This window comes from Actinoplanes utahensis (genome assembly GCF_016862455.1).
GTDB classification, from domain to species: domain Bacteria; phylum Actinomycetota; class Actinomycetes; order Mycobacteriales; family Micromonosporaceae; genus Actinoplanes; species Actinoplanes utahensis.
This window is the reverse complement of the sequence record NZ_BOMZ01000112.1, coordinates 1-56,947: the sequence shown is the minus strand read 5'-3', so window position 1 is coordinate 56,947 and position 56,947 is coordinate 1. Positions and strand designations below refer to the sequence as shown.

The window sequence follows — 56,947 nt, the reverse complement described above, 5'->3', positions numbered from 1 at the left end:
GGCGCCGGTCACGGAACGGCCGAGGAACACCCGGGAGTCCCAGGGACCGCTCTGGTCGGACGGCTCGATCGACCCGGACAGCGGCGACACCCAGGGCGCGAGCGTGATCACCCTGAAGACGGCCGAGGAGCTCACCGCGCTGGAGGTGGTGATCCGGGTGGCGCGCACCGACGGGCTGGTCTCCCGGGGCGGCACCAAGCAGACACCCGGTGCCAGTGTCACCACGTCGGTCACCGAGGAGCCGGGGGCGCTGCTCTACCGCTTCACCCTGGCGTCGGCGGACACGCTGGCGCCCGGAACCTACACGTTCACCGCGAAATACACCCATCCGTCCGGAGGACGCGACGCCGCCGGCGACACCTACCGGGCCGTCGCCGCCACCGGGTCCGCCTCCCTGGACGTCTACGGCGACTTCTTCTGAAGACCCTTCTCCGGTACGGGCCACGCAAGCTCCCGTGCCTCGCGGCGACCCCGGCAGGCGTTCCCTTGCGGCCGTCCCCCGGTGCCTCTCATGCATGCCCGTTCCGGTCACCCCCGGCCCGCCGCCCACCTCGCGCGCGACGGGCGGGGCGGGGAATCCGGCGGGAACGGTCTACGGCGTACCGGGAAAAGGGTGGAAGGCGGCGGCAGACCGCAAGTCGGCCACCGCCATGGTGGGGCGCGGGCCCCCTACTCGGTCTCCTTGACGTCCTTCAGGGCCAGCGCCTCGATGACGTTCTTGTCCGCGTTCCACTTCTGCAGGGTCGAGCCGTCACACCGGGTCATCTGGATCTTGCTGGTGTTGTTGTAGAGGTCGGCCGGCGAGAAGTAGGCGCTGTCCCGCGGTCCCATGCACAGCTCCCCGGTGCCGTCCTGGATCTGGTAGCTGGTCGCGTACTTGTCGGTATGTCCGAAGACCGTCCACTTCTGGTTGTTCCCGCCCTCGCACACCCCGCCCTCCGCCTTGATCATTCGCACGTATCCGCCGGCCACCATCGGGCTCTGCAGGCACCACGAGGTGCCGATGAAGTCACCCTTGGTGACGTAGTCGGTGATCACCCCCTTCACCTTGTTCCTGGAGGTGCCCTTCGCCGACGGGTCGGTGTCCGACGGCAGCTTCGGCAGGGTCCATTTCTGGTTCCAGTCCACCTTCTCCGGCTTCGGATTCTGCTTGCACGGCCAGGAGATGAGGAACGTCTTGGTGGGGACCAGGTCGGTGACGTCGAGGCAGCGGCCGAACTGCTTGTAGTTGACCACCATGCCCGCCTTCCGGCCGGCGTCCGAGCCGGCCATGCCGGCGCCGACCGCCGCGTCCGGTTGCCACCTGCGGTCCGCGGTGGCGCCACAGCCGTTCTTGCCGTACGACATCAGCACGTCGCCGTCGAAGTCGTTGTTGGCCTGGCCGCCGGCCCGGTAGAGGCAGGCGGTGCTGGAGAGATCGTCACCGGCGATGTTGGTGCCGAGCAGCAGGGAGCTGCTGTTGAGGCTCCACATCTGGCGGTACTTCGCCGGCGCGGTGGCCTGGCAGGTCTGCAGCGTGACCGGGGCGGAGTCGTTCGGGTTCAGCGTGGTGCTGCGCGGCCAGACGCTGTCCAGGCACAGTCCGAGGGTGCGGCTCGGGGTCTGCGAGGCGGTCAGCACGTACTGCAGGGTGTCGTTGTACGTCCAGGTCTGCTCCAGCGCGCCGGGGCTGCAGGTCTGCATCGTCACCGCCTCGCCCACGGCCCAGTCGGGATGGGTGGCGGTGAGAGCCGGGGCCGCGATGCAGTAGTCGCTTCCGGTGGTGGTGGTCTTGTACGCCCGCACCAGCCCGCCGTAGATGTTCGCGTTCGTGGTGTGCAGCACGTACGTGCCGCTCAGGGTCCGAGTGAGCGTGCCATGCGGCCCGGCGGCGGTGCCGACCGCGGTGAACCGGGCGAACGAGGGGACCTCGCTGGTGCCACTCCCGCCCGCCGCGCACGGCACCTGGTTCCTGGCGTCGGCGAGCCAGGCGTCGGTCTTGCCCTGCGGGTCGACCGCGTAATAGACGACCGACACGGTGTACGCCGAGGTGTTGCCCGCGCCGACCGTGCCGGTCATGGCGCCCCGGCACGGCAGCAGCCCGACGGCGCCGGACACCTCCCCGGTCCGGGAGTCGGCCAGCTCGGCGCTGCGCACCTGGCCGAGCCCGACGTCCAGCCCGGCCTGCGCCGCGTGCAGGGCGAGGACCCGGCGCTCGACCAGGCCGGTGTCCGAGATCCGGGTCGTCACCATGGTGGTGAGCAGCGCGCTGAGGCTCACGCCGACGATCGCGATCAGCATCGCGATCGGCATCGACCCGTCGTCGTTCCGGCGATCGCCGCCCAGGTTCGGCAGCTTGATCATGAGTCCACTCCCCGGGCTTCGATACAGGTGGTCGCGGTGAGGTCCTGGCCGGATGTGGCGTTGAGCGCGGTGAAGGTGACGTCGGAGACGCGCCTCGACTGCGCCTTGCCCGAGCCGACGGTGGCCGTGAAGGTCACCCGGAGACGCTGGTACCGCCAGCCGATCAGGGTGTTCGGCTCCGGCGAGGTCACCGTGAACGGGGTGGTCGACGTGGTCAGCGCGGCCAGGGTGGTCCACGGTGTCGGCGCGAGCGGCTCGACGTTCTTGACCCACTGCCGGCGTTGCAGCTCGCTGGTGCCCGGGCGCAGGCGCAGCTGCACGCAGGTGTCCACGCTGTTCAGGTTGACCAGGTACTCGACGTAGTAGTCGCCGCCGAGGGGCGGGCTCTGCACACTGATCCCCCGGGCGTACCGGATCTCCTTGTCCAGCTGCTTGAAGGCGGCGGCGACCTGAGTCTGCGCCTCGCTCTCGGCGTCCACCCGGCCCACCGATTGGTAGATCTCCAGGATCGCCGAGGTGGTGATGGTGACGACGATGGACATCACCACCGTCGTCGCCATCAGCTCGATCAGGGAGAAGCCCTGGTCGCCGCGGGGCAGCAACCAGGCGCGGAGCCGGCGCATCAGGCCACCTTCCAGGTGACGATCTTGCTGGCGGACACCGAGGCGCTGTCGGTGACCGTGATCGTCACGGTGGCGCCCGTGGTGCTGGTCTTCGCCGTCGGCGTTCCGGAGATCGTGCCGGTCGTGCTGTTGATCGTCAGGCCGGCGGGCAGCCCGACGGCCGTGTACGTCTTGTACGGCGTCGTGCCTCCGGTCACCGTCGGGGTGACCGCGGTGATCGCGGTGTTCACCCTGCTGTTCGTCGGGGCGGTGAAGTTCAGGGTCAGCGCGGTGCTCCACGCCCAGGTCCTGGTGAACCGCACCCCGGAGTTGTCGGTGACGACCACACCCACGTTCCAGGTGCCGACGGCGGTCGGGGTGCCGGTGAGGGAGGTGGTGGCGGCGGTCTCGGTCGCGGTGTCCTGGGCCACGCCGGGCGGGAGGCCGGTGAAGCTCCAGGTGAACGGTGCGGCGCCGTTCGTCACCAGGATCTTCTGGTTGACGGGGGCGTCGGCGGTGGCGTAGACCGCGGCCGGGTCGGCCATCGTCGGCGAGGTCGTGAGCCGCCACGTGAACCGGATGTAGTCCTGCTGGTCCGACGCGTCGGCCGCGGTGATGATCGTGGGGTACGACGTTCCGGCGGCGGCGGTCGGTGTGCCGCTGACCGTGCCGGTGCTCCGGTTGATGCTGAGGCCGGCCGGCAGGTCGGTGGCGGTCCAGGTCAGCGGCGCCGTGCCGCCCGAGTACTGCGGCGTGAAGGTGATCGCCACCCCGGTGTCGTTGTAGACCGTGGTGGCCGGGTCGACGATGTCCAGCGGCCCGGACGCGGAGCCGACGTTGAACAGCGGCTCGTCGGACTTGGAGCCGATCAGCGTGGACGTGACGAACGCGCAGGTGCCGGCCTTGCACCGGTTGTTCGGCCAGGTCACCGCGACGATCACCCGGTACATCGCGACGTAGCCGCTGCGGCCGGTGGCCTTGCCGGAGCACTCCTCGGCCGTGCCGGTCCTCCGCTCGCAGGTGTCGATGTAGAAGTGCTGCTGGTAGGTGAGCCCGTTGACGGTGACCGGCAGCGGGGTGGTCGGCAGCACGGCGGTGGCGCCGGCGCCCGCGGGGGCCTCGTCGTCGTAGGCGATGTCGTTGAACCCGCTGGTCATCATGGCGGCGACCTCGGGCACCGGAGTCTGCTCCTGCTCCTGGACGCTGTTCTTGTCCCGGCCGGTGAGGATCGCGGCGACCTTGAGCGCACGCACCCGCTCCATCGCGCTGTCGGCGAGCTGGACGGCGATCTGCCGGTCGCCCTGCTGCCGGTTGATCCGCATGGCGTTGGTGAAGTACTGGGTCAGCGCCATCATGATCACCATGACGACGGCGATCGACGCGATCGTCTCCACCATCGTGAATCCGGCATCGTCGCTGGCACGCCGGCACCGGCCGGCGCCCCGCGCGGGGGGTCGGTGCAGCATCGGTGCCTCCATCAGCCGTTCGCGTGCGGACTCATCCACAGCAATATCGGCAGAGAACCGCCCGAGTGGAGACTTTCCCGGGCAGGATGTGCGAGGGCGATCAGCCGGTGCGGTCCGCGATGTAGTCGCAGAGCGATTCGAGCGTGCGCCGGGCCGCCCCGCCGGGCAGGGTCCGGACGCTGCGGCGTGCCGTCTCCGCGTAACCGTGCACGGTCTCCCGCGCCTGTTTCAGCGCGGCCGACTCGCGCAGCAGCGCCAGCGCCTCGGCGTGCTCGGCGTCGTCGGTGATCGGGCCCTGGGCCAGCAGCTCCCGCAGCCGGGGATGGCCCTCGCCGCCCAGCGCGTACAGCACCGGCAGGGTGGGCACGCCCTCGCGCAGGTCGGTGCCGGGCGTCTTGCCGGACTGGGCCGACTCGCTGGCGATGTCCAGCAGGTCGTCGGAGAGCTGGAAGGCGATGCCGATCGCGGTGCCGAACTCGGCAAGCGTCGCCACGTGCTCCGCCGGCAGCCCGGCGAAGAGGCCGCCGAACCGGGCCGAGGTGGCGATCAGCGAGGCCGTCTTGTCCTCGACGGCCTGCAGGTGGTGCCGGATCGGGTCGCCACCGCGCGGGCCGACGGTCTCCGCGAGCTGCCCACGGACCAGCTGCGACAGCGTGGCCGCCTGCAGCCGCACCGCCTCCTCGCCCAGGCCGGCGGCCATCTGCGCGGCCCGGGCCAGCAGGAAGTCACCGACGTACACCGCGATCTTGTTGCTCCACCGGGAGTTCGCGCTGGCCGCGCCGCGCCGCAGCGGCGCCTCGTCCATCACGTCGTCGTGGTAGAGGGTGGCCAGGTGGGTCAGCTCCATCAGCACCGCCGACGTCGCCAGCTCCGGGCGGCCCGGATCACCGAGCTGGGCGCAGAGCGCGACGGTGAGCGGGCGGAACCGCTTGCCGCCGGCCCGCACCAGGTGCGCGGCGGCCTCGTCGACCAGCGGGTCCGGACTCGCCACCGCGACGAGCAGCTCCGTCTCCACGGTCGTCAGGAACTCCGACACGGAGTCCCGGACAGCCGGATCGATGAAGTCACTCAGTGCGGGGGCCATCATGATCACGAGGGTACTCGACCGCCGACAGCGTCGTTTCGGTGCAGAATCACCTGATGACCCTCATCGACCCGCTCGACCTTCTCGATTTCGACAGCCTGCTCAGCGACGAGGAACGGCAGATTCGCGAGACGGTCGGCCGGTTCGTGGCCGAACACGTCCGGCCGCACGTCGCGGACTGGTTCGAGGCCGGCACCTTCCCCCGGGAACTCGCTCCCGAACTGGGCAAGCTGGGTGTCCTCGGCATGCATCTGGACGGTTACGGCTGCGCCGGGACGAGCGCCGTGGCGTACGGCCTGGCCTGTCTGGAACTCGAGGCCGGCGACTCCGGTCTGCGCAGCTTCGTCTCGGTGCAGGGCTCCCTGGCCATGTTCTCGATCTGGAAGTACGGCTCCGAGGAGCAGAAGCAGGAATGGCTGCCGCGGATGGCGGCCGGCGAGGCGATCGGCTGCTTCGGCCTGACCGAGCCCGACTTCGGCAGCGACCCGGCGAACATGCGCACCCGCGCGGTCCGCGACGGCGGCGACTGGATCCTCAACGGCTCCAAGATGTGGATCACCAACGGCAGCGTCGCCGACGTCGCGACCGTCTGGGCCCGCACCGACGAGGGCATCCGCGGGTTCCTGGTCCCGAAGGACACCCCCGGCTTCACCACCCGCACCATCAAACGCAAGCTGTCGCTGCGCGCCTCCATCACCGGTGAGCTGTCGCTGGACGACGTCCGGCTGCCCGAGTCCGCCCGGCTGCCGCTGGCCACCGGTCTCGGCGCGCCGCTGAGCTGCCTGAGCGAGGCCCGGTTCGGCATCGTCTTCGGCGCGACCGGTGCCGCCCTCGACTCGCTGCGCACCGCGATCGACTACGCGAACGCGCGGATCCAGTTCGGCAAGCCCATCGCCGCCTTCCAGCTCACCCAGGAGAAGCTGGCGAACATGGCGGTCGACCTGAACACCGCCGCCCTGCTCGCCCTGCACCTGGGCCGCCTCAAGGACGCCGGCACGATCAAGCCGCACCAGATCAGCGTCGGCAAACTCAACAACGTGCGCCGTGCCCTGGCCATCGCCCGCGAGTGCCGCACCATCCTCGGCGGCAGCGGCATCACCCTGGAGTACTCGCCGCTGCGCCACGCCAACAACCTGGAGTCCGTCCTCACCTACGAGGGCACCTCCGAGATCCACACCCTGGTCATCGGCCAAACCCTGACCGGCCACGCCGCCTACCGCTGACCTGTGGCGTCGTTATCCTTGACCCGTCGGATTCGCTCAGGGAGGTGCGCCATCACTGCGGAAATCATCGCGCCCGACTGGATGCATCATCAGATCACGGCGGAGCAATACGACTCCTGGTCCGAGGAGCAGTGTGCCGGCATCGAGATCGTGGACGGGATGGTCGTCGTGAGCCCGAGTGCGTCCAAGCGGCACAACCGGCTGATCAAGAAGCTTGCTGTCGCGCTGGAGGCCGCGGCGGGCCCGGAGTGGAACGCGGACTTCGACTTCGATGTACGGCTGCAGGACGTCCCGTTGACGAACCGGCGGCCCGACGTCGTCGTCTACCGCGCTGACACCCTCGACGTCATGCCCGCCAGGCCCGAGCACATCCTGCTCGTCGTCGAAGTCGTGTCACCCGGCTCCGAGACGACCGATCGGGTCGTCAAGGCCATGCAGTACGCGAAGGCCGGCATCACCTACTACTGGCGCGTCGAACAGCCACCGGCCGGCGTGCCGGTCGTCCACACCTACGTCCTCGACCCGGCGAGCAGGACGTATCGCGACACCGAGGTCTTCGCCGGCCTGGTGGAGGCCACGGCACCGTTCGCGGTGCGGGTCGATCTGGCGAAAATCTAGATCAAGACCGCTTCCCGGTACGCCCCTAGCCGCGTCCCGCCTCATCCGGCGGGGTGCGGCTAAGGGCGTACACGTGAAGATGTTTATGATCTTGCCGCGTGATCCATAGAAAACTGTCCTTTGTGGCAGCGATAGGATTGATCGCGGCCTCCGCCCTTCTCGGGGCCGCTCCCGCGCACGCCGACGAGACCGAGACCGAACCGCCCGTGGTGGAGCTGGTGCTCGACGTCAGCGGGTCGATGAAGGCGGCCGACATCGACGGCGAGACCCGGATGGTGGTCGCCAAACGGGCCTTCAACGACGTCGTCGACGCGCTGCCGGAGACGACGCAGCTGGGCATCCGGGTGCTCGGCGCGACGTACGGCGGCAAGAACAAGAAGCTCGGCTGCCAGGACACCCAGCAGATCGTCAAGGTCGGGCAGGTCAACCGGGTCGCGGCGAAGAACGCCATCGCGACCCTGCAACCGACCGGCTTCACCCCGATCGGGCTGGCGCTGCGGTCGGCGGCGAAGGACCTGGAGGGCGCCGGAGCGGCCCGCCGGATCGTCCTGATCACCGACGGCGAGGACACCTGCACCCCGCCGGACCCCTGCGACGTGGCCCGGCAGCTGGCCGCGCAGGGCACCGACCTGGTCGTCGACACGCTCGGCCTGGCGCCCGACGAGAAGACCCGCAAGCAGCTGGTCTGCGTCGCGCAGGCGACCGGTGGCACGTACGCCTCCGCGCAGAGCGAGGAGGAGCTGACCGACCGGATCAAGCAGCTCGTCGACCGGGCCGCGAAGCCGGTGCCGGTCACCCCGGCCGTGGTCGCCGGCGCGAAGGACTGCGCCACCGCGCCGCTGCTGGACGCCGGCGTCTACACCGACCGGGAGCTGATCGGCGAGCACCGGTTCTACCGGGTCGCCGTCGCCGGCGACCAGGAGCTGCGCGCCTCGGTCAGCATCGCCCTGGACCGGCCGCTGAACCGGGACTACGGAATCCTGCTCAAGGCGGCCACGGTGGACGGTCGTGAGCTGGTCCGCGGGGTCGACGCGGGCAGCGGGCGCTCCGACGTGCTGTCGGCCGGCCTGCGCTGGTCCCTCACCCGCGACGACGAGGAGGAGGAGGAGGACGGGACCGCGAAGAAGTCAACGGACACCGTCTGTCTGGTCGTCAGCAACTCGTTCGCCTCGGCGACCGCGGCGCGGGCACCCGGCATGCCGGTCGAGCTGAGCATCGACGTGGTCGCGGCCTCGCAGGCGCCGGACGCGCCCGGCCTGGGCCGCGGCTGGCTGCTGCTGTTCGTGCTCGCGCTCGCCGGTCTCGTCGCCGGTGTGCTGGCCGGCTGGCTGACCCGCTGGTGGGTCGCCAAGTGGGGAGTGAACTGATCATGAGGTCCTTCCTCGTCACCGCCGGGGCGGCCGCTTTCGTCGCGCTCGCCGCCGCGCCCGCGCTCGCCGACCCGTCGGACGGGCCCACCCCGATCAAGGGCGTGAACACCGTCGGCACCTCGTTCCTGACCGCGGTGCCGATCGCCCCCGAGCAGCCGGTCGAGGTCGACGCCGTGACCGGTGACTACCTCTACTGGTCGTTCCCGGCCGAAGCCGGTCAGCGGCCGGAACTGAACATCGCGGTGACGCTGCCGCCGGCCGCCGACCGCACCGGCTCCCAGTCCTGGACCGTGGAGGTGTTCGACGGGCTGCGGCGCCGCCAGGCGTGCGTGGCCGGTGAGCAGAGCCCGGTCGTCGCGGCCACGGCCACCGAGGTGAGGCTGGGCTGCCGGCTGCGCCAGATCCGGTCGTGGGCCGAGCCGTGGGACGGCGACCCGCTGCCGGGCACCTACTTCATCAAGGTGTCCACCGAACTGCCGGAGAAGGACCTGGGCCTGCCGGTCGGGGTCACGCTCGACCTGACCGCGCCGACCGGCGACACCGGGGCCGACCAGGGTGAGCTGTCCGCGCCACTGTTCCCGAACAACAAGCCGGGCAAGGTGCTGACCAGCACCCCGGCCCCGGCGGCGGAGGAGAAGGACGAGTCGTTCGGCCTGTCGATGGACTGGCTGCCGGACTTCTCGTCGCGCTGGGTCTGGACGGTCGGCGGTGGCGTGCTCGCCGCGATCACCGGCCTGATCGGGTTCTCCTGGACCCGTAAGCGCCGAGTCTGAGCAGGACGTGCGGGGGCCGGGCCCGGCCCCCGCACATGTCACAGCTTGTCGATCTGGGTGACGACCATGGCGACGGCGAAGAAGCCGTAGAAGGCGATCGCCACGATCATGCCGCCGAGGCGCCAGCCCTTCATCCGTACCGGCGCCGGAAGGTCTCTGGTGTTGAGCCGGACCAGCAGGATCGAGTAGAGCAGCGTCACCACCGAGGCCGCGCAGGTGGAGACGATCAGCAGGCCGAGCGGCTGGCTGAAGCCGGCCAGCAGGATCATCGAGCCGAGCACGATCTCGGCCCACACCACGATCAGGTAGAGCCGCGGCTCGGTCCAGCGGGTCGAGCCCTCGAGGTAGTTGCGGCGCAGGAAGTCCGACGCGACCCGGCCGATGATGTCGAGCAGGCCCATCGCCGCCGCCCACAGCGACACCGCCCCGACGGCCAGGAACAGCAGCTTCAGCCAGGAGCCGACCTCGGCCTGGAAGATGTCGCCCTGGATCCGCAGGAACGACGGGTCGGACTTCAGGTCACCGCGGCCGAACAGCGTCTCGTAGGCGAGCAGGCTCATCACGCCGATCGTCACGAAACAGACCGCCACGAAGGTGACCAGATGCTCGGCGTTCGCCCGCTTCCACCACACCTTCCAGCGGCTCAGCGAGGTCTCGTCCATCGGGAACGTGTAGCGGTCGCCGCCGCCGGCCGCCTCCTCCTGGCCGGTGATCGGGGAGATCAGGCGCGGCACGTGGGCGCCCATCCCGTACCGCTTGTCGCGGATCCAGTTGCTCAGCACCAGGTTGTGCACGCCGCCGGCGCCGGCCGCGCCGATGGCGCTGAGCAGCATGGTGAACGTGATGCCGTCCGGGATCTGCCCGAACTCGGTGACGGTGGCCTTCGCGCCGTCGCCCCAGGTGTTCAGCGAGATGACGAAGACGACCACGACGGCGAGGAAGAACAGCGTCAGGGCGACCTTGACGGTCTCGACCCGCTCGACGGTCTTGTAGACCACCTTGGACAGTGACAGCAACAGGCCGACGATCACCAGGCTGGCCACGGTGATCCAGACCGGGTCGCCACCGCCGATCAGGTACGTGAAGACGGTCGAGCCGCTGGTCGCCCAGCCGGGCCAGACGTACTGGAAGGCGCCGGCCAGGCAGATCAGGATGCCCCAGCCCTTCCACCAGCGGGAGAAGCCGCCGATCACGGTCTGCCCGGTGGCCAGGGTGTACCGCTCGATCTCCATGTTGATGACGAACTGCACGGCCAGGGTGGTGAACGCCAGCCAGAGCAGGCCCAGACCGCCGATCGCGGTCAGGTACGGCCAGAGGATGATCTCGCCGGCCGCCATGCCGATCCCGACGGCGATGATGCCGGGGCCGATCATTCTGCGCAGCGATAGAGGTTCGGGGAGTTCTCGGGTGGTGGTCTCGGTCAACATTGCCGCTCCAGGAGGTGGGAGAGGTGAAGCAACATTCGGGGGATATCGGGGGTGCACCCGGTGAACAGCTCGAACGCGGCGGCGGCCTGGTAGGCGCACATCGCCGTGCCGCCGACCGCCTGCAGGCCGGCGGCACGGGCGGTGCGTAACAGCTCCGTCTCGACCGGCATGTAGACGATGTCGAAGACCCACAGGCCGCGGTGGAGCGACCGGGCGGGCAGCGGCATCCCCGGGTGGTGGTGCATGCCGACCGGGCTGGTGTTGACCAGCCCGTCGGCGTCGGCGAGCAGGTCCGGCCCGGCGACGCGCACGTGGTCGGCGCCGAGACGTTCGGCCAGGTCCCCACCACGGTCCGGGTCCGGATCGACGATGGTGAGCCGGTCGACACCGAGCCCGCGCAGCGCGTGCCCGCAGGCGGCGCCGGCTCCCCCGGCGCCCAGTTGCACCACGTGGCCGGTGGCCGCGCCGGACAGCTGGGAGTGGAAGGACTCGGCGAACCCGTACGCGTCGGTGTTGTGGCCCTGTCGCCGCCCGTCCCGGAACACCACGGTGTTGACCGCACCGATGTCGCGGGCTTGCGGGGACAGGTAGTCGAGATGCTTGAGGACCTGTTGCTTGAACGGGTGGGTGATGTTGAGCCCGGCGAAGCCGGCGCGTTCGGCCTCGTCGAGGAGCCGTTCGAGGTCGGCCGGCTGCTCCGCCTCGAACAGCGTGTAGGTGAGCCCGAGGCGGTGGTGGCGCCCCTCGGCCTCGTGCAGCGCCGGGGACAGCGACGTGCCGATTCCGGTTCCGATCAATCCGCACCGGCAAGCCGCCATGATGCATCTCCATTTCTAATGTACGAACTGGTACGTTAGTTATCGGCTGTGACGGCCACCACTGTCAAGCCCCCACCCCGGCCGGTTCCGGCCGCGGTCTCAGCTCACGCGAGACAGCGGCCGGAACCGGCCGGGGTCCACGGCAGACTTGCTTCCATGACGCAGGAGAAAGCGATGACGGCGGAGACGGGTGAGCGGCGGCGCGACGCCGAGCGGACTCGCACCGAGCTCCTCGACGTGGCCACCGAGGAGTTCGCCGAGCGCGGCTACAGCGGCGCCCGGGTCGACGAGATCGCCGCCCGCACCCGCACCACGAAACGGATGATCTACTACTACTTCGGCGGCAAGGAGCAGCTCTACCTGGGCGTTCTGGAGAGGGCGTACGCGGAGATCCGCGCCGCCGAGCGGACCGCCGACGTCGACCATCTCGACCCGGTCGCCGCGGTCCGCCGGCTCGCCGAGGTCACCTTCGACCACCACGAGGCGCATCCCGCGTTCATCAAGCTGGTCGGGGTGGAGAACGCCCAGCAGGCCAAGCACATGAACCACGTGGCCCGGCTGGTCGACCTGAACAGCTCGGCGGTCGACCTGCTGGCAGGCGTCCTCGCCCGGGGCGTCGGGGACGGCCTCTTCCGGGACGACGTGGACGCTCTCGACGTACACATGATGATCAGTTCGTTCTGTTTCTTCCGCGTCGCCAACCGGCACACCTGGGGTGCGCTCTTCGACCGGGATCTGCTGGACCCGGCCCGCAGGGAGCACTACCGCACCATGCTCGGCGACCTGATAACAGGGTATTTAAGGAAATGAGGTAGCAAATGCGGCGGTCGATCGCCACGGTCTGCGTGTCCGGCACCCTCGACGACAAGCTGGCAGCCGCGGCCGCGGCCGGGTTCGACGGCATCGAGCTGTTCGAGAACGATCTCGTGGTGTCCCCGATGGCACCGGCCGAGATCCGGAAACGGTGTGCCGACCTGGGGTTGAGCATCGACCTCTACCAGCCGTTCCGTGACTTCGAAGCGGTGCCGCCGGAGCTGCTGCGGGCCAACCTGGAACGCGCCGAGCGCAAGTTCGACGTGATGGCCGCGCTCGGCGTGGACACCGTCCTGGTCTGCTCGTCGGTCCACCCGGCGGCCGTCGACGACGACGATCTGGCGGCGGCACAGCTGGCGATGCTGGCCGGCCGGGCCGCGGACCGTGGCATGCGGATCGCCTACGAGGCCCTGGCCTGGGGCCGCCACGTGTCCACCTGGGACCGTTCCTGGCGGATCGTCGAGCGCGCCGACCACCCGGCGCTCGGGCTCTGCCTCGACTCGTTCCACGTGCTGTCCCGCGAGGTCAGCCCGGCCGGGATCGCCGGCATCACCCCCGGCAAGATCTTCTTCCTGCAGTTGGCGGATGCCCCGCACCTGAGCATGGACGTGCTGCAGTGGAGCCGCCACCACCGGCTCTTCCCCGGCCAGGGCGCGTTCGACCTGCCCGGCTTCGTGAAGCTGGTGCTCGCCGCGGGCTACGACGGTCCACTGTCGCTGGAGGTCTTCAACGACGTGTTCCGCCAGTCCGACCCGGCCCGCACCGCCGTCGACGCGATGCGGTCCCTGATCGCCCTCGAGGACCGGATCGCCCCGCATCTGCCTCCCGCGCCGGCACTGACCGGGCACGCCTTCACCGAGTTCGACGTCGACGGCCGATCCGGGCCGGAGCTGCGGTCCGCCCTGCGCGGCCTCGGTTTCGCGCACACCGGCCAGCACCGCACCAAACCCGTCGAACTCTGGGAGCAGAACTCCTGCCGGATCGTCCTGAACAGCGCCGTCACCCAGCCCGGACCCGCCATGATCAGCGCCTTCGCGGTCACCTCCGAGGACCCGGCCCGCTCCCTGGACCGCGCGGAGGCGCTGCTGGCCCCGGCCCACCCCAACGTCCGCGAGCCCGGCGAGGCCGAACTCGCCGCCATCACCGCCCCCGACGGCACCAGCGTCTTCGTCACCCCACCCGGCGACGAGTGGCGCTCCGACTTCCTGCCCACCGGCGCCGGCGCCGCGCCCACCGGTCTGCTCGCCGTCGACCATCTGGGCCTGGCGCAGCCGTTCGACCACTTCGACGAGGCCGGGCTCTTCTACCACTCGGTGCTCGGCCTGGACCATCTCGCCACCGAGGAGTACGCCGCCCCGTTCGGCCTGATGCGCTCCCGTGCCGTCGCCGACCCGGCGCGCTCGGTCCAGGTCGCCCTCACCGTCGCTCTGCTGCGCCGCGGCGAATGGGCGCCCGCGGTCGCCGACCCGCAGCACGTCGCCTTCACCACCACCGACATCGTCGCCACCGCCGCGGCCCTGACCTGCCCGACCCTGCCGGTGCCGGACAACTACTACGACGACCTGGCCGCCCGTTTCGCCCTCCCCGACGACGTCCTGGCCACCCTGCGCCGCCACGGCATCCTCTACGACCGCGACCCGTCCGGCGGCGAGTTGCTGCACCTCTACACCCCGGTCTTCGGCGGCCGCGTCTTCTTCGAGATCGTCGAACGCCGCCACGGCTACACCCGCTTCGGCGAACCGAACGCCCCGGTCCGGATGGCCGCCCAGCGCCACCGCCGCCTCACGTCGAACCCTTCTTCCGGTACGCCGTGAGCCGCCGGCGAAGGTTCGATTCGTAAATTCTGGGTTTCCGGCCGGAACGCACACCGGCGGAGCCGCCGAGAATGTATTCCGGCTGTATCTCTGATGTATTTCCGCGGCCACGGAATGGCCCGCCTGCCGGCTGCGGCAGGCGGGCCATCGGATTGGCGGATCAGCAGTTGCAGTCGATCCGGACCCAACCCGTGCAGGAGCCACCGCCGCAGGTGCGCTGGAGCGTGGCGTAGCCGTGTCCGCAGCGAGGACCGCACTTGTACTCGTAGGTGTAGGCGGCCTTCGCCGTCACGGCCGGCACCGCCAGACTGACGACACGGTCGGCCAGAGCGCGCAGTTTCCGCATCTGGTGCACCTGCCTTTCTCACTGACATCGATCGCCCCATGCGACCGATTTCGAGGTAGGGTACACCGCAGGCATCCATTAGCGCGTATGTCTGACGCCGTAAAAAATTCTCGATATATATGTCCCGTTGCCCACGGCAGCCATGACCGATACGTCAATGTGCTCACGCCCGCCAGGAGATCGCCGTGTCCTATGTCGCCGCCGCACTCGTCCTCGTCGGCAGCATCGCTCTGCTCAATCTGCTGCTCACTCTCGGGCTCATCCGCCGCATGCGGGAGCAGGCCGCCGCCCTGTCGTCGCTGACCGGGCCGACCGGCGGGCTGCGCCCGGTGGGCAGCGACGAGAGCATGCTGCCGGCCGGCAGCACGGTCCGGCCGTTCAGCACCACGGCGATCGACGGCACCGTGATCGACAACGCCTGGTTCGACCGGCCCACACTGGTCGGCTTCTTCTCGCCCGGTTGCAAGCCGTGCGCCGAGCTGCGGCCGCGCTTCATCGAGGCCGCCGCGCGGACCCGCGCCCTCGCCGTCATCGACGGGACCGTGGCCGACGACAGCGAGTACCGTGCAGCGCTCGCCGGCGGCAGCACCGTGGTGGCCGGCGAGGCGTCCACCGCGGTCGTCGCGGCATTCGACGTCCAGGGCTTCCCGAGCGCGTGCCTCGTCGACGAGAACGGCGTGATCACCGAGGCCGGCACGCGAGTGGTCGATGCCGCCCACACGGTCCACGCATGATCCGTTCCACCCGGCGGGAGCGCGGTGCGCTGGTCGATGCCCTCGGCGTCGCCGCCCGTGCCACACCGCTGACGCTCGCCGCGCTGGTGGTGCTGACCGTCGTCGCCGCCGTGCTGCCCGTCGCCGTGGCCTGGTGCACCAAGGTGCTGCTCGACCGGGTCGCGGCCGGCACGGCGTCGTGGCCGGAACTCGCCGGCGCCGTGGCCGGGCTGCTGACGGCGGGCCTGGCCGGCGGTGTGCAGCCCCACCTGACCCAGTACCTGCGTGCCGAGCTCGACCGGCGGGCGAGCCTCGCCGCCCAGGACCGGCTCTACGCGGCGGTCAACCGGTTCCACGGCCTCGCCCGCTTCGAGGACCCGGCGTTCCTCGACCGGCTGCGGATCGCGCAGTTCAACGGCATCAACGCGCCGGCCGAACTGACGAACACCGCGCTCGGGCTGACCAGCACGTTCGTCACCCTCGGCGGGTTCTTCGGCTCGCTGTTGGTGATCAGCCCGGTGATGGCGTGGATCGTGCTGCTCGGCGGGGTGCCGACCCTGCTCGGCGAGATGCGCCTGGCCCGCGCCCGGGTCGGCATCACCCTGGACACCAGTCAGGCGCAACGGCGCGAGATGTTCTTCGCCTCCCTGCTCGCCGACGTCCAGGCCGCCAAAGAGGTGCGGCTGTTCAACCTCGGCGACCACTTCCGCCGCCTCATGCTGCGCGAACGCCTCGACATCAACCGGCTCAACCGGCGGATGGACCGGCGCACCGTGCTGACCCAGGGCGGCCTGGCCCTGCTCGCCGCCGGTGTCGCCGCCGGGGGCCTGCTCTGGGCCGTGAAGGCCGCCCTCGACGGCCGGCTCGGCGTCGGCGACATCGTCGTCTTCCTGGCCGCGATCACCGCGGTGCAGAGCAGCGTGGGCGGGCTGGCCGCCGGCGTCGCGTTCGGCCGGCAGCACCTGCTGATCTTCCGGCACTACCGGGCGGTCACCGCGGCCGGGCCGGATCTGCCCGACGGCGAGCCGGACACGGCGATGCCGCCGCTGCGGCGGGGCATCGAGCTGCGCAACGTGTGGTTCCGCTACTCCGACGAACACCCGTGGGTGCTGCGCGGCGTCAGCCTGACGATCCCGTACGGACAGTCGCTGGCCCTGGTCGGGGTGAACGGCGCCGGGAAGAGCACCCTCGCGAAACTGCTCTGCCGCTTCTACGACCCCACCCGGGGGGCGATCCTGTGGGACGGCGTCGACCTGCGCGCCGTGCCCGTCGCGGCGCTGCGGGAGCGGGTCAGCGCGGTGTTCCAGGACTTCATGACCTTCGACCTGACGGCGCGCGAGAACATCGCCCTGGGCGACCTCGCCAACGGCGCCGACCCCGCCGCGATCGAGCGAGCCGCCGAGCGGGCCGGGATCGGTGCGCAGCTCGCCGCGCTGCCCGACGGCTACGAGACCATGCTGACGCGCAGCTTCGCCGGTGACAGTGATTCCGGCGGCGCCCTCGGCGTGCCATTGTCCGGCGGGCAGTGGCAGCGGGTGGCCCTGGCCCGGGCGCTGCTGCGCCGCGGCCGCGACTTCATCCTGCTCGACGAACCCAGCTCAGGATTGGATCCGGAGGCCGAGTACCGCATGCACGAGGAACTGCTCACCCACCGGTCCGGCGGCACCAGCCTGCTGATCTCGCACCGGCTCGGCATGGTCCGTACCGCCGACGTCATCGTGGTGCTCGAGGACGGTGTCGTGGTCGAGCAGGGCACCCACCGCGACCTGCTCGCCACCGGCGGCGTCTACGCGCGGGCGTTCAACCGCCAGGCGTCCGGATACGTCGCCGAGATCGGGAGCGCCCGGTGACCGCCCTGTTCGTGGCGGCCGGCGTGCTCGTTCCGGCCGCGGCCGCCGCGGCGCTGACCGTCGTCCGGCTGCGCCGCCGCTACGTGGTGGTCGGCGTCGAGGGCAACAGCATGGAACCGACCCTCGGCGCCGACGAACGCGTCATCGTCCACCGCGTCCGCCCGTCGGCCCTACAGGTCGGCGACATCGTGGTGTTCGAGCGCCCCACCCGAGACGCCGGCGGCGAGTCGTGGGCGTGGCGCTCGGCCGTCCCCGACGTGACGGACCGCCACTGGATGATCAAGCGTCTGGTGGCGCTGCCCGGCGACCCCGCGCCGGAGGTGATGCCGGCCGGCGCCGGCCCGGTGCCGAGCGGGGCGCTCGCCGTCCTCGGCGACAACCGGGCGGCCAGCATCGACTCGCGGACGTTCGGCTACGTGCCGCTGGACCGGCTGCTCGGCGTGGCGGTGCGCCGCTTCGCCCAGGACGGCCCGATCACCGCCGAGACCCGCCCGGCCGCATCCTGGCGCAACTCCCCGTTCCGCCCCCGGACCTGACTCCCCCGGCAACCGTCGACGCCTGGTGAGTACACCTACTCGTAGCACCGACGGTAGTCCTCGGATCTCCAACAGACTCGGCGCATAGATCAACCCAAAAGTGTCTCCGGCCGCCCTATCAGGACGAAACATGCCCCGACGCAATCCTGCTTTGCAGTCAGCTTCCGGCCGCAATTCGAGCTTTTGTACGCCGGCCGGCGCTCACCCGTTACCGCAGGGGTGAGCGCCGGCCGGGCCTAGGTTCAGGTGCACCTGCACGGCTCCCGAGGTCAGTTCGCTCATGAGGTAGAGCACGTCGACGTCGTAGTGAATGCTGAGCGGATCGCTGTCGTAGACGACCGTTCCGCACTCAGTCTCGAACACGACGAGGCGAAGCTGATCCTTCCCGGACTGGCCCCCGGGCACGCCGTAGATCAGCCAGGTGTAACCGGACCGCCCGTTCAGAGTTCCGGTGCCGCGGGAGGCGACTCTCTTTGTCGGGGTCAGCACGAACCATTCCATGCCGTTCGGCTCGAGCCTGAAATCGGTGCCGTCCGCCCACGCCTTACCCTCGCCCACCGGGACTGTGGCATTGCTGGACTGGTACTGCGCGGTGTTGTGAATCCATGTCTGCCCGGTCGCGTTCGGCCCGGATCCAGGTCCCGGCGTCGTCGCGCAGGATCACCCGTCACCGGCGAACCACCGTGTCGGCGGCCGTCGGCCATGGTCCAGAGCGGATGGTCCGGCAGCGGCAGCCGCCGGAACCGGGTCTCCGCCAGCGCGACGCTTCAATGCGAGAAAAGCATCAGCAAAGCCGGTAGGTCGAACAACGGAGTCGGCTCAACAATCGGTGGCAGTGGCTGCAGTCGGACAACCCAGCGACAGCAGCCCTGACCATCGGTTTCCGTTACCAGGAGCCTCTGGGCCACATAGTCAATGCCATCGATGGGGTGCCTAGCCGTTCAGGGGCCGTCACGAGGTTGTCGCGATCGGATAGCAGCGTGGCCCCTGGGCCCGCGTACCACTCCCGGACGGCGGCCGGTATGGCAAGCCCGGACCAGCGCACTATCGCGTCCAGCGCCGGTACGCGTCGTAGATCTGGTGACGGTTGGACACCAAGAATGCGGTAGGTGTCAGAATGCCACAATTACGATTATCCGCCTCTCGTCGAGCTTTGAGCGTCGAGCATCTCATCACTCAGCCGGCTTGCGTCGATCCGCGGGAGTGAACAGCCGGAATGCCCGCTCCATGCAGTTGAACGCACTCACACCGGCACATGAAGTCCGGGCCTGACATCCGGACGCCGTCGTGACCGACAACGAGATGTCGGGGATGACCGGTCTGCAAGCACGCGCCGGGCTACTCACGACGCCGGACACGGCAGACATTCCCGTGGTCATGGCCGCCGGCTCGGTCACGTGGCGAGCAAGCCGCCGGAACGCTCCAGGTGGGCCACCGCATCGCGCGTCAACCGTTCCCACCCGCGGAGCTGGGCGACGCCGTACACGGCCTGCCTGATCGCAGCAAACCACACGCCTGTGCGCACCGAATCCCTGAATGGTATGTGGGCCGGGATGCGGTGCGGGCGGGGTGAGATGTGGTTGGCGAGAGGGAACGTGACGTCGATGGTGATGGCGGGCAGCGGACGGTAGCGGGTCGATATCGGCTGCTCGAGCTGGTCGGTGCCGGGGGCATGGGCCGCGTCTGGCGGGCGTACGACGAGGTGCTCGACCGCGAGGTAGCCGTCAAGGAGCTGGTGGCGTCGACAGCGGTGCCGGTAGTGGACTGGCGCGGGATGCGGTTACGTGCGGTGCGGGAGGCGCGTGCGGCTGCGCAGCTGGATCATCCGGCGATCGTGCGGATCTTCGACGTGGTGCAGACGGCGAGCCGGTCCTGGATCGTCATGGAGTATGTGCGGTCACGGTCGCTGCAGGAGGTTCTCGTCCAGGACGGTCCGCTGACCCATCGGGAAGCGGCCCGGGTGGGGCTTGCCGTGTTGAGTGGGCTGCGTGCGGCGCATGCGGCTGGTGTTCTGCACTTGGACGTCAAACCGCACAACGTGCTGCTCGCCGCCGGGGGACGGGTGGTGCTCACCGATTTCGGGCTGGCCACGCTCGGTGTCGCGCGCGAACACCGCTCCACTGTGAAACAACACGAGCCGCTGCTCGGCTCGCCGCACTACATTGCTCCGGAACGGCTGCGTGGCGAGGCCGCTGACCCCCGCGCGGATCTGTGGTCGTTGGGCGCGACCTTGCATACGGCCGTGGAGGGCTGTCCACCGTTCGATCGCTCCAGTACGGCGGAGGCACTGTCGGCTGTGCTGGCCGACGACCCTGATCCGCCTCAGCGTGCGGGGCCGCTGAGTCCGGTCATCGCCGGTTTGCTGGCCAGGGATCTCGGCATGCGAGCGGGTGCCGCCGAGACGCAGGCGGCTCTGTGGGCGATCACGCGGCGCGCGATCGGCGTGGTGACGATCCCGGCGCCGCGCCGTCCCACAGACGACGCGGTTCCTTTCCGGTCGGTGGGCGTGCCGGTGAAGGCTTCACCGGCCGTGCCGCCACGGTTGGAGACCGGCCGGCGCCGGCCTGTGGTCGCCACCGCCGCCCGTCGGTCCTCCGCCCGCTGGGGGCTCGTCGCCGCTGGTGTCGCCATGGCGGCCGCGGCGGTCGGGTGGGTGGCGGTTTCCGGTCCGGACCGTGAACCGGTCGCTTCCGAGCCTTCTCCCGCCATGGCCTCGACCGGCGCCGCGCCCTGCCCGGCGGCTGTCTCGCGTCCGGTTGCGAGTTGGGCGCCCGCACCGTATGCGCTGCCGGCTGGTTGGCTCTGGCACGTCGACCCCGCCGGTTTCGCCTTGCCGATTCCGCGGGGCTGGGCTCGTGCAGACGCCGACGCAGGCGCGCTGGTGTGCTTCACCGGGCCTGATGCGGTTCGCACGATCACCGTGGCGGCCGGGCCGCCGACAACCGCTGATCCGCTGCGGCACTGGCAGGTCACCGAGGAGCGGGCGTTGGCGGCCGGAACACTGCCCGGTTATCGCAAGGTCAGCATGGGGGTGCTGCTGGTGTCCGGTGGCGGTGCGGACTGGGAGTACTCGTGGCAGCCGGCTACCGGGCCGCGCCTGCACACCCGCCGGGTCCTGCTGTCGGATGCCGGCATCCGCTCCTACCGGCTGACCTGGACGACCCGAGACGAGGACTGGGACCTCGACCTCGGCCACCAGCGCACCGCCCTCGACGGGCTCCGCGACCCGGCAGGACGTCCTTCCCCGTGGGCCGTGCCCGCCCCTACGTCCTGAACGGCATGTCACCGGCGACAAATGTCGATCGCCGGCCAAGCTGCGTGAGCGGCGGCTCCGAATCCCTGGCGCACATCCCTCGACAAGGAGACCTGATGAGACTGCGCCGAAGCATGCTGGTCCTGCCCGCTGCCACCGCCGTTCTGCTCGCCGCACCGACAACCGCCTTCGCCGACGAGAGCGTGCAGGTGAGACTCGATGCGCTGAATGACTCCGGCGCTTGGGGCACGGCGACGCTCACCGCCACCGGCAACGGCGACCTCAAGATCAGCATCCGGTCGAAGGGGCTGGTGCCGAACTCCCCGCACGCCCAGCACCTGCACGGCGCGGTCGACAACATGGACTTCCACTGCCCGCCCATGTCCGCCGACAGGGACGGAAACGGGTTCGTCAGCACCGAGGAAGGCCTGCCGTCCTACGGCGACATCTTCATCTCGCTGACCAGCAAGGGCGACACCACCAAGGCCAGCGGCCTGGCCGTCGACCGGATGCCCGTCGCCGACGCGCAGGGCAACCTGTCGTACGACCGCACGATCGCCGGCGCCGACCTGCCGCAGGGCACTCTGCAACACCTCAAGGACCTGCACGTCGTGCAGCACGGCATCGACGCCAACAACAACGGCAAGTACGACCTGGAAGGGCTCGGTGAGTCGACGCTGGCCAAGTCGGCCGGACTGACGGGCATCCCGCAGGAGGCCACCGATCCGGCCACCTGCGGCATGGTCTCCGGTGCCGCAGCAGGCTCCGTACCGGTCGGCGGCGTGGACACCGGCGACGGCAGCAGCCTCACCGACTCCAGCAGCCTGTACACGATCGGCGGCATCGCTCTGCTCGCCGCGGCCGGCGTCTTTGCTGCCCACCGCCGGCTGCGCGGCCACAACTGAGCCGACGATGACCGACGCCGGCACCACCACGTCGGGCGGGCGCCGCTGGGGGCGCTACCTGCTCCCGGCGGGAATCCTCGTACTCGCCACCGTCGGCGTGACCGCCATCGCCCGCGGCGCCTCGACACACTCAGTCCCGCCGTCAGGGGCCACGGCCGACACCGGGCCGCCCGCTGCCGGATCCCGGCCGACGCCGGGCTCGTCCGCCGGCGGTCTCACCACGGGGCCGTTGATGAGAACCTCACCACCGACCCGGATCTCCATCCCCGCGCTCAGGATCAGCGAGCCGGTGACCGGGCTGGGCCAGCGCGCGGACGGCACCATGCAGGTGCCCGGCGACGCGAGATCAGTCGGCTGGTACACCAAAGCCCCCACGCCGGGCGCGCTCGGCCCAGCGATCCTCGCCGGGCACGTCGACTACAAGGGCCGGCCCGGCACCTTCGCCGGACTCGCCGGCCTCCAGCCGAGCGACACCGTCAACATCGACCGGGCCGACGGTGGCATGGCGATGTTCACCGTCACCAAGGTCGAACGCCACCCGAAGAACGAGTTCCCCACCGATGCCGTCTACGGGCCCATCGACCATGCCGGGCTGCGGCTGATCACCTGCGGCGGCGACTTCGACCGCACCGCCGGACACTACGAGGACAACATCGTCGTCTACGCCAGTCTCAGCATGGCCCACCCCGCCTGACCGGTGGCGGCGTCGGGGAGAGCCCGGCGCCCGGTCGGCGTAGCGTGCACGAAGACCATACCGAGAGTCGCGTACGCGCCGGAAGCTATCGGGCATCGCTCGGTCGACCCATCCAGTCACGCCTTGGCACCGAATCCCCGGCACTCGGCGTCGAGCCGGGGCAATCCAGGGTGAAGGAGTCTTTCCATGACGGAGCGCGGCAATGCCCGCCGCCCGGATCACCTGTCAGCGGTTCCTGACAAGAGCGGACCCGATCAGGCCACCGACCCCGGCACGCTGTTGAAAGCGGTCGCCCGCGGCGACGAGACAGCGTTCGGGCGTCTCTATGACCTCATCGCCGCGCGCGTGTACGGGCTCATCCGCCGGGTTCTGCGCGATCCCGCCCAAGCCGAGGAAGTGGCACAGGAAGTGCTGGTCGAGGTGTGGCGCACGGCCGCCCGTTTCGACGCCGCCCGCGGATCGGCCACCGCGTGGATCTTCACCATCGCCCACCGCCGCGCCGTCGACCGCGTGCGCGCCGAACAGGCCTCCACCGACCGGACGCTGAAAGTAGGCGCCGCATCGATCGACACACCGTACGACGAAGTCGCCGACGAGGTCGCCGGCCGGCTCGAACGACAGCAGGTACGCCGCTGCCTCGACGGCCTCACCCCCTTGCAACAGCAGGCGGTGACCCTCGCCTACTACCAGGGCCACTCGTACCGTGAAGTGGCCGACCTACTGCAAACCCCGCTACCGACGGTGAAGACCAGAATGCGCGACGGCCTGATCCGCCTCCGTGACTGCCTGGGTGTGGAGGTAAAAGCATGACGACCACCGACATCCACGCCCTGATCGGTGCCTACGCCCTGGACGCGGTCGATGACCTGGAGCGCGCCGCGTTCGAACGCCACCTGCGCGACTGCTCCAGCTGCCTTACCGATGTCAGCGAACTCCGGGAAGCCGCCACACGGCTGGCCGACAACACCTGGTCGGCTCCCCCGCCGCGGATGCGCGCCGACGTCATGGCCGCCATCGGGCGCACCCGCCAGCTACCGCCGGCCGACACCGGAAACCTTCGCACCGGCCGAGAGGCGCCCACCGTACGGTGGCGGGCCCGGGTGGCGGCGTACGCCGCGGCGCTGGTCCTGGCAGCCGGTACCGGCGCCACCGTCTACGCCGTGCAGGAGCAGCGCGTACGCGAACAAAGCATCACCGCGGCCGAGGCCCGGCAGCGGGAAGCCCGCACCCAGGCCGTCCTGGCCGCACCCGACCTGAGGGTGCACACGGCGCCGATGACCGGCGGCGGCCGGGTGACCGTGGCGTCGTCGGCTGCTCAGGGCGCCGCGGTCGTGTCGGTGCGAGCCGACACCGTCGTGGGGCCGGATCAGGCGCTGCAGCTGTGGACGATCCGCGGAACCGAGAAGCCGGTGAGCGCGGAAGTACTGGCTGCCGGCCGGCAGCAGGCGGCCTACGTGGTCGACGGGATTCCGGACCACGACGTGGTCGCGGTCTCCCTGGAGCCCGCCGGCGGATCGGCGCAGCCGACCAACGTCCTCGCCAAGGTCGTCCTGGCCTGACGGTGAGCGTGACCGTCTGAGCCGCAGCCCACACACCGCCGGACAGCGATCGCGTCCGGCGGTGTTCGCCGTGCCGCCGGGCTGACCGATCCGGCGAACGAGACGGAAATCAGCGCCGGCGGTGAAGACCCGACGCGAAGCCCGCGAAAGAATCCTTGAGGCCGGCCAATCCGCGGCCGGGATTGTTCCGAATCGTTGGCGTAAGCCCCGATGATGGAGGAACAAACCAAATGCGCGTAAACAAGTTCACCGCCATGACCGCTGCCGTCCTGTTCTCGATCTCGCTCGCCGGGTGCGGCAGCGACGCCGACGACAGCACCGCCGGATCGGCCGCTCCGACCATGACCACCGCAGCACCGACCATGGCGGCGAGCCCGTCGGCCGCGATGGACATGGTCAACTTCGGTCCCGGCTGCGCCGCGGTGCCGACCGACCCGGCGAACAAGGGCAGCTTCGAGTCGATGGCCCAGGTCCCGGTCGCCGCCGCAGCGTCCGGCAACCCGCTGCTGTCGACGCTGGTGTCGGCGGTCGACCAGGCCGGCCTGGTCGACTCGCTGAACACCGCCGACGGGGTCACCGTGTTCGCCCCGACCAACGACGCCTTCGCCAAGATCCCCGCCGCCGACCTGAAGAAGGTCCTCGCGGACAAGAAGACGCTGTCCAGCATCCTGACCTACCACGTGGTCCCCGGGAAGCTGACCCCCAGCGACCTGGCCGGCCCCCACAAGACTCTGCAGGGCGGCGAGGTCACGGTCAGCGGCAGCGGCGAGCAGTTCAAGGTTGACGGGACCGCCGCGGTCGTCTGCGGCAACGTGCAGACCGCCAACGCGAACGTCTACATCATCGACACCGTCCTGATGCCCAAGAGCTGACCCGACCGAGCCTTCCCCCACCCCCACTGATCCAGCTCCACCGGACCGCCGGCTCGATCACCGAGCCGGCCCGAAACAGCCGGAGGTCGTCGATGCGGCGCATCATGGCAGGCGCGGCCTCCGGCATCCTCGCCGCGGGCTTCGGCGTCGCGGCCGCGGAGATTCTCGCGGCCGCGACCCGGCCCCAGGCCGGGCCGCTGGTCGCGGTGGGCGGTGCGGTCATCGACGCCACCCCCACCGCCGTCAAAGAGGTCGCGGTACGTGAACTCGGCACCTACGACAAGCCAGCGCTGCTCGGCGGCATCGTCGTGGTGTTGCTGCTGTTCACCGCACTCACCGGAATCCTGGGCTTGCGGCGCCGGATCGTTGTCGTGGCCGGCGCCACCCTCTTCGGCGCGGCCGGGGCAGCCGCAGCCCTGTCCCGTCCTGACGCCGACGTCGTCGACACGGTGCCGTCGCTGTTCGGTGCTGCCATCACCGGCGCCATCCTGTGGTGGCTGTTGCACCGGTGCACACCGAAGCCGACCCAGAACAACGCACCTACCAGGAAGTCGTCAGCAGATTCGGGCGCGGTCGCGGAAGCACCGGAACCCGACTTCAACCGTCGTTCCTTCCTGCGCTCGGCAGCCCTGGTCGCCGGCGGTACGGCGACAGCTGGCGCGAGTGCCCAGTGGGTGAAGCGAGCCCGGGCCGGCGCGGCCGCCAGAACACGAGAAGCCCTACTGCTTCCTGCAGCGGCTAGCCCGGCCGTGCCGCTGCCCGCCGGTACCGGACCGGGATTCGTGACAGCCGACAAGGACTTCTACCGGGTCGACACCGCCCTCGCCATCCCCCGCATCAACCTTGAGACGTGGCGGCTGCGCATCCACGGCATGGTCGACAACGAGCTCGAGCTTTCCTTCGACGACCTGCTCGACCGGCCGCTGATCGAACGCGACATCACCCTGAACTGCGTCTCCAACGAGGTCGGCGGCCCGTACATCGGCACCGCCCGCTGGCTCGGCGTACCCCTGGCACCGCTGCTGCGCCAAGCCGGACTCCGCGCCGGCGCCGACCAACTGATCGCCCGGTCCGCGGAGGGGATGACGATCGGTACCCCGATCGACGTGTTGTTGGACGGACGCGACGCGATGCTCGTCGTCGGCATGAACGGCGAACCCCTGCCCCTGGTCAACGGCTTCCCGGTACGGATGCTCACCCCCGGCCTCTACGGCTACGCGGGCGCCTGCAAATGGCTCACCGAACTGCGGGTCACCACGTTCGCCGATGTCGACGCCTACTGGGTCGAGCGCGGATGGGCGACCCACGGCACCGTCAAGACAGCGTCCCGCATCGACAGGCCGAAACCCTTCGCCCGGCTCACCGCCGGCACTCAGACCATCGCCGGTGTCGCCTGGGCCCAAGGCCGCGGCATCGCCGGGGTCGAGATCAGCATCGACGGCGGCGACTGGAACGCGGCCGAACTGCTGCCCGTACCGTCCCTCGACACCTGGGCGCAATGGCGATACACCTGGAACGCGCAACCCGGCCCCCACTCGATCGCCGTACGCGCGGCCGACCGTACCGGCGCGGTACAGGCAGGGGAACGCGCGACACCGTTCCCCGACGGCGCCACCGGCTGGCACACCATCACCGTCACCATCGCCTAGCACTTTCCCCGGGACCCAACCGAGAGGATGTTCCAGGAGGCCGGTCAGGCCGTCACCCATCTCCGCGATGGCGATCACGAAGCCGAGGCACCGACCGTGTCCGTATAAGGCGTCATGGGGTGGTGGACGGTGAGCGGCGCATCGCGGGGCCGCGGTTCCACCAGAGGGACAGGGTGACGCCGGCGGTCACCAGCAGTGTGCCGAGCAGCAGGAACCAGGCGCTGATCTCGACGTTCCGCTTGGTCAGGCCGAACTCGCGGGGCAGGTCGCCGAGCACGTCGGTGAGCTGTTCGGCGTCCTGGGCCTTGAAGTAGCGGCCACCGGTCAGGTCGGCGACCTTGGTCAGCGCCTCCTCGTCGATCTCCCGGTTGCCGCCGCCGCGGCCGCCACCGCCGAAACCGTTGCCGCCGAAACCGCCGCCGGTGAACGGGGAGTCGCCGCTGACCTGTTCGGCGGTGCAGACCATCTGCTGCGGTTCGGTGGTGCCGAAACCGATCGTGTAGACGCGCAGGCGCCGGGCGGCGGCCTGTTCGGCGGCGGTGACCGGGTCGACGCCTGTGGTGTTGGAGCCGTCGGTGAGCACCACGATGGTGTCCGGCTCGTAGTCGACCGGGGCGCCGTCCGGGGTGGCGCCGCTGAGTTCGGCGCCGGTGCCGGCCACCTCCGGGTTGATCTCGGCGATGGCGTCGATCGAGGTGAGGATGGCCTGGCCGATGGCGGTGCCGCGGGCGGTCTTGAGATTGTCGATGGCGTCCAGCAGCGGTTTCTTCTCGGCGGTCGGCGGGACCAGCAGTCCGGCGATCCCGGAGAACGCGACGAGGCCGATCCGGGTGTCGCCGTCCTGCGCCTCGACGAACTCGCGGGCGGCGTCGACGGCGACGGCGAGCCGGTTCGGGGCGATGTCGGTGTTGCACATCGAACCGGACACGTCGATGGCCAGCAGGATCGTGGTGTCGTTGGACGGCACGGCGACCGACGCCTGCGGCCGGGCCACCCCGGCGGCGAGCGCGGCCAGACCGGTCAGGAACAGGTAGACGGGGACGCGGCGGCGCCAGGCGGTCCGCCCGGGCAGCGCGGCCCGGATCAGCGCGATGCTCGACACGGTGATCGCGCTCCGTTTGCGGCGCCGGTTCAGCCACCAGCGGACGGCGAGCAGGAGCGGTACGGCCACCAGCGCGAGCAGTGCCCACGGCCAGCTCAGCGACATCAGACGATCCTTCCGTTCCAGCGGGTGCCCAGCAGACCGCCGAGCGTCAGGAGCAGCAGGGCCACGGCCGCGAACGGCGCGGTCAGCTCGATCGGCTCCTTCTCGGTGGTCAGCCGCAGGTCGAGGGCGCCGGTCCGCTCCGCGAGCGAGGCGGCGTCACCGGCCTGCTGGTACGCCCCACCGGTCACCTGCGCCACCGTGGTCAGCAGCGTCTCGTCGAGGGCGGTGCCCAGCTGGAACCCGTCGACTTCGACGGTGGCGCCCTGGACGGTGCCGACGCCGACGGTCTGGATCCGCACCCCGGCGGCGGCCGCGAGTTCGGCGGCGGCCTGCACGTCGGGTCCGCCGGTCTCCTCACCGTCGGAGAAGACCACGATCGTCGCCGACGGCCAGTACCCGAGGTCCGGGGTGGCCGGGGCCGCTCCCTCCGCCGGGAGGCTGACCGGTTTGCCGGTGATGGTGCCGAGCGCGACCAGGATGGCCTGGCCGAGCGAGGTGCCGCCGCTGGGCGCGACCCGGCCGATCGCGGCGATGGCGGCGGCGTGGTCGTCGGTGGGCGCCTGGGTGAGCAGTGCCGTGTCGCCGAAGACGAGCACGCCGACGTCGACGGTGTCCGGCTGGTCCTCGACGAACGCCGTGGCGGCCTGCTGCGCGGCGGCGAGCCGGCTGGGGACGACGTCGGTGGCGGACATGCTGTTGGAGATGTCGAAGGCGAGCAGGACGGTGCCGGCGACCCGGGGGACGGCGACCTCGGCCTGGGGGCGGGCCAGCCCGATCAGCATGACCGGGAGGGCGGCGAGCAGAAGTGCGTACGGGAGATGCCGCCGGAACCCTTTCGGCGGCCCGAGACCGGCTGCCTGGAACGCGGCGTTCCGGCGTTTCTGCAGGGCGACGTATCCGTAGACGGCCGCGGCGGTGAGGACGACGGCGACCGCGATCACCGCCGGGTAGAGGAAGGTCACCGGCGTCTCCGTCCGGATCGGCGGACCATGTCGACCAGGGTTGCGAGCATGTCCTGGTCGGTGGTGATCCGGTGGGCGTCGACGCCGGCCTTGCGCATGCCGGCGCCGAGTTCCTCCTCGTGGGCGCCGACCTGTTCGGTGAGCCTGGCCCGCAGCAGCGGGTCGCTGGTGTCGACGAGCAGTTGTTCCCCGGTCTCGGCGTCCTCGACGAGGATCAGTCCGAGGTCGGGCAGGTCCAGTTCGGCGGGGTCGACGACGCGGATGACGACGACCTCGTGACGGTGGTTGAGCTGGGCGAGGGGGCGGTCCCAGCCGGGGTCGCCGATGAAGTCGCTCATCACGAAGACGAGGCTTCTTCTCTGAGACGTCGTCGTCGCCGCCAGCTTGAGCATCGCCGCCAAGTCCGTCGTCTTGTTCGACTTCTTCGGCACGAATCCTGAAGTGAGGTCCCGCGCGATACGCAGGACCTGGTCCCGCCCGGCTCGCGGAGGGACAACGCGGTGGGATCGGTTGTCGAAAAGGATCGCCCCGACCCGGTTCCCGCCCTGGGAGATCAGCCTGGCGATACTGATCGCCAGCGAGGCAGCCGACGACTCCTTACCCGCCCGCATCGACGCCGACCTGTCGACGACCAGCCACGCGGTCATCTCCCGATCCTCGGTGTACTGCCGGACGAACGGCTCGTCGAGACGTGCCGTGACGTTCCAGTCGATGTGCCGGACGTCGTCCTCCGGCGTGTAGGCGCGCAGATCGGTGAAGTCCAGCCCGGCGCCGTGCCACACCGTCCGGTAGGACCCCTGCAGGCGCCCGTCGAGGCGGCGCCCGAGTCTCCACTCGAGGCGCCGCAGCAACCGGTCGGGTGCGCCGGCCATCTAGCGGCCCCGGCCCGCGGGTTCCGGGAACGAGATGTTCGCCAGGATCTTGGCGATGATCAGGTCGGCGGTGACCTCGTCGGAGAGGGCCTCGTAGGACAGCACGAGCCGGTGCCGCAGCACGTCCAGGGCCAGGTCGTTGAGGTCTTCGGGCACGACGTACTCCCGGCCGCGGATGTAGGCGAGCGCCCGTGCCGCCAGCACCAGGCTGATCGAGGATCGCGGGCTGGCGCCGAACGTGACGTACCGCGCGAGGTCGGTGAGGCCGACCCGGGCCGGGTCTCGGGTGGCGTGCGCGAGGTTGACCGCGAACTCGATAAGCGACGGGTCCACATAGACCCGGTCGACCTCGTCCTGCAGCCCGGTCAGCACGTCCGGGTCGATGATCTTCTGAATGGCGGCGGCCTTGCCGAGCGCCCGCTCGACGACCACGAACTCCTCGGTCACGCTCGGGTAGCCGACCACCACCTTCATCATGAACCGGTCGACCTGGGCCTCCGGCAGCGGATAGACGCCCTCGTTCTCGATCGGGTTCTGGGTCGCCATGACCAGGAACGGGTTCGGCAGCCGGTGGGTCTCCCGGCCGATGGTGACCTGCCGTTCCTGCATGGTCTCCAGCAGCGCGCTCTGCACCTTCGCCGGGGCGCGGTTGATCTCGTCGGCCAGCAGCAGGTTGGTGAAGACCGGGCCGAACTGGACCCGGAACTCACCGGACTGCTGGTGGAAGATCCGGGTGCCGACGATGTCGGCGGGCACCAGGTCGGGGGTGAACTGCACCCGGTGGAAGTCGCCGCCGATCGCCTCCGCGAGGGATTTCACGGCGAGCGTCTTCGCCAGGCCGGGCACGCCCTCGACCAGGATGTGCCCACGGGCCAGCAGCGCCACGATCAGCCGTTCCAGCAGGTTGTCCTGGCCGACGATGGTCTTCTTGACCTCGTAGAGCACCTTCTCGATCGGGCCGGCGGAGGCGGGCGGAGCGTCGGTCCAGCTCATATGTCAGTCGCTTTCAGCTCGGAGAAGGAACGCGTCAGAGTGGGGGCGCCTGGCCGTCGCCCTCGCCACCGCCGAGAGCGGAACCGATCGGGACGGCGAAACCGATGCCGATGAAGGTGCCGGCGCCACTGGGATTGGCGAGCGCGATGACGATGCCGATCACCTGCCCGCGGTCGTTGATCAGCGGGCCGCCGGAGTTGCCGGGGTTGACCGCCGCGTCGAACTGGATCAGGCCCTCGATGTCCGGTTTGCCGGCGTCGCCGTCGATCCGGCGCTGCAGTCCGGAGACGACGCCGCTGGAGGTGCTGAAGGCGAGGCCGAGCGGGTTGCCGATCGCCACCACGTCGTCACCGACCGCGCCGCCGCCGCCGAGCACGGCCGGGATCAGGGTCTCCGGCAGTTTCTGCGGGGTGAGGGTGGCGATGTCCTGCGCCGGGTTCCGGCTCGCGACGACGGCTGCCGACGTCGTGCCGTCGGCATAGGTCAGATCGACCGTCTCGGCGCCGTCGACGACGTGCAGGGCGGTGAGGACGGTGCCGTCCGCGTTGGCGATCACGCCGGTGCCGGTGCCGGCCTCGAGTTTGTTCGCGGCGTCGTGCCCGGTGGTCCGGATCAGCACCACCGACGGGGTGAGCGCCTGATGGATCTCGGCCACGGTGAGGGGCGCCTGCGAGGCGGAGGGCGAGGCCGCCGGGGCGGCGGCGGGCGGGGCGGCCGGATCCCCGCCGCGGACGGCCACCAGCACCGTGATCGCCACGGCCCACGCCACGACGGCGCCGATGAGCACCTTGCGGCGCAGGCCGGCGGTGCTCCCTCGGGTCTTCGGCTCCTCCGGAACGGGCTCCGGGGCGTCCGGGCCGTCCGGGCGGAGCACCGTCATCACGGCAGGACCGCCACACTCAGCATTCATCGACCCTAGAAGCCATTCCTAGGAATTCGCCATGAGACTTCTGATGATTTCCGGAACGCTATTCCCGGTCGACTGACTACAAATCATGCCAAAACGAACAGGACCACCGAAGAATCGGCGGTCCTGTTCTTAGTGTCTTCTTAGACGATCACCTTTACAACGCCCGAGTCCGAGTCGTGACACCGCCGACGTCGATCATCACCGACCGCTACCGCACGGTAACCGAAGTGCGTAGCGTGGCGGAGAAGGAGGGTGCGTATGAGCACGAACGTCTCGGAGAAACAGGCACGGCAGACCGCTGAGGCCGCGCGCGAGTCCGAGTGGCGCCAGCCCAGCTTCGGCAAGGAACTCTTCCTGGGCCGGTTCCGGCTCGACCTGATCCATCCGCGGCCGCCGGCCGGCCCGCGTCCGGAATTCCTCGATCGCCTGGAGGCGTACCTGCGCTCCGATGTGGACGGCGCCCGCATCGAGCGGGAGGCCCGCATCCCGGACGAGGTCTTCCAGGGCCTCGCCGCGCTCGGCGCCTTCGGCATGAAGATCGATACCGAGTACGGCGGACTCGGCCTGTCGAACCTGCACTACTGCCAGGCGCTGACCATGACCGGCTCGGTGAACGCGTCGCTCGGCGCGCTGCTGTCGGCGCACCAGTCGATCGGGGTGCCGCAGCCGCTGAAGATGTTCGGCACGCCCGCACAGAAGGAGGTGTTCCTGCCCCGGCTCGCGGCCGGTGAGGTGTCCGCGTTCCTGCTCACCGAGCCGGACGTCGGCTCGGACCCGGCCCGGCTGGGCACCGTCGCCGAACCGGTCGACGGCGGCTACCGGCTCAACGGGGTGAAGCTGTGGGCCACCAACGGCACCGTCGCGACCCTGCTGGTGGTGATGGCCCGGGTGCCGGAGAAGGGGATCACCGCGTTCGTGGTGGAGGGCGACTCCCCCGGCATCACCGTGGAACGGCGCAACGCCTTCGTCGGCCTGCGCGGTCTGGAGAACAGTCTGACCCGGTTCCACGACGTGTTCGTGCCGGCGGAGAACGTGATCGGCGGCCTCGGCAAGGGCCTGCGGATCGCGCTGACCACACTGAACACCGGCCGGCTGTCGCTGCCGGCGATGTGCGTCGGCGCGGGCAAGCGGTCGGTGGCGATCGCCCGGGAGTGGTCGGCGCAACGGGTGCAGTGGGGCCGGCCGGTCGGCGAGCACGAGGCGGTGGCCAAGAAGATCGCGTTCATCGCCGCCTCCACGTACGCGATGGAGTCCATGCTGGACCTCTGCTGCCTGATCGCCGACGACCACCGCAACGACATCCGGATCGAGGCGGCGCTGGTGAAGCTGTTCGCCAGTGAGATCGCCTGGCTGGTCGCCGACGAGCTGGTCCAGATCCGCGGCGGCCGCGGCTACGAGACGGCCGACTCCCTGGCCGCCCGCGGCGAGCGCCCGTCCGAGGCCGAGCAGATCCTGCGCGACCTGCGGATCAACCGGATCTTCGAGGGGTCCACCGAGATCATGCACCTGCTGATCGCCCGGGAGGCGGTGGACGCGCACCTGTCGGTGGCGGGCGACATCATCGATCCGGAGGCGGGTCTCGGCCGCAAGGCCCGTGCGGGGGCGCGGGCGAGCGCGTTCTACGCGCGGTGGCTGCCCACGCTCGCGGTCGGCCCGGGTCAGAATCCCGCGGGGTACGGGGAGTTCGGCCCCCTTTCGCCTCATCTGCGGTACGTGGAACGCGCGTCCCGCAGACTCGCCCGGTCCACGTTCTACGCGATGTCCCGCTGGCAGGGGAAGCTGGAGCGCAAGCAGGCGTTCCTGGGCAGGATCGTGGACATCGGGGCGGAGTTGTTCGCCATGACGTCGGTGTGCGTGCGCGCGCAGGCCGAGCGCGACGACCGTCCGGAGGGCCGGGAGCTGGCCGACCTGTTCTGCCGGCAGGCCCGGATCCGGACCGAGGCGCTGTTCGCCGGCCTGTGGGACAACACCGACAGCCTGGACGTGAAGGCGGCGAAGCGGGTCCTCGGCGGCCGCTACGCGTTCCTGGAGGACGGTGTGGTCGCCCCGCCCGCGGACACCCCGTGGGTGGCCGCCTGGCAGGCCGGGCCGAGCGAGGCGGAGGACGTGCGCCGCCGCATTCCACCCCGGAAATGAAAGAGCGGCCGGGGTACGTACCCCGGCCGCTCTTCTCTGATCAGTTCTCGCCGCGGCTGATCTTCGTCATCTCGTCGCGGTCGACCACCTTGATCCGCTTGCGGCCGTGCGGCTCGCCGAGCGCGATCTCGAAGGCGTCCAGGATCTGCCAGCCGGCCCAGGTGGTGACCGGCAGGCCACGCTGCTCCAGGTAGGTGACGACGGCGGCCGGGTCCCGCTCGGGCGCGACCGGCAGGGTGTCGGCGTCCTCCAGGAGGCTGGTGACGGTCTCGCCGGAGCAGCCCTTGGTGTGGCCGATCAGGCCGACCGGGCCGCGCTTGATCCAGCCGGCCACGTACATGCCGGGGATGTGCTCGCCGTCGAGGTCGATGACCCGGCCGGCGGCGTGCGGGATGGTGCCGGTCCGGGTGTCGAACGGCAGGTCGGGCAGCGCCGAGCTGAGGTAGCCGACGGCTCGGTAGACGGCCTGCACGTTCCAGTCGGTGAACTCGCCGGTGCCGCGCACCCAGCCGTCGCCGGTCAGTTCCTGCGTCTCGGTGCGCAGGCCGACGACCTTGCCGTCCTCCCCGAGCACCTCGACCGGGGCCTGCAGGAAGTACAGGTGCAGGCGGCGCGGGCGGTCCCGCGGGTCACGGACGGCCCAGTTCTGCAGGATGTCGACGCACATCTTGATGTGCCGGGTCTGGCGCATCGCCTCGAGGCTGGCCTCGTCGAACTCGATGCCCTCGGGGTGGACGATCACCTCGACGTTCGGCGAGTGGTCCAGCTCGCGCAGCTCCTGCGGGGTGAACTTGACCTGGCCAGGGCCGCGGCGGGAGAACATGTGCACGTCGGTGACCGGGCTGGCCTTCAGCGCCTGGTAGACGTTGTCCGGGATCTCGGTGACCAGCAGCTCGTCGGCGGTCTTGGCGAGGATCCGGGCCACGTCGACGGCCACGTTGCCGGCGCCGATGACGGCGACCTCCTTGGCCTCGAGCGGCCAGTCGCGCGGCACGTCGGGGTGGCCGTTGAACCAGGAGGCGAAGTCGGCGCCGCCGAAGCTGCCCTGGAGGTCGATGCCGGGGATGTCCAGGGAGCGGTCCTTCTCGGCGCCGGTCGAGATGATCGTGGCGTCGTAGAAGCGGTTCAGCTCCTCCGGCTTGACGTCGTTGCCGTACTCGACGTTGCCGATGAACCGGATCCGCGGGTTGTCCAGGATCCGGAACAGCGCGTTGACGATCTCCTTGATCCGGGGGTGGTCGGGCGCCACGCCGTACCGGATCAGTCCGTAGGGGGTCGGCAGCTTGTCGAAGATGTCGACGGTGACCGTCTCCGAAGCCTTGATCAGGTGGTCGGCGGCGTAGATGCCGGCCGGGCCGGCACCGATGACGGCAACTCGCAGGGGGCGGTTCATGGTCGCTTCCTAACTCGCGCTTCGGTTCCGTCAGCCAAGATCGACGGCAAACGTAGCGACTTTAAAACCTCAACCTAGGTTTAGATCAATGCGACCCTGGTCACCAAATCCCTCAAAACGTACTTAGGGCACCCTTACGCAGGGCTTTGAGCTGCAAAAACAGCCAAATCTGTGTGACAGGTCTCCCTTCCACCCACCGGAGGGAATTTTAGGCCACCCGAAAGAACCTCACCCCCGGGCACCTCCCGTGACCCCGCCTCCGCGGCCACCGTCGATCGGCGCGTTCCGATCTCCGAGCCGGTGTCGCATAGGCTGCTGCGGGATCCACTGTGCACGCGGGGAGCAGTGTCATGAGCAGCGTCATTCACGTCGCGCCGGGATGGGCGGGGCACCACCAGACGATCCTGTCGGCGGCGTCGGCGGCGCCGCCGGGCGCCACGATCGTGCTCGCGCCCGGCGACTACCACGAGGGCATCCGGATCTTCACGGCGTTGCGGATCGTTCCGGCCCGGGGCAGCGGCACGGTGCGCTGGTCGTCCGGGCAGGGACCGGTCCTCCAGGTGTCCGGCGGCACGGTCGCGGTGTCCGGCCTGCAACTCACCGTCACCGACCGGAACAGCGGCGGGATCATGGTGGAAGGCGGCGACCTGACCCTGGAGGACTGCGAGGTGCAGGCGGCCGGCACCGCGGTGTACGTCTCGGCCGGCCGGGTGACGGTGCGCCGGTGCGGGATCCGGTCCAGTGAGGCGAACGGTGTGCAGGTGGTCGACGCCGCCGGTCTGGTGGACCAGTGCGTCATCGGCCCGGTCGGCTCGGGGGTGGTGGCCGACGGCAGCGCGGTGGACGTGACCGGCTGCACCGTGCGGGACTCCCGCGGCAACGGGCTGTATTGGCGCAACGGCGCCACCGGCACCTGCTCGGACCTGGACGTGACCGGCAGCCGGCTGCCGGCGATCGCGGTGGAGAGCGGGGCTCGCCCCACCATCCGCCGGGCCCGGCTGCACGACCTGCCCGGCCAGGCGATCATGGTGAGTGCCGCGGCGGGTGTCTTCGAGGACTGCTCGGTCGAGCGCTCGGCCTCCGACACCGCGATCCACCTGCGCGAGCGGGCCACCTCGCACTTCGACGACCTGCGCCTGACCGGGGTCGCCACCGGCATCTCGGTGCTGAGCGGCGCGGCGCCCACCATGCGGCGGGTGACGGTCACCGGCGGCACCGGGCAGGCCCTGGCGGTGGCCGACGCGGGCGGCGTCTACTCCCACCTGACGGTCACCGACCTGCGAACCAGCCTGCCGGCGGTCGGCGTCGGCGGCTCCGCGTCCGAGGTGCGCCTGGAGGCGGTACGGATCAGCGGCGTCCGCACCGCCGTCGGTGTCCAGGACGGCGCCGTCACCGTGCACGACCTCACCGTCGAGGGCGCCGCCGACATCGGCCTGGTGACGATCGGCGCCCGGCTCACCGGCACCGACCTCCGGATCTCCGGCACCCCGCTCGGGCTGGTCGCCGAACAGACCCGGCTGTCGGTGTCCGGCGCGGTCGTCACCGGCGGCAAGTCCGGGCTGGTCGTCGGCGAGGGCTGCACCGGCGACCTGATCCGGGTCGCCTCGACCGGCCACCGCGCGACCGGCATGTTCTTCACCGACTGCGGCGCCCTGGCGGTGACCGAGTGCACGGCCACCGGCAACGGTGACGACGTGGTGCTGAGCGGCACGCCACGGGTGACCTTCACCGGGCACACCGGTCCGCTGCCGGAGCCCGACGGTCCCGAGCCCGGCGGCCCGGATTCCGGGCCGGGCCGGCCGTCCGCCCCGGACCAGCCGGTGACCAGCCTCGACGTGGCGCTCGCGGAACTGGACGCGATGATCGGGCTGGGCCACGTGAAGACCGAGATCCGCCGGCTGGCCGACCTCATCGAGCATCAGCGCCGCCGGGAGGCGCAGGGCCTGCCACGCGGCGTCACACACCGGCATCTGATCTTCGCGGGCCCGCCGGGGACGGGCAAGACCGAGGTGGCGCGGCGGTACGCGGCGATCGCCTCGGCGCTCGGCGTGATCCGGCGCAACCACGTCGAGGAGGTGGACCGGTCCACCCTGGTCGGATCGGTGATCGGCGAGACGGAGAAGCTGAGCCGGGCGGCGTTCCAGCGGGCCCGCGGCGGGGTGCTGTTCATCGACGAGGCGTACGCGCTGGCCGCCGACGACAGCTCCAGCCGCGACTTCGGCCGGCACGCCGTCGAGACGATCATGAAGTTGATGGAGGATCACCGGGACGACACGGTGGTCATCGCGGCCGGCTATCCGAACGAGATGCGCAAGCTGATGGACAGCAACCCGGGGCTGCGGAGCCGGTTCGGGGCGACCATCGACTTCCCGAACTACACACCGGCGGAGCTGGTGGCGATCGTGACGAAGTTCGCCGCGGACGAGGAGTACACGGTGCCCGCCGACACCGCGGTGGCGCTGACCACGGCGCTGTCCCAGCTCGCCCGGACGCCGGGGTTCGCCAACGCGCGGGCGGCCCGCCAGGTCTTCCATGACATGAGACAGAGCCTCGCCGATCGTACGATCAAGGAAGACGCTCGTGACCGTGAGTCACTGACCGCCCTGCGCCCGGAGGACGTCGCCGCGGCGGGCCGGGCGGCGGGCATCGCCGTCGGCGTCGGCGTGGTCGACCAGGAGGAGGTGTCCCGCCTGCTCGCCGAACTCGACGCGCTGGTCGGGCTGGCCGAGGCGAAACAGGAGGTGGCCACCCTGGTCGCCCAGGTGGAACTGGCCCAGCACCGGGCCGCGCACGGCATGGCGGTCCAGCCGCTGAGCCGGCACCTGATCTTCACCGGGCCGCCCGGCACCGGGAAGACGTCGGTGGCCCGCCTCTACGGCCGTCTGCTCGCCGCGCTGGGTGTGCTCGCCAACGGCGCCATCGTCGAGGTCGGCCAGGCCGATCTGGTGGCCGGTTTCGTCGGGCAGACCGCGCTGAAGACCCGGGCCCGATTCAGCGAGGCCCGCGGCGGAGTCCTGTTCATCGACGAGGCGTACAGCCTGACCCCGCACGACGGGCCGGGCTCCGACTTCGGCCGGGAGGCGATCGAGACGCTGATCAAACTGATGGAGGACCACCGGGACGAGGTGGTCGTGGTGGCCGCCGGATACCCCGACGAGATGTCCCGTTTCCTGGCCGCCAACACCGGCCTGGCCAGCCGGTTCCGTCCGCCGATCACGTTCGCCCCGCACACCGACGACGATCTGCTGGAGATCTTCACCAGGATGGCGGAGGAACAGGACTACACGATCGCCCCGGAGACCCGGACCGCGCTGCGTGACCATCTGGCCGGTCTGCCCCGGGACCGGGGTTTCGGCAACGCCCGCGCCATGCGGCAGATCCTCGAGCTCGCCACCGGCCGGCAGGCGCTGCGCCTGCGCGGCGCGACGGTCACCCGGGAGGCGCTGACCACCCTGCTCCCGGAGGATGTGGTGGCGCCCTGACCGGCGGCCGCTCCCCGATCGGGCGGGACCTGGCCCGGCTGCGCAACCGTCGAGCGCGGCCGGCTGGACGAGCTGCGGCAACGGCTGGCTCTCTGAGATACCACGCAGGTTTACCCCGAAGGCCATACCTGCGTTGTACGAGCCACGCCCGGCCGATGACTACCATCGATTCCTCGCCAAGCCGGGGAAAGGGCCGAAGATGAGTTCCAGGGAGTACGAGGGTCACGGAATGGCGGCCACCGGGGCGCTCTTCGCCCTCTTCGTGGCGGGTCTCGGCGTCGGCGGCGCGGCGGGCTCGGCCCTGATCGGCGGTACGACCGGCCTGCTCGTCGGCGCCGGGACCGCGCTGATCCTGTCCGGTTTCGCCTACTGGTTCCTCGCCCGCGCGCTCAACTCGACAGCGACCGCCGGCGGCCGGGTATGGCACGACGAGAGCACCGTCAACAGAATCCCCATCCAGCGGTTCGCCGCCCTCAACCCCGCGCTGGGCGTCGCCCTGTACACCGGCGCGATCGGCCGGGCCACCGCCGGCTGGTTCGGCTGCCTCCTGTTCGTGATCGCCGTCGTGGCCGCCCTCGTCCTGTACCGGCGCTTCCTGAACCGGCAGCGGCTGGCGCTGCTCGCCCCCCGCCGCGACTACGCGACCGCCCACGGCCTGCACTACCGCGACAGCGACCTGCTGGCCGTCGACGGCCGCTGGACCGACCTCTACCCGACCGCGGCCGCGCTCGCCCCGGCCGGTGTGCTGGGCGGCGAGATCGACGGCCTGCCCTACACCGTCTTCGACACCATGCAACTCTCCGAGGACGGCCGCACGGTCGGCGTGGCCGCCCGCGAGCAGGTCCGCCGTACCGTCTGGGTGATCCACCTCCCGGCCGCCTACCCCCGGCTGCGCCTCACCCACGCCCGGCTGTCCCGCTTCATGAACACCACCCGCCGCCGCGAGTCGGCGGAAGCCGCCACGCTGGAGGCCGCGGACACCGCGTTCCACGAGGCCGCGCTCGCCGCCGGCGTGCTCCCCTACACCCTCCAGCACGATCTGAGCGACTGGTGGCTCGAGGGCCGCGACCTGATCACCGCCCGCACCGCCCCCGCCACCGGGCAGCCCTTCCCACCGGCCGACCTCATCACGGTCGCCACCACGCTGGCCGGCCTGGCCCGCCTCTTCACCAGCCCACCACTGGACGCCTACGGCACCACCCCACAGCACGGCGTCCCCTACGCCGACACGTCGCCCCGGCCGTGAATCCGCGCGTGCGCGCGGTCGGCGGCCTGACAGTCCTGCACGACGACATCACCGCGGCCCGGCACCTTCCCGACCTCTCCGAACGCCGGATCCTCGACCACCCCTGACACCCGGTTCGCCGGCAGCAGGCTCCAACGCGGGAACAACGAAAGCCGGACACCACATCGGGTGTCCGGCTGCATGACTTACTGGTGGGCGATACTGGGATCGAACCAGTGACCTCTTCCGTGTCAAGGAAGCGCGCTCCCGCTGCGCCAATCGCCCCGCACTGTAAAGCGAGGTGGAGACGGGATTTGAACCCGTGTACACGGCTTTGCAGGCCGTTGCCTCGCCTCTCGGCCACTCCACCGAGGCGGCCGATGCAAGGATCAGCAACAGCCTTCTCCGAGCGGAAGACGGGATTCGAACCCGCGACCCTCACCTTGGCAAGGTGATGCGCTACCACTGCGCCACTTCCGCTTGTCTCTCCGGCGTTTCCCCCGGCGACGGATGAAACACTAGCCGAGTCACCCCGGCCTTGCCAAAGCACCCCCCGCCCTCCGGGTGAATGCCCTGGTCAGAGCCCCTGCACGGCACCGGGCAGGGGCGGCCGGGCGACTAGCGGTTCTCACCGAGCAGGCGGCGGACCTCAGCCACCAGCTCGGCCTGGAACGCGACCACACTGCCATCGACGACGCCGACCCGGTAGTCCTGCCCGGTCTCCGGATGATCGGCACGGGTCAGGTCACGGTGCCCGGCTTCGCCGTCGGCGCGGCCGGCGGTGTACGCCAGAAATGCTTCTTCCATGGGGGCCTCCTCGAACACGGGCGACAATCTCGCACGCCGGAAGGCCGCAGCAATACCGGTCGCCCGTCGGAGGAGATCCACCCGGTTCGGCAGTAGGACGTCAGCCGGACGCCGGCCCATCCGGAAGTCCTCGGGTCATCCGTTCGGACCATGGGCGGGCCTGACGAGGAGGCGGCACGCGGGCACGGCGAAGCGGGACGGGGGTACGGCCCGCGTCCCGCGCCACCTGATGGACGCCGCCGCCTCGGACCGGGCGCCGGCCTGATCACCGGCTCCGTCGGGGATCAGCTGGGAAACCGTTCAGCCGGTGTCCGCCGTTGACAGTGGCTTCCTGATCGGCACACAGGACCCGCACGACCTCGCTCCGCACGATGGTCCTCGCCGACGAAGCCCAGGAGGCCCCGATGACCCCGTACGACCAGCTCACCGCCGTCTCCCCGGCGAAGACCGGCGCGACGCCAGGCATGGACGAGACGACCGCTCCGGATACGACGCCCGACACGGAGAAAACACCCGACATGGAGGCGACGACCCGCATGGAGCCGACGCCCGGCGTGCGAGCGACGACCCGCCTGGAGGCGACGCCCGGCGTTGAAGCAACAACCCGCATGGAGCTGACGCCCGACGTAGGAGTGACGACCCGCCTGGAGGCGACGCCCAACCTGGGAGCAACAACCCGCTCGGAGGCGACGCCCGGCGTGGGGGCGGCGACCGCGGCCCAGGATCCATGGGCGACGCCGACCGAGACGATCATCACGGGTGCGCCGATCACCGCTACCGAGATCATCACCGTCACGGCAAGCGCCTCGGAGAACGCCCAGAACGCCCAGGACGCCCCGGTGAACGCCTTTCCCGCGCTGGCCGCGCCACCCGTCTCGACCGAGATCGTCGCCGGGGCCGCGACCGCCGCGTTCTCGATCCCCTCGAACCGCAAGGTCCCGCCGAACAACCCGGACCCCTCGAACACCCCGGTCCCACCGAACAACCAAGTTTCGCCGAACGGCCCGCTTCCGCCGAACGGTCCGAATGCCCCGAACAGCCCGGACCCCTCGAACAGCCCGGTCGCGTCGAAGGGCCCGGTACCTCCGAAGGGCCCGTTTCCCCCGGCCGGGCCCCCGCCGGCGTCATGGGCGGCACCGCAGCCGGCCGCGGGCAGACCGAGGGGCGCCAAGAGCCCGAAGCTGGTCCTGATCGCCGCCGTCCTGGTCACCGCGATCGCCAGTTCCGGCATCACCGCCGCGGTCATGTCCGCGATCGGTGCCACCCCCGCCGCGACCACCGAGCAGACCACTCGGCAGGGCGGTCCCGGTGGCGGCGGTCCGGGCGGGATGCAGGGTGGCGGCGGCATGCCCGGCGGCGACGTGCAGGGCGGCACCCAAAACGGCACGGGCACGGGCACGGATTCGGACACGAGCACGGATTCGGACACGAGCGCGGGGACGGGGACGAGCACGGATTCGGGCACAGGCGCGAGCACGAGCACGGATTCGGGTGTGCAACCTGGCTCCGGCTTCGAACAACAGCAGGGTGCCACCCAGCAGGGCACGACGACTGAGCAGGGCACCGGCACCTGACCGTAGCCACTTGCGACTGCGACGGCCGGATCCCGGCGTGGAGCGGTCCCGGGCCGGTTGCGGTTTTGTCCGGCTGGTGACCGGGACGGGCGTGCATGACCCGCACCCGGGGACGGCCGGGAGGGAACGCCTGCCGTGGCGGCCGCGAGTCACGGGACGCTGCGTGGCCCGTACCGGAGCATGGGTGTGAGAGAACCGTCGCGCCGAAAGTCAGAGGCCGATCACGGCCGGGTCGGTGGCGAGCGATCGCAGCCGCGCGGCCGGATCGGGGACCAGCCGCCGGGTCTCCCGGTCCAGCACGCCCGCCACTCCGGTCACGGTCGCGACCGGGGTGCCGTCGTCGCGCGTGTATTCCTGCTCGACCCGGAACGTCTTCCCCTCGCCCCAGATGAACCGGCAGGTCACGTCGACCTCGTCGCCGGCGCGCAGTTCCCTGAGGTAGCGGATGGTGGTCTCGAGCACGACCGGGCCGACACCGGCGGCCGCGAGGGTGTCCAGCCGGAGACCGGCGGCGAGGAAGCACTGCCAGCGGGCGTGTTCGCCGTACTGCAGATAGACCGCCTGGTTCACGTGACCCTGGATGTCGATCTCGTAGCCACGAACCGCGATGCGCACCTGGAACAGGTCAGCCATTCCCCGATCCTGGCACGCCGGGTCCTGTCCCGTGGGCCCCGCGGGCTGCGTCGAGACACGTCACCGCCCTCCGGTGAGCCCGCGAGCCGAACCTGAACGCCGGGACGCGAGCCGGAAACTGAACGCCGGGACGCGAGCCGGAAACTGAACGCCGGACCGGCCCCGCCACTGCCGTCTGAACGGGCATGAGCAGCGAACCTTCTGGAAGGCCGGGCGATCCACCGGCAGGTGCACCGCGGAGACCGAGGGGATGCCCGACGCGCTGGCGGAGAGGCCGGCCGGCTTCGCCGAGCGGCTGATCAGTGCGGCCGGCGAGGAGTCCGCGACGGTGAGATCCACATAGACGGTGACGACTGCCACCCCTAGGCTGGGCCGGCGCGAACGTCCGTGCCGAAGGGGGGTGTGGTGCGATTCCGGCTTCTGGGTCCGGTGGAGGCAGTCGAAGGGGACCGGGTCGTCGCGCTGGGCGCTCTCAAACAGCGGCACCTGCTCGCCGCGCTGCTCTTCGACGGCGGGCACCCGGTCACCTTCGAGACCCTGATCGACCGGCTGTGGGGCGATGAGCCGCCGGCCGACGCCCGGGGCGCGCTCTATGGATACATCGCCCGGTTGCGGCGGGTCGTCAAGGACAGCGCCGGTGTCACCCTGGTCCGCTGGTCGGGCGGTTACACCCTGCAGGTCCCGCACGGCTCGGTGGATCTGTACCGCTTTCGTGAGCTGCTGGAGCTGGCGCGCGACCGGTCCGGCGGCGACCGGCTCGCGGTGCTCGACGAGGCGCTGGCCCTGTGGCGGGGCGAGGCGCTGGCCGGGCTGCCCGGCGAGTGGGCCCGGCGCACCCGCCAGAGCCTGGAGCAGCAGCGGGTCACGGCGCTTGCCGACTGGGCGGCGGTGGCGGTGGTCGGGGGCCGGCACGCCGAGGCGACCGACCGGCTGGCCGCCGCGCTGACCCGGGACCCGCTCAGCGAGCCGCTGATCGCGGCGCTGATGCGCGCGCTGCACGCGTCCGGCCGTACCGTCGAAGCTCTTGATCTTTTCGCCCGGTCCCGCAACCGGATCATCGATGAGCTGGGCGCGGAGCCCGGCCCGCTGGTGCGGGCGGCACACACCAGCGTGTTGCGCGAGCCGGCCACGGAGAGCGCGCCGCCGCGGCCGGACCGGCCCTTTCTGCTGCCGCCCGACCTGCAGGACTACACCGGGTTCGATCGGCAGGTCACCGGCACGGTGGCGGCGCTGCGGTCCGGCGGCAGCCCGGTCGTGGTGGTGTCCGGGCAGGGCGGCGCCGGGAAGACGGCGTTCGCGGTGCACGTGGCGCACGCGGTCCGCGATCACTATCCGGACGGGCTGCTGTTCCTGAACGTGGGCGGCGCCGACCCGCTGGAGCCGGCCGAGGCGCTGAGCCGGCTGCTGCGCATGCTGGGTGTCGTCGACGCGGACGTGCAGGGCCGCTGTGACCTGCGGGAACGGGAGGCGCGGTACCGGGCCGAGCTGGCCGGGCGCCGGGTGCTGGTGGTCGTGGACGATGTGGTCAGCGCCCGGCAGGTCCATCCGTTCCGGCCCGGGGACGCCGGGTCGGCGCTGCTGGTGACCAGCCGCAACCGGCTCGCCACGGTGCCCGCGAGCAGCCGGGTGGAGCTGCCGATGATGTCGGTCGCCGAGGCGTCGGCGCTGCTGACCAGGGTGATCGGCCCGGACCGGGCGGAGGCCGAGCCGGGTCAGACGGCCCGGTTGATCGCGCTGTGCGCCCGCCTGCCGCTCGCCGTCCGGGTGGCCGGGGCGCGGCTGGCGGCCCGGCCGCACTGGGCGGTCGCGCAGCTCGCCGACCGGCTCGACGACGAACGCCGGCGTCTCGACGAGCTGGCCATCGACGATCTGGAGGTGCGGGCCGGGCTGGCCGTCGGCTACCGCGGGCTGAGCCCGCGGGCGCAGGCCGCGTTCCGTGCGCTGGGCTGCCTGGACCCGCCGATGCTGACCGCGGTCACCGTGGCGGCGCTGCTGGACACCACCCTCGACGAGGCGGACGACCTGGTCGAGGAGATCACCGACGCGCGGTTGCTGGACGTGGTCGGCGCGGACGGGCCGTTCACCCTCTACCGCATGCACGACCTGGTCCGGCTCTATGCCGGGGAGCTGGCCCGAGCCGATCCGCAGGCGTTGCGGGCCACCGTCACCGGGGCGGTGACCACACTGTTGCGGCTGGTCGAGCACCTGGCCCAGCAGTTGCCGGTGGCGACTCCGCGGCTCTATCACCCGGCCGGCCTGCCCGAGCCCGGTCCGCACTGGACGGACACGATCGCCCGGATGGATCTGCGGAGCTGGTTCGACGACGAGGAACCGGCGCTGATCGCCGCGGTGGAACGGGCCGCCGCCCTGGATCTGGTGGCCCCGGCCTGCGGGCTGGCCGACGCGCTGGTGTTCGCGTCGTTCGCGGCCCGCAACAACTTCGACGGCTGGGAGCGTACGCACTCCGCGGCGTGCGCGGCTGCCGGGCGGGCCGCCGACACGCTCGCCGAGGCGGCGATGGAGTGCGGCACCGGTCAGCTGCGGTACGCCCAGGACCGGTTCCCGGAGTCCCGGCAGCACTTCTCCCGGGCCGCCACGCTGTTCGAGGCGGCCGGGCACGACCGTGGGCTGGCGGTGGCCGTCAACGGTCTCGGCACGGTCAGCCGGGAGCTGGGCGAGCACGCGACCGCGGTGCCGCTGCTGAGCCGGGCCCGGGAGATGCTGGAACGGCTCGGCGACGACGCGGGGGTGGCGCACGCCCACTACGGGCTGGGATACGCGTACCGCGAAGCCGGCGACGACGAGGTGGCGCTGAAGCATTTCGCGTCCGCGCTCGAGCTCTACCGCAAGCTCGGTCACCGGCGCGGCGAGCTGATCTCGATCCGCGGCGTCGGCCTGGTGCACCGGGCCCGCGGCGAGCTGGCCGAGGCGGAGGCGCACTGTGCCGCCGCGCACGAGATCGCCGGTGCGATCGGCGAGCGGCATCTGGCCGCGTACACCGCGCAGGCGCTGGCGAAGGTGTGGATCCGGCAGGGTGATCCGGAGCGTGGCCGGGAGCCGCTGCGGACCGCCCTGGTCGTCACCAGCGCGCGACGGGACGGGCTGGGCGCGGCGCTGGTCACCCGTACGCTCGGCGAGCTGGAGCTGGCCGCCGGCCGGCCGGGCGAGGCGATCGGCCTGCTGGACTCGGCGGCCGCCCAGTGGCGGGCCATCGGCATGGATCTCGGCCTGGCGCGGACCCTGCGGGATCTCGGCGCGGCGCGCTGCCGGACCGGCGATCACGAGGGCGCGCACCGCGACTGGGCGACGGCTGCGGAGATCTTTCACGAGCTGGGGGTACGGGAGAACGCCGAGCTGACCGCCTGGCGCGCCGGGTTCGGCTGCGCCTGCGACGCGGCGACCGTCTCGGCGTCGTGCAGCGCCCGCAGCACGTCACCGCCGGCAAGCGCCGCCGGCTCGGAGTCCGGCCAGCCGCGTGCGGCCGGCTCACCGAACAGCCGGGGATAGCCGGACACGTCGATCGGCAGCATCCGCCTGTCACACCCCGGTGGTCGGCGCCGAACGCGGAAGGTGCGGGGTCCCCCCTTGTGCTAACCCCGCACATTCCGCGTCCGCCAGGTGGGGAACGTCGAAACCGGCGCCCGCCAGCGCATCGCGTCGTCGTCCCGTTCGGCACCGGGCGACAGCCTGTCAGGTGGGCCTGCCGTCTTTCTGGCACGTTTCTGTCAGGCGTCGTCCAGCGTCGCACCCCAGCGGCGGAACTGGGTGTGCGCCTGCCGTTCGGAGCGGGCCAGCAGCCGGGCACGGCCGCCCGGCAACCGGCCGAGACCGTGGCTGACCAGCAGGTTCGCGGCGATCCGGGCGAGGCCGTACCACGGTGGACGGTACGGCAGCCCGAGATCGCGCATCGCCGCCCGGCCGAGCAGCCAGCAGCTCACCGACAGGGCACGCTCCCGTTCGTACGTCCGCCGCCACCCGGAGGTCACGTCGTCGGTCATCCCGATCAGGGCGCGGGCCAGCGCGACACTGTTGGCGTCCGGCGGCGGATCGTTGGCCAGGAAGTGGTAGAGCAGCCGGCGGCCGCGGCGCTCGGTGTGCGGCAGCCACCGCTCGTCCACGCCCATCAGCCAGCCGACGTAACTCCACAGGTGCATGACCGCGCGGGCGTCGGCGCGGGACACCCGTACCCCGAGAAGTCGCACGTGGAGCAGGAAGCTGGTGCTGAAGACGCCGAGGGTGCTGGCCTGGTCGTACTGGTTGATCGGCATGCCGCGCAGCTCCCACTCCCAGCCGGGATCGGCGGCCAGCCGGGCGTTGACCACGGCGTGCATGACCCGGACGTGCAGGGTCATCCGGAAGCCCGCGCCGTCCGGCGCCATCCCGCCGGGCGCGGTGACCGCCCGCCACCACAGCGACGTCTCCTGGATCCGGCGCAGCGACTCACCGCCGGTCAGCCGGCCGGTCCGCACCAGCGGCTCCAGCGCGGCAGCGGTCCGGTAACCGCCGAGCAGCGATCCGTACGCCAGGACCAGCCCGGCGTCCATCCCGAACGCCCGGCAGGCCTCGGCGCCGCGGGCCAGCAGCGCGTCGTCGACCCAGTCCGGCCGCCGGGAGACGGCGTCGTAGAAGGCTCGCACCGCCTCGGGCGCGTCCGCGGTCGGCCCGGCGGCGAGCGAGCGGTGCAACTCGCCCGGCGGAACCGCTGTGATCAGGCCCGCGGCCAGGTCGTCCTGGCGGGTCAGGGCCTCCTGGAGGGCGGCGATCTCCTCCGGTGTGGGGGCCGCCCCGGGCCCGGCGACCAGTCGCAGCGGCCGGGCGGCCCGCTCCGACCAGGCCCGGTCCTGCCCGAACCGGCCGGGCAACCGCGGATCGGCGTGCGTCGTCATGCCTCGACGATAAAAGGAGCGAAACCTCGTTCACCACTCGTCATGAGGCCGGCTGCTGCCGGAGATCTTCACGTGAGCCCGGCGTTGATGGCTTCCATCGAAGCCTTGAACGCCTCGATCGCCTGCGTCCGGTATTGCGGCTTCTTGTCGCCCTTCACGTCCGTGGTGATGTAGTCGAACTTCGCAATCACCGAAATGTTGTCGCCCATGACGGCCTGGAAGCGGAAGTTGTACTGATATCCATGGATGCCGTTCTTGCAGGGCTTGGCCGCACACGGCAACTCGTCGGTCAATGGATCTGCTTGATCGAGGGTGAGCAGTTCCTCCGCGGTCTCGGGCGTGTACTTCGGGGAGGGGATCGTCCGCATCTCTTCGTCTGTGTATCGACCGTAGTCGAATCTGGCACGACCGAAGACAGGTACCTTGGCGGCAACGTCGTAGTACTCGCCGTCCGGCTCGATACCGCACAACGGCACATTGGTCGCCCCGACTGAGTAATGGAACGCGGGACTGTACTGGACAGTCCCGTTGCCAGGCAGCGCCACCGTCCTGTCCAGCGTTTCACAAACCGCGGCGAGCTCGGCCTCCGTGGCTCGCTGGACACCGGCTGCCGCCGGGGATGCCGAGGGCGGCGGCTCGGATGGCGGCTGCGACTCGACATCTCCGGGTTCGGCTGACGAGTCGCAGCCCGCCAGCAGAAACAGGACCACGGCACTCGTCACCACTCGTCTCATCATCGAGTCGCCTCCGTCTCGTAGCCCTGCCCGCTCGTGTCGTTGTCGCCCGGGGTCGTGTCGTTGACATATGAGGGCGCACCCGGAATGTGCACCTTCCAGCCGCTGCGGTCGGTGTCCCCCGCCCAGTCACGAGCCTGGCCCGGAGCGGGTGGCTCGTCCCAGTCCGTCATTACGGAGTCGAAGGCGGCCTTGGCCTCCGCGTCAGTCGCCGCGTAGAACTGCGCCGCCGCCTTGATCTGCTCGCCCGCCAGATAGAGGCGTCCGCAGGCGGTCCTCAGGTATTCGCCGTACTCCACGACCATAGCCTTGACCTTTGGGTCGGCGCTGCCTTCGGAACCGTCCGCAGTGGCCAGCGAGGCATCGGCCGCCTGCACTGCCGCGATCTTCGGGATGAGCTGTTTCTCGTAGATCGCCGCGCATTCGAAGCAGGTGTCGGCGAGTTCCAGGACGTCGTCGATGCGAATGTGGAACTCCCTGCTGTCGCGGTTGCCAGTGGCGGTGTTCTCGGTCAGGTCGTACAACTCCAGGTTGAAGCTGTGCAGCCCGAAGACGGCGTCGCGGAGGGCGTGGATGCCGTTGTTGTAGTCGTTCTCCCGGGAGAAGAGGTCGTCGGCCTGCTCGTCGAGGTGGCCCCATAGAGCCGTTATCACCGACTCGACATCGTGGGCGTACACGGTTTGCTTGATCTTCGGTGCGAAGTTCTGCCCCATGATGCCGATGAGTTGGACACTCGCGCCGATGGCTGCCACCGGTGGGTTCCAGGCGCCGGCGATGCTGAGCGCCGTGCCCATCCCCTGGAAGGTCTGCCACATCGGGTTGAGGTCGGTGGTGATCTCCTTGGTCTCATCGAGGGCCTTGCCGGCGTCGCTGAGGATTTTCAGCGAGCCGGACCGCATCTCCTGGATGATGGTGCCTCTGGCGCTGTAGAGATTGTGGATGCTCGCTGCGATCCCGGCCTGGTTGTGCAGGGTCGGAGCGATCGAGGCGAAGAAGCCGTCCTTGAAGGTGGTGGCGGCCAGCCCGGTCCAGCCTGTGTACCAGCCCGCGTTCTCGCCGTTCTCGCCGACGAGCTTGGCAACCTTATTGATCAGGTCGGTGTTGCTCGCGAGTGTGAAACCGGCGTCGGAGTCGACAGCGGACTCCAGACCCAGGGTGCTGCCGATCGTGAGGAGCGCCTGCTGTGCCCCCTCGATCGCGCGCTGATCATGTCTGTCGAACTGCGGCAGCTTTCCGAGAACCGCGCTGCCTTCGGCGTGTGCCCAGTACTCGACGTGCTGCATGATCGAATTCATCCCGCAGGTGACCTCGCTCGGCGCGACCACCTCATTGCCGTAGCGATCGGTCGCGAACAACAACCCGGAGCCCGACAGCGGGGCGTTGATGCGTCCCGGACAGGAGGGCACACCGCTTTGCTGGTCGCCCTCCGCCCATTCGACGACCTCGCACGGACCGTAGATCAGGTGAAGCCGGTTGATCGGATCCCAGTAGTCCCAGAGGTCCTCCCCATAGGGAGCCTGGTACCGATGGAACGCGGTCCTGAATTCGCGGTTCTCCCAGCAGGCGGCCGCGACCTCTTTACGCCAACGCTTCGTCAGGGCCTTGCGGAACGCGTTCACTTCGGCTTCGAGCGCGGCGTAGAAGTTGGTGTCGTAGATGATGCCGCCGGCCACGTCGACCTCCCCCGTGAATTCCTGCTCCTCCTCCTAGCCAGTCACGTGCCAAGCGCTAGCGATCGGAGCATGTAAGTCGTTGATCTAGCGTTGAGCTGTCAGCCGCGAGCCCAGATGTCGCATCCGACCTCGCAGGACTGAACAAGCCGGTGCCGGAAGACGAGTCGCTGTTGTGACTCCTCGAGGTGGTACACGCCGATGGCGAGCCCTGGGTTCACTACTCGCTCATGTTTCGCACGAAGTCGGCACAGATGATGAGAGTCGCGAGATCACCGGATGGCGGACGGGAAGGCTCTCTTCGAGGCGCTGATCGAAGACATCGAGGTCCCGTCGGACGACAGCGTCGTCCCGCGTTTCAGCATCCCGACCGCCACCAACGGCAAAGGGCTGACCCTGAGGCCAGCCCTTGATCAATTACCTGATGACGGCGCCGTTCGCGCGCTGCCGACCATGGTGGGCGATACTGGGATCGAACCAGTGACCTCTTCCGTGTCAAGGAAGCGCGCTCCCGCTGCGCCAATCGCCCCTGCAACAACTTCCGAAGAAGCGAGCGAGGTGGAGACGGGATTTGAACCCGTGTACACGGCTTTGCAGGCCGTTGCCTCGCCTCTCGGCCACTCCACCGAGGTGACCCCGCGTTCAAGGCCTCTCCGAGCGGAAGACGGGATTCGAACCCGCGACCCTCACCTTGGCAAGGTGATGCGCTACCACTGCGCCACTTCCGCTTGTCTCTCCGGCGTTTCCCCCGGCGACGAGAGAACTTTATCCGGTCACCCCTCGAAGCTCCAAACCGGGGGTCCCCGCGTGTCGCGCCAGGGGTCATCATGGGCGGCGTGGAGATCACCAAGTGGTACCTGGAGCAGGACTCCCCCGGCCAGATCCGCCCTGCTCGCGAGCCCGCGACGGCGGCGCCGATCATCCGGGCCGAGGTGCCGAGCCCGGAGCTGAGCCGCTATCTGTACACCGCGGTCGGCGGCGACTGGCACTGGACCGACCGGCTGCCCTGGACCTGGCCGCAGTGGCAGGACTACCTGGATCAGCCGGGCGTCGAGACGTGGATCGCCTACCGGCACGGCACCCCGGCCGGCTACATCGAGCTGGACGGCCACGAACCCGGCCTCGTCGAGATCGCCTATTTCGGTCTGCTGCCGCAGTTCACCGGGCAGGGCCTCGGCGGCCATCTGCTGACCACCGGCCTCCGGCACGCCTGGAGCCTGCCCGAACGCCATCCCGGCCACCCGCCGGTCCAGCGCGTCGTCGTCGACACGTGCAGCCTGGACGGCCCCGCCGCCCTCGTGAACTACCAGGCCCGCGGGATGCGCCTCTACCGCACCGAGACGATCCCGTACCACCAGGCGGCCACTCCCGGTCCGTGGCCGGGTGCCGCAAAAGATCTTTAGGACCTGATGCGGTACGGGCCACGCGAGTCCCGTGTCAGTCCGGCCCGGGTGGCTGCCCGCGCACGGCCGACTCGCACGCTGCGGGCCGAGGCGGTGGTTCCGGCTGGTCGTCAGGGTCGTCTCAGCGGCGCCGAGACGACCCTGACGACCAGCCGGGGGTCTTACGCGATCGGCAGGCCCGGTGAGGTGAAGGCGCGGCCGTCGTCGGTGACCGCGGCCGACTCGTACCCTTCGGCGACCCGCGCGGCCAGCCAGGACAGGCCGGGTTCGCCCATCGCCAGGGCGGCGGTGGCGTACGCGTCGGCGACCGCCAGATCCGGCCCGGTGACGGTGACCGACCGCAGCCCGGACGCCGGCCGCCCGGCCACCGGGTTCCAGACGTGCGCGCCCCGCTCGTACGTCCCCGAGGTCGCGACCGCCCCATCGGTGACCGCGAGCACCCAGGCGAGTTTGTCCGCCTCCCAGGGGTGGCGGACGCCGACCCGCCAGGGCCGCCCGCCGGGTCCGGCCCCCCGCATCCGGATGTCGCCGCCGGCGCCGATGTGATGCCGCAGCGAACCGGCCTCGGCGAGCCGCCGGGAGGCCACCTCGACCGACCAGCCCTTGACGTATCCGGACGGGTCGAGCGGGCCGCCCGCGTACGCGTCGAAGTATCCGTCGGTGTCGCGCCACAGGTCCGCGCACCGGTCCAGCACGAACCGGAGATCGTCCGAGCAGTCCTGGAGCCGCAGCGCGCCGTCGCGGAAGCGGCACACCTCACTGTCCGGCTTGTAGGTGCTGAACCTGGCGTCCACCTCGTGCAGCCACGCGCACGTCGCGTCGATCAGCTCCCGGAGGCGAGGGGCGGGAAGGTCGTCGGCCAGCTCGATGCTGACGACCGTACCCATGACCTCTTCGACGTGGCGCACGAACCGGAACCCTACGCGCCTGCCTTGTCCAGCGCCGCCTGAAGCGACTGGGAGTAGGACTGGCTGGTGAACGTCGCTCCGGAGACGGCGTCGACGTCGGCGCTCTGCGCCTTGAGCGCGGAGGCGTTGAGCTTCTCCACGGCCTTCGGGTTGATCGTGCCGCTGAACCCGTCGGTCGGCGCCGTCGCGTTCGCGCTGGAGATCTTCCCGCCGCTGATCTTGATGGTGACCTGGACCGTGCCGTACGGGTTCTGCACGGCCTTGCCCTTGTAGGTGCCGGCCTTGAGCCCGGCCTCCTCCGCCTCCGCCGTCTTCCCCCCGGCCGGAGCGGCGGGCGCGGTGGTCTTCTTGCCGCCGGCGGGCTTCTTGCCGGCCGGCGGCGCTGTCGCGTCGGCGCCGGCCTCGTCGATCTCGGGCTCCTCGGCGGCGGCGCCGTTCGCCGCGGCGGCCACCGGCACGGCCGCGGGCTGCACGCTCAGCCGGACCCCGAGGATCAGGGCCGCGCCGGTCAGCGTGCCGAGGGCGGCTGCGGTACTACGTCGCATCGGGAAACTCCTAGATCCGTAGGGGAACGGGTCAGAACTCGAAGGGGTCCAGGTGGAGCTGGCTGTCCGGCACGTCCAGCTGCTTGAGCGTGTCGACGGCCGCGTCGACGAGCCCGGGCGGGCCGCACAGGTAGACGTCGCGGCGGTTCACGTCCGGCACCAGGCCGCGCAGCCCGTCCGGGGTGAACAGCCGGCGCGGGCCGGGGTCGTTACGGCCGCCGACGATGTAGCGCACCCAGGCGTCCCGCTGCTCGGCCAGGTCCTCCAGCTCGGTGCGGAAGACCAGCTCGTCCGGGCGGCTGGCCCGGTAGATCACGATGGTGTCCGGCGGCATGTCCTCGAGCAGCGCGCGGATCGGGGCGATGCCGCTGCCACCGGCGATCAGCAGGGCCCGGCGCCGGGTCCGGCGCTCCGCGGTGAACGTGCCGAACGGGCCCTCCGCCCAGATCGGCGTGCCCGGGCGCATCGTCGCCAGCTTGCGGGTGTGCCCGCCGGCGATGGTGACGGTGAGCCGCAGCCACTGCGGGTTCGGGGCCGCCGACAGCGAGAACGGGTGCGACTGCCACCAGCCGTTCGCGGTCAGGAACCGCCACCGCATGAACTGCCCGGCCTGCACCGGAAGCTTGTCCAGCCGCTTGCCCTCGATGTAGATCGAGAACGTGTTGGCGCCCTCGCCGACCACCTCGGCGACGCTGAACCGGTGCCGGGCGTTGAGCCACAGCGGCTCGACGATGCGGCCCCAGAACAGCGCGGCGATCGTGATGCAGCCGAGCGCCGGCCAGAACACCGAGGCGAACCTCCCGCTCATGTCGGCGCCCGCGGCGATCTGGTGGCCGTACCCCAGAAGCAGGACGGCGTAGCTGCTCAGGTGGATCAGGTGCCAGAGCTCGTAGTTGAGGATGTTGCGGATGAACCGGATCGAGATCAGCGCGATGAACACCAGCAGACCGGTCGCGATCGTGGCGCTGATCATCTCCGGGAACGTGGTGATCACGGTCCAGCCCTGCTCGACGACGCCGGTGCCGGCGGTGAGCGCGTAGCCATACACGATGAAGACGATGTGCGCGACCACGAAGGTCAGCAGCGAGGTGCCCAGCCAGCGGTGCCAGCGCAACAGGTCGCGGGACCCGACCCACTCCTCCAGCCAGGAGACCCGGCTCATCATCAGCAGCTGGATGAAGAGCAGGTAACCGCCGATCAGCCCGGTCACCCGGCCGGCCGCGATCATCATGGTGGCGGTGTCGCTGATCGCCCCGGCCTGGGTGTTGAACAGCCAGAGCGCGACGCTGGTGGCCAGGCCGGAGAAGAACAGCAGCACGGTGAAGAGTCGGTTGCCGCTGGTCGACTCGCCGGGCGGGCGCTCGTCACGGATCGGGACGCCGGAGCCGGCCTTCCAGCCGGTCGGGTCGGTCTCCGAGGAGACCACGATGTCGCCGCGGCGGTGGCTGTCCGGGGCGGCGTACGGCTGCCCGTACTGGGGCTGCGCGTACTGCTGCTGGTCGTACCGGGCCTGGTCGTACTGGGGCTGCGGTTGTTGCTGGTCCGGCCACGGCGGCAGGGACGGGCCGTCCCAGCCCTGACGGGAGGCGTCGTCGTCCCGGAGGCCGGAGAAATACCGATCGTCGTCGGGCAGCTCCCGTTGATCCCGGAAAGCCGGAATAGTCAACGTCCTCACCTGCTCAGCAGTCGTCTCTCGGCGCCTGCCACCCCATGCGGCCGACGTGACGACCCGGTGCACGGAAGGGCCGTCATGGTTGGGTACGCGCATCACGCCGAGTTGGCTCAACGAGATCAGAAAAATCCCAGAGGTTAGGTTCTTGAGAATGAGTTCCAGCGCGGTGGTCACGGTGGCCGGCATCGGTGCGGGCGGCTGGCCGGATCTGTCCGGTACGGCCCAGCGCGCCCTGACCGGCGCCGACGTGATCCTCGGCAGTTCCCGGCAGCTCGACCTGCTGCCCGAGACGGTCGCGGCGCGCCGCGTGCCCTGGCCGTCCCCGCTGGTCCCGGCCCTGCCCGGCCTGCTCGAAGCGGAACGGGGACGGCAGGTGTGCGTGCTGGCCAGCGGCGACCCGATGTTCCACGGCATCGGCGCCACCCTGGTCCGCCTGCTCGGCGCCGGCGCGGTGCGGGTGCTGCCGCACCCGTCGTCGGTGTCGCTGGCCGCCGCCCGGCTCGGCTGGGATCTCGCCGGGACCGACGTGGTGAGCTTGGTCACCGCGCCCGTCGAGACCCTGAACCGGCTGATCAATCCCGGTCGCCGCATCCTGGTGCTCTCCGCCGGCGCGCACACCCCCGCCGCCGTCGCCGCCCGGCTCGTCGACCGCGGGTACGGTGCCGCCACCATGACCGTTCTGGAACAGCTCGGCGGCCCCGGCGAACGGATCCTGACCGGGACCGCGGACGGCTGGGTACTACCGGACGGCGACCCGCTCAACGTGGTCGCCATCGCCTGCGGCGACGGACCCGCCACCGGTGTCGTGCCCGGCCTGCCCGACACCTCGTACGCCGGCGACGGTCAGCTGACCAAACGGGAGATCCGGGCGGTCACCCTGGCCGCGCTCGCCCCCGCCCCCGGCGAACTGCTGTGGGACGTCGGAGGCGGCTCCGGCAGCATCGGCATCGAATGGATGCGCGCCCACCCCGCGTGCCGGGCGATCACGATCGAGTCGTCGGCCGAACGGGCCGCCGTCATCACCGCCAACGCGGCCGCGCTCGGCGTTCCCGGCCTGCGCGTGATCCACGGCCGGGCGCCGGCCGCCCTCGACGGGCTCCCCCAGCCGGACACGATCTTCATCGGGGGCGGGCTGACGCGTGACGGCGTCCTGGACCGCTGTCTCGCCGCCCTGCGTCCCGGCGGGCGCCTGGTCGCGAACGCCGTGACGGTGGAGTCCGAGGCGGTGCTGGCCGCCGCCTACGCCCGGCTCGGCGGCGAACTCACCCGGCTCACCGTGCAGCGCGGCGCCCCGGTCGGCGGGTTCACCGGCTGGCGCTCCGCCATGCCGGTCACCATCTGGTCGGTGATCCCGCGATGACCGTCCCCCACACTCCTCCCCCTCTCGACAACCTGGTGGTGCTGCGATGACCGTTCACTTCATCGGCGCCGGCCCCGGGGCCGCCGACCTGATCACGCTGCGCGGCCACCGCCTGATCGCCTCGTCCCCGGTCTGCCTCTACGCCGGCAGCCTGGTCCCCGCCGAACTCCTGGACGCCTGCCCACCCGGCGCCCGCAAGATCGACACCGCGAACCTGAACCTGGACGAGATCATCGCCGAGATGGTCGCCGCCCACCGGTCCGGTGTGGACGTCGCCCGCCTGCACTCCGGCGACCCCTCCGTGTTCAGCGCCGTCGCCGAACAGATGCGCCGCCTCGACACCGCGGGCATCCCCTACGACGTGACCCCGGGCGTACCCGCCTTCGCCGCCGCCGCCGCATCCCTGGGCCGCGAGTTCACCGTCCCCGAGGTCGCCCAGACGGTCATCCTCACCCGGACCGCCGAACGCGCCACCGCCATGCCACCCGGCGAGGACCTCGCCACCCTCAGCGTCAGCCGCGCCACCATGGTGCTGCACCTGGCCGTCCAGCGGATCGGCGCCGTCGTCGACGAACTCCTCCCCGAGTACGGGGCCGACTGCCCGGTCGCGGTCGTCGCCCGCGCCTCCCGGCCCGACGAGCTGATCATCCGCGGGACCCTCGCCGACATCGCCGCCAAGGTCGAGGACTCGGGCGTACGCCGTACCGCGGTGATCGTCGTCGGCGCCGCCCTGACCGCCGCCCAGTTCCCCGACAGCCACCTGTACTCCACCACCCGCTGCCGCTGACCCGCGCGGGCTGAGGGGAGGCGGCCCGCCCACCCACGGGAACAGGCGTGCCGACTTGCT

The 56,947-nt window shown here is 70.7% G+C and carries 47 protein-coding genes and 6 tRNA genes (1 of these 53 cut by a window edge); 25 read left to right on the top strand and 28 right to left on the bottom strand.

Going from position 1 to position 56,947, the window contains the following annotated elements; all coding sequences use genetic code 11:
- A protein-coding gene (locus Aut01nite_RS40095) for a hypothetical protein (protein WP_043532958.1) crosses the window boundary here: on the top strand, positions 1–421 show its final stretch. 428 nt of this gene lie to the left of the window's left edge; only the last 421 of its 849 coding nucleotides appear in the window; the start codon falls outside the window, past its left edge; its stop codon occupies positions 419–421.
- 248 nt (positions 422–669) lie between these two features.
- Here Aut01nite_RS40095 and Aut01nite_RS40090 read toward each other — a convergent pair whose 3' ends face one another.
- From Aut01nite_RS40090 to Aut01nite_RS40070, 4 genes are all read right to left on the bottom strand, one after another.
- Positions 670–2,343 carry a hypothetical protein gene (locus tag Aut01nite_RS40090; RefSeq protein WP_043532943.1) on the bottom strand — a complete coding sequence of 558 codons (1,674 nt, stop codon included), beginning with the start codon at positions 2,341–2,343 and terminating at the stop codon, positions 670–672.
- Complete coding sequence (locus Aut01nite_RS40085) at positions 2,340–2,966, bottom strand: PilW family protein (protein WP_043532942.1); 627 nt, start codon at positions 2,964–2,966, stop codon at positions 2,340–2,342. The genes Aut01nite_RS40090 and Aut01nite_RS40085 overlap by 4 nt, the downstream gene beginning before the upstream one ends.
- Positions 2,966–4,411 (bottom strand): putative Ig domain-containing protein, encoded by a 1,446-nt coding sequence (locus Aut01nite_RS44045; protein WP_152629107.1) that lies wholly within the window; start codon positions 4,409–4,411, stop codon positions 2,966–2,968. The genes Aut01nite_RS40085 and Aut01nite_RS44045 overlap by 1 nt, the downstream gene beginning before the upstream one ends.
- Before the next feature lie 100 nt (positions 4,412–4,511).
- The gene (locus Aut01nite_RS40070) at positions 4,512–5,498 is read right to left on the bottom strand and encodes a polyprenyl synthetase family protein (RefSeq protein ID WP_052164563.1); all 987 of its coding nucleotides are present in this window, start codon (positions 5,496–5,498) and stop codon (positions 4,512–4,514) included.
- A gap of 62 nt (positions 5,499–5,560) precedes the next feature.
- On the opposite strand from Aut01nite_RS40070, the gene Aut01nite_RS40065 reads away from it, so the two are divergent.
- The 4 genes from Aut01nite_RS40065 to Aut01nite_RS40050 all read left to right on the top strand — a co-directional run bounded on the left by Aut01nite_RS40065 (position 5,561) and on the right by Aut01nite_RS40050 (position 9,479).
- Positions 5,561–6,718 (top strand): acyl-CoA dehydrogenase family protein, encoded by a 1,158-nt coding sequence (locus Aut01nite_RS40065; RefSeq protein ID WP_201775648.1) that lies wholly within the window; start codon positions 5,561–5,563, stop codon positions 6,716–6,718.
- A gap of 81 nt (positions 6,719–6,799) precedes the next feature.
- Complete coding sequence (locus tag Aut01nite_RS40060; protein ID WP_236643167.1) at positions 6,800–7,336, top strand: Uma2 family endonuclease; 537 nt, start codon at positions 6,800–6,802, stop codon at positions 7,334–7,336.
- Positions 7,337–7,434: 98 nt separating this feature from the next.
- The gene (locus tag Aut01nite_RS40055; RefSeq protein WP_204037913.1) at positions 7,435–8,703 is read left to right on the top strand and encodes a VWA domain-containing protein; all 1,269 of its coding nucleotides are present in this window, start codon (positions 7,435–7,437) and stop codon (positions 8,701–8,703) included.
- Between the two features lie 2 nt (positions 8,704–8,705).
- Entirely contained in the window at positions 8,706–9,479 is a 774-nt protein-coding gene (locus tag Aut01nite_RS40050) for a hypothetical protein (RefSeq protein WP_043532938.1), read from the top strand.
- A gap of 38 nt (positions 9,480–9,517) precedes the next feature.
- Here Aut01nite_RS40050 and Aut01nite_RS40045 read toward each other — a convergent pair whose 3' ends face one another.
- Both Aut01nite_RS40045 and Aut01nite_RS40040 read right to left on the bottom strand, forming a co-directional pair.
- Entirely contained in the window at positions 9,518–10,906 is a 1,389-nt protein-coding gene (locus Aut01nite_RS40045) for an Nramp family divalent metal transporter (protein ID WP_063958887.1), read from the bottom strand.
- On the bottom strand, positions 10,900–11,724 hold the full coding sequence (locus tag Aut01nite_RS40040) for a shikimate dehydrogenase (RefSeq protein ID WP_043532936.1): 825 nt from the start codon (positions 11,722–11,724) through the stop codon (positions 10,900–10,902). Before Aut01nite_RS40040 ends, Aut01nite_RS40045 begins: the two co-directional genes overlap by 7 nt.
- 156 nt (positions 11,725–11,880) lie before the next feature.
- On the opposite strand from Aut01nite_RS40040, the gene Aut01nite_RS40035 reads away from it, so the two are divergent.
- Positions 11,881–12,534 (top strand): TetR/AcrR family transcriptional regulator, encoded by a 654-nt coding sequence (locus tag Aut01nite_RS40035; RefSeq protein WP_043526540.1) that lies wholly within the window; start codon positions 11,881–11,883, stop codon positions 12,532–12,534.
- A gap of 8 nt (positions 12,535–12,542) precedes the next feature.
- The gene (locus tag Aut01nite_RS40030; protein WP_043526539.1) at positions 12,543–14,351 is read left to right on the top strand and encodes a bifunctional sugar phosphate isomerase/epimerase/4-hydroxyphenylpyruvate dioxygenase family protein; all 1,809 of its coding nucleotides are present in this window, start codon (positions 12,543–12,545) and stop codon (positions 14,349–14,351) included.
- 160 nt (positions 14,352–14,511) lie between these two features.
- Here Aut01nite_RS40030 and Aut01nite_RS40025 read toward each other — a convergent pair whose 3' ends face one another.
- On the bottom strand, positions 14,512–14,697 hold the full coding sequence (locus tag Aut01nite_RS40025) for a hypothetical protein (RefSeq protein ID WP_152628777.1): 186 nt from the start codon (positions 14,695–14,697) through the stop codon (positions 14,512–14,514).
- 185 nt (positions 14,698–14,882) lie between these two features.
- On the opposite strand from Aut01nite_RS40025, the gene Aut01nite_RS40020 reads away from it, so the two are divergent.
- The 3 genes from Aut01nite_RS40020 to Aut01nite_RS40010 are packed head-to-tail and all read left to right on the top strand — an operon-like array spanning position 14,883 to position 17,796.
- Positions 14,883–15,431, top strand: coding sequence for a TlpA family protein disulfide reductase (locus Aut01nite_RS40020; RefSeq protein ID WP_052163887.1), 549 nt, complete (start codon positions 14,883–14,885; stop codon positions 15,429–15,431).
- Entirely contained in the window at positions 15,428–17,260 is a 1,833-nt protein-coding gene (locus Aut01nite_RS40015) for an ABC transporter ATP-binding protein (protein WP_043526535.1), read from the top strand. The genes Aut01nite_RS40020 and Aut01nite_RS40015 overlap by 4 nt, the downstream gene beginning before the upstream one ends.
- Complete coding sequence (locus tag Aut01nite_RS40010; protein ID WP_052163886.1) at positions 17,257–17,796, top strand: S26 family signal peptidase; 540 nt, start codon at positions 17,257–17,259, stop codon at positions 17,794–17,796. The genes Aut01nite_RS40015 and Aut01nite_RS40010 overlap by 4 nt, the downstream gene beginning before the upstream one ends.
- A 201-nt stretch (positions 17,797–17,997) precedes the next feature.
- Here Aut01nite_RS40010 and Aut01nite_RS40005 read toward each other — a convergent pair whose 3' ends face one another.
- Entirely contained in the window at positions 17,998–18,354 is a 357-nt protein-coding gene (locus Aut01nite_RS40005; protein ID WP_043526534.1) for a hypothetical protein, read from the bottom strand.
- Between the two features lie 1,018 nt (positions 18,355–19,372).
- Here Aut01nite_RS40005 and Aut01nite_RS40000 point away from each other — a divergent pair.
- The 7 genes from Aut01nite_RS40000 to Aut01nite_RS39970 all read left to right on the top strand — a co-directional run bounded on the left by Aut01nite_RS40000 (position 19,373) and on the right by Aut01nite_RS39970 (position 26,728).
- Positions 19,373–21,070 carry a serine/threonine-protein kinase gene (locus Aut01nite_RS40000; RefSeq protein WP_063958790.1) on the top strand — a complete coding sequence of 566 codons (1,698 nt, stop codon included), beginning with the start codon at positions 19,373–19,375 and terminating at the stop codon, positions 21,068–21,070.
- Positions 21,071–21,165: 95 nt separating this feature from the next.
- A complete protein-coding gene (locus Aut01nite_RS39995) occupies positions 21,166–21,954 on the top strand; it encodes a GVDTG sorting domain-containing protein (RefSeq protein WP_043526532.1) in 789 nt (262 codons plus the stop codon).
- A gap of 232 nt (positions 21,955–22,186) precedes the next feature.
- Positions 22,187–22,648: a class F sortase gene (locus Aut01nite_RS39990; RefSeq protein WP_236642766.1), complete on the top strand. Its 462-nt coding sequence runs from the start codon at positions 22,187–22,189 to the stop codon at positions 22,646–22,648.
- 186 nt (positions 22,649–22,834) lie between these two features.
- On the top strand, positions 22,835–23,458 hold the full coding sequence (gene sigK / locus Aut01nite_RS39985; protein ID WP_043526528.1) for an ECF RNA polymerase sigma factor SigK: 624 nt from the start codon (positions 22,835–22,837) through the stop codon (positions 23,456–23,458).
- Entirely contained in the window at positions 23,455–24,207 is a 753-nt protein-coding gene (locus tag Aut01nite_RS39980) for an anti-sigma factor (protein ID WP_043526527.1), read from the top strand. The genes sigK and Aut01nite_RS39980 overlap by 4 nt, the downstream gene beginning before the upstream one ends.
- A 230-nt stretch (positions 24,208–24,437) precedes the next feature.
- Complete coding sequence (locus Aut01nite_RS39975; protein WP_043526525.1) at positions 24,438–25,079, top strand: fasciclin domain-containing protein; 642 nt, start codon at positions 24,438–24,440, stop codon at positions 25,077–25,079.
- Positions 25,080–25,171: 92 nt separating this feature from the next.
- On the top strand, positions 25,172–26,728 hold the full coding sequence (locus Aut01nite_RS39970; protein ID WP_083999186.1) for a molybdopterin-dependent oxidoreductase: 1,557 nt from the start codon (positions 25,172–25,174) through the stop codon (positions 26,726–26,728).
- Between the two features lie 112 nt (positions 26,729–26,840).
- Here Aut01nite_RS39970 and Aut01nite_RS39965 read toward each other — a convergent pair whose 3' ends face one another.
- Genes Aut01nite_RS39965 through Aut01nite_RS39945 form a run of 5 tightly spaced genes read right to left on the bottom strand, consistent with a single transcriptional unit; the run spans position 26,841 to position 31,642 of the window.
- Complete coding sequence (locus Aut01nite_RS39965) at positions 26,841–27,935, bottom strand: VWA domain-containing protein (RefSeq protein ID WP_043526522.1); 1,095 nt, start codon at positions 27,933–27,935, stop codon at positions 26,841–26,843.
- Positions 27,935–28,897, bottom strand: a complete 963-nt coding sequence (locus Aut01nite_RS39960) for a VWA domain-containing protein (RefSeq protein WP_043526521.1) — start codon at positions 28,895–28,897, stop codon at positions 27,935–27,937. Before Aut01nite_RS39960 ends, Aut01nite_RS39965 begins: the two co-directional genes overlap by 1 nt.
- Positions 28,894–29,769, bottom strand: coding sequence for a DUF58 domain-containing protein (locus Aut01nite_RS39955; protein WP_043526519.1), 876 nt, complete (start codon positions 29,767–29,769; stop codon positions 28,894–28,896). The genes Aut01nite_RS39960 and Aut01nite_RS39955 overlap by 4 nt, the downstream gene beginning before the upstream one ends.
- Positions 29,770–30,762 carry an AAA family ATPase gene (locus tag Aut01nite_RS39950; protein ID WP_043526517.1) on the bottom strand — a complete coding sequence of 331 codons (993 nt, stop codon included), beginning with the start codon at positions 30,760–30,762 and terminating at the stop codon, positions 29,770–29,772.
- Positions 30,763–30,796: 34 nt separating this feature from the next.
- Positions 30,797–31,642: a S1C family serine protease gene (locus Aut01nite_RS39945; RefSeq protein WP_043526515.1), complete on the bottom strand. Its 846-nt coding sequence runs from the start codon at positions 31,640–31,642 to the stop codon at positions 30,797–30,799.
- A gap of 288 nt (positions 31,643–31,930) precedes the next feature.
- Here Aut01nite_RS39945 and Aut01nite_RS39940 point away from each other — a divergent pair, with 288 nt between their 5' ends.
- On the top strand, positions 31,931–33,808 hold the full coding sequence (locus Aut01nite_RS39940) for an acyl-CoA dehydrogenase family protein (RefSeq protein ID WP_043526514.1): 1,878 nt from the start codon (positions 31,931–31,933) through the stop codon (positions 33,806–33,808).
- 40 nt (positions 33,809–33,848) lie between these two features.
- On the opposite strand, the gene Aut01nite_RS39935 is transcribed toward Aut01nite_RS39940, so the two are convergent.
- Positions 33,849–35,201, bottom strand: a complete 1,353-nt coding sequence (locus Aut01nite_RS39935; protein WP_173476696.1) for an FAD-dependent oxidoreductase — start codon at positions 35,199–35,201, stop codon at positions 33,849–33,851.
- 350 nt (positions 35,202–35,551) lie between these two features.
- On the opposite strand from Aut01nite_RS39935, the gene Aut01nite_RS39930 reads away from it, so the two are divergent.
- Together Aut01nite_RS39930 and Aut01nite_RS39925 are read left to right on the top strand one after the other, a co-directional pair.
- Positions 35,552–38,683 carry an AAA family ATPase gene (locus tag Aut01nite_RS39930; protein WP_043526512.1) on the top strand — a complete coding sequence of 1,044 codons (3,132 nt, stop codon included), beginning with the start codon at positions 35,552–35,554 and terminating at the stop codon, positions 38,681–38,683.
- 199 nt (positions 38,684–38,882) lie between these two features.
- On the top strand, positions 38,883–39,929 hold the full coding sequence (locus Aut01nite_RS39925) for a hypothetical protein (protein ID WP_152628776.1): 1,047 nt from the start codon (positions 38,883–38,885) through the stop codon (positions 39,927–39,929).
- A gap of 189 nt (positions 39,930–40,118) precedes the next feature.
- Here Aut01nite_RS39925 and Aut01nite_RS39920 read toward each other — a convergent pair.
- From Aut01nite_RS39920 to Aut01nite_RS39905, 4 genes are all read right to left on the bottom strand, one after another.
- A tRNA-Val gene (locus tag Aut01nite_RS39920) sits at positions 40,119–40,193 on the bottom strand.
- Positions 40,194–40,207: 14 nt separating this feature from the next.
- A tRNA-Cys gene (locus tag Aut01nite_RS39915) sits at positions 40,208–40,278 on the bottom strand.
- 38 nt (positions 40,279–40,316) lie between these two features.
- A tRNA-Gly gene (locus tag Aut01nite_RS39910) sits at positions 40,317–40,388 on the bottom strand.
- 138 nt (positions 40,389–40,526) lie between these two features.
- A complete protein-coding gene (locus Aut01nite_RS39905) occupies positions 40,527–40,715 on the bottom strand; it encodes a hypothetical protein (RefSeq protein ID WP_043526507.1) in 189 nt (62 codons plus the stop codon).
- 404 nt (positions 40,716–41,119) lie between these two features.
- Between Aut01nite_RS39905 and Aut01nite_RS39900 the strand changes: the two genes are divergently transcribed.
- A complete protein-coding gene (locus tag Aut01nite_RS39900; protein ID WP_161790656.1) occupies positions 41,120–42,289 on the top strand; it encodes a hypothetical protein in 1,170 nt (389 codons plus the stop codon).
- Between the two features lie 210 nt (positions 42,290–42,499).
- Here the strand turns inward: Aut01nite_RS39900 and Aut01nite_RS39895 are convergent, their stop codons facing one another.
- Positions 42,500–42,922, bottom strand: a complete 423-nt coding sequence (locus Aut01nite_RS39895) for an acyl-CoA thioesterase (protein WP_043526502.1) — start codon at positions 42,920–42,922, stop codon at positions 42,500–42,502.
- A 405-nt stretch (positions 42,923–43,327) separates the two neighbouring features.
- Here Aut01nite_RS39895 and Aut01nite_RS39890 point away from each other — a divergent pair, with 405 nt between their 5' ends.
- Positions 43,328–46,429: an AfsR/SARP family transcriptional regulator gene (locus Aut01nite_RS39890; protein WP_161790655.1), complete on the top strand. Its 3,102-nt coding sequence runs from the start codon at positions 43,328–43,330 to the stop codon at positions 46,427–46,429.
- Between the two features lie 218 nt (positions 46,430–46,647).
- Here Aut01nite_RS39890 and Aut01nite_RS39885 read toward each other — a convergent pair whose 3' ends face one another.
- The 6 genes from Aut01nite_RS39885 to Aut01nite_RS39860 all read right to left on the bottom strand — a co-directional run bounded on the left by Aut01nite_RS39885 (position 46,648) and on the right by Aut01nite_RS39860 (position 50,940).
- Complete coding sequence (locus Aut01nite_RS39885) at positions 46,648–47,808, bottom strand: oxygenase MpaB family protein (RefSeq protein ID WP_043526501.1); 1,161 nt, start codon at positions 47,806–47,808, stop codon at positions 46,648–46,650.
- A gap of 68 nt (positions 47,809–47,876) precedes the next feature.
- The gene (locus Aut01nite_RS39880; protein WP_043526499.1) at positions 47,877–48,533 is read right to left on the bottom strand and encodes a hypothetical protein; all 657 of its coding nucleotides are present in this window, start codon (positions 48,531–48,533) and stop codon (positions 47,877–47,879) included.
- A gap of 8 nt (positions 48,534–48,541) precedes the next feature.
- The gene (locus Aut01nite_RS39875; RefSeq protein ID WP_043526498.1) at positions 48,542–50,215 is read right to left on the bottom strand and encodes a hypothetical protein; all 1,674 of its coding nucleotides are present in this window, start codon (positions 50,213–50,215) and stop codon (positions 48,542–48,544) included.
- A 451-nt stretch (positions 50,216–50,666) separates the two neighbouring features.
- Positions 50,667–50,741, bottom strand: a tRNA-Val gene (locus Aut01nite_RS39870).
- 27 nt (positions 50,742–50,768) lie between these two features.
- Positions 50,769–50,839 (bottom strand) — tRNA-Cys (locus tag Aut01nite_RS39865).
- 29 nt (positions 50,840–50,868) lie between these two features.
- Positions 50,869–50,940: transfer RNA gene (locus Aut01nite_RS39860), tRNA-Gly, on the bottom strand.
- Positions 50,941–51,048: 108 nt separating this feature from the next.
- Between Aut01nite_RS39860 and Aut01nite_RS39855 the strand changes: the two genes are divergently transcribed.
- Positions 51,049–51,615 carry a GNAT family N-acetyltransferase gene (locus Aut01nite_RS39855; RefSeq protein WP_043526573.1) on the top strand — a complete coding sequence of 189 codons (567 nt, stop codon included), beginning with the start codon at positions 51,049–51,051 and terminating at the stop codon, positions 51,613–51,615.
- A gap of 161 nt (positions 51,616–51,776) precedes the next feature.
- Here the strand turns inward: Aut01nite_RS39855 and Aut01nite_RS39850 are convergent, their stop codons facing one another.
- The 3 genes from Aut01nite_RS39850 to Aut01nite_RS39840 are packed head-to-tail and all read right to left on the bottom strand — an operon-like array spanning position 51,777 to position 54,743.
- On the bottom strand, positions 51,777–52,502 hold the full coding sequence (locus Aut01nite_RS39850) for an FAD:protein FMN transferase (RefSeq protein WP_043526496.1): 726 nt from the start codon (positions 52,500–52,502) through the stop codon (positions 51,777–51,779).
- A gap of 32 nt (positions 52,503–52,534) precedes the next feature.
- A complete protein-coding gene (locus Aut01nite_RS39845) occupies positions 52,535–53,068 on the bottom strand; it encodes an FMN-binding protein (RefSeq protein WP_043526495.1) in 534 nt (177 codons plus the stop codon).
- Between the two features lie 31 nt (positions 53,069–53,099).
- Complete coding sequence (locus Aut01nite_RS39840) at positions 53,100–54,743, bottom strand: ferredoxin reductase family protein (RefSeq protein ID WP_236642765.1); 1,644 nt, start codon at positions 54,741–54,743, stop codon at positions 53,100–53,102.
- Positions 54,744–54,891: 148 nt separating this feature from the next.
- On the opposite strand from Aut01nite_RS39840, the gene Aut01nite_RS39835 reads away from it, so the two are divergent.
- Complete coding sequence (locus Aut01nite_RS39835) at positions 54,892–56,100, top strand: bifunctional cobalt-precorrin-7 (C(5))-methyltransferase/cobalt-precorrin-6B (C(15))-methyltransferase (protein WP_043526491.1); 1,209 nt, start codon at positions 54,892–54,894, stop codon at positions 56,098–56,100.
- A gap of 46 nt (positions 56,101–56,146) precedes the next feature.
- Positions 56,147–56,887 (top strand): precorrin-4 C(11)-methyltransferase, encoded by a 741-nt coding sequence (gene cobM, locus Aut01nite_RS39830; RefSeq protein ID WP_043526489.1) that lies wholly within the window; start codon positions 56,147–56,149, stop codon positions 56,885–56,887.
- Positions 56,888–56,947 lie beyond the last annotated feature (60 nt).

Coding starts and splice junctions, on each gene's coding strand:
- Aut01nite_RS40090 (WP_043532943.1), bottom strand. CDS start 2,343: ATGATCAAGCTGCCGAACCTGGGCGGCGATCGCCGGAACGACGACGGG.
- Aut01nite_RS40085 (WP_043532942.1), bottom strand. CDS start 2,966: ATGCGCCGGCTCCGCGCCTGGTTGCTGCCCCGCGGCGACCAGGGCTTC.
- Aut01nite_RS44045 (WP_152629107.1), bottom strand. CDS start 4,411: ATGCTGCACCGACCCCCCGCGCGGGGCGCCGGCCGGTGCCGGCGTGCC.
- Aut01nite_RS40070 (WP_052164563.1), bottom strand. CDS start 5,498: ATGATGGCCCCCGCACTGAGTGACTTCATCGATCCGGCTGTCCGGGAC.
- Aut01nite_RS40060 (WP_236643167.1), top strand. CDS start 6,800: ATGCATCATCAGATCACGGCGGAGCAATACGACTCCTGGTCCGAGGAG.
- Aut01nite_RS40050 (WP_043532938.1), top strand. CDS start 8,706: ATGAGGTCCTTCCTCGTCACCGCCGGGGCGGCCGCTTTCGTCGCGCTC.
- Aut01nite_RS40045 (WP_063958887.1), bottom strand. CDS start 10,906: ATGTTGACCGAGACCACCACCCGAGAACTCCCCGAACCTCTATCGCTG.
- Aut01nite_RS40040 (WP_043532936.1), bottom strand. CDS start 11,724: ATGGCGGCTTGCCGGTGCGGATTGATCGGAACCGGAATCGGCACGTCG.
- Aut01nite_RS40035 (WP_043526540.1), top strand. CDS start 11,881: ATGACGCAGGAGAAAGCGATGACGGCGGAGACGGGTGAGCGGCGGCGC.
- Aut01nite_RS40030 (WP_043526539.1), top strand. CDS start 12,543: ATGCGGCGGTCGATCGCCACGGTCTGCGTGTCCGGCACCCTCGACGAC.
- Aut01nite_RS40025 (WP_152628777.1), bottom strand. CDS start 14,697: ATGCGGAAACTGCGCGCTCTGGCCGACCGTGTCGTCAGTCTGGCGGTG.
- Aut01nite_RS40015 (WP_043526535.1), top strand. CDS start 15,428: ATGATCCGTTCCACCCGGCGGGAGCGCGGTGCGCTGGTCGATGCCCTC.
- Aut01nite_RS39995 (WP_043526532.1), top strand. CDS start 21,166: ATGAGACTGCGCCGAAGCATGCTGGTCCTGCCCGCTGCCACCGCCGTT.
- Aut01nite_RS39990 (WP_236642766.1), top strand. CDS start 22,187: ATGAGAACCTCACCACCGACCCGGATCTCCATCCCCGCGCTCAGGATC.
- sigK (WP_043526528.1), top strand. CDS start 22,835: ATGACGGAGCGCGGCAATGCCCGCCGCCCGGATCACCTGTCAGCGGTT.
- Aut01nite_RS39980 (WP_043526527.1), top strand. CDS start 23,455: ATGACGACCACCGACATCCACGCCCTGATCGGTGCCTACGCCCTGGAC.
- Aut01nite_RS39975 (WP_043526525.1), top strand. CDS start 24,438: ATGCGCGTAAACAAGTTCACCGCCATGACCGCTGCCGTCCTGTTCTCG.
- Aut01nite_RS39970 (WP_083999186.1), top strand. CDS start 25,172: ATGCGGCGCATCATGGCAGGCGCGGCCTCCGGCATCCTCGCCGCGGGC.
- Aut01nite_RS39965 (WP_043526522.1), bottom strand. CDS start 27,935: ATGTCGCTGAGCTGGCCGTGGGCACTGCTCGCGCTGGTGGCCGTACCG.
- Aut01nite_RS39955 (WP_043526519.1), bottom strand. CDS start 29,769: ATGGCCGGCGCACCCGACCGGTTGCTGCGGCGCCTCGAGTGGAGACTC.
- Aut01nite_RS39950 (WP_043526517.1), bottom strand. CDS start 30,762: ATGAGCTGGACCGACGCTCCGCCCGCCTCCGCCGGCCCGATCGAGAAG.
- Aut01nite_RS39945 (WP_043526515.1), bottom strand. CDS start 31,642: ATGACGGTGCTCCGCCCGGACGGCCCGGACGCCCCGGAGCCCGTTCCG.
- Aut01nite_RS39940 (WP_043526514.1), top strand. CDS start 31,931: ATGAGCACGAACGTCTCGGAGAAACAGGCACGGCAGACCGCTGAGGCC.
- Aut01nite_RS39935 (WP_173476696.1), bottom strand. CDS start 35,201: ATGAACCGCCCCCTGCGAGTTGCCGTCATCGGTGCCGGCCCGGCCGGC.
- Aut01nite_RS39930 (WP_043526512.1), top strand. CDS start 35,552: ATGAGCAGCGTCATTCACGTCGCGCCGGGATGGGCGGGGCACCACCAG.
- Aut01nite_RS39925 (WP_152628776.1), top strand. CDS start 38,883: ATGAGTTCCAGGGAGTACGAGGGTCACGGAATGGCGGCCACCGGGGCG.
- Aut01nite_RS39905 (WP_043526507.1), bottom strand. CDS start 40,715: ATGGAAGAAGCATTTCTGGCGTACACCGCCGGCCGCGCCGACGGCGAA.
- Aut01nite_RS39900 (WP_161790656.1), top strand. CDS start 41,120: ATGACCCCGTACGACCAGCTCACCGCCGTCTCCCCGGCGAAGACCGGC.
- Aut01nite_RS39895 (WP_043526502.1), bottom strand. CDS start 42,922: ATGGCTGACCTGTTCCAGGTGCGCATCGCGGTTCGTGGCTACGAGATC.
- Aut01nite_RS39885 (WP_043526501.1), bottom strand. CDS start 47,808: ATGACGACGCACGCCGATCCGCGGTTGCCCGGCCGGTTCGGGCAGGAC.
- Aut01nite_RS39850 (WP_043526496.1), bottom strand. CDS start 52,502: ATGGGTACGGTCGTCAGCATCGAGCTGGCCGACGACCTTCCCGCCCCT.
- Aut01nite_RS39845 (WP_043526495.1), bottom strand. CDS start 53,068: ATGCGACGTAGTACCGCAGCCGCCCTCGGCACGCTGACCGGCGCGGCC.
- Aut01nite_RS39835 (WP_043526491.1), top strand. CDS start 54,892: ATGAGTTCCAGCGCGGTGGTCACGGTGGCCGGCATCGGTGCGGGCGGC.
- cobM (WP_043526489.1), top strand. CDS start 56,147: ATGACCGTTCACTTCATCGGCGCCGGCCCCGGGGCCGCCGACCTGATC.